The following is a 57,063-nucleotide window of genomic DNA, read 5'->3' on the forward strand; positions in this document are numbered from 1 at the left end:
GCGCGCTCGGTGCTTAGTGCGATGGGTGCAAGTACTGGCGGCAGCGCTGGGCAGAACGGCCAGAGCGGCACGCAAACCAGCGGCACGACATCGACCAGCAATAGCAGCGGCAGTGCCGGTGGCAGTTACGCACAAGGCAGTGGCGGCACCAGTAGCAGCGGTAATCAGGCGAGCGAACAGAACGTCGCCTTCAGTGCCGGCGGCGTAACGATTCAGGCCGACGCCACCACCAACACTTTGCTGATTTCCGCGCCGGAGCCGTTGTATCGCAACCTGCGCGAGGTGATCGATCTGCTCGACCAGCGCCGCGCGCAAGTGGTAATCGAAAGCCTGATCGTCGAAGTCGGCGAGGACGATGCCAGTGAGTTTGGTGTGCAATGGCAGACCGGCAATCTCGGCGGCAATGGCGTGATCGGCGGGGCGAATCTCGGTGGTTCGGGGATCAACGTCAACGGCAAGACCAGCATCGACGTGTTGCCGCAAGGTTTGAACCTGGGCTACGTCAACGGCACCGTCGATATCCCCGGCATCGGCAAGATTCTTGACCTGAAAGTGCTGGCACGGGCCTTGAAGAGCAAGGGCGGCACCAACGTGCTGTCGACGCCGAACCTGCTGACCCTCGATAACGAAGCGGCGAGTATTTTCGTTGGCCAGACCATTCCGTTTGTCAGCGGCAGTTATGTGACTGGCGGTGGCGGCACCAGCAATAACCCGTTCCAGACCGTGACCCGAGAAGAGGTGGGTTTGAAGCTCAATGTGCGCCCGCAGATTTCCGAGGGCGGCACGGTGAAGCTCGATATCTATCAGGAAGTCAGCAGCATTGATGAGCGGGCGTCGGCCAGTTCGACCTCGGCCGGCATTGTCACCAACAAACGCGCGATCGATACCAGCATCCTGCTCGATGACGGCCAGATCATGGTCCTCGGCGGATTGCTGCAGGACGGCTACAGCCAGAGTAACGACGCGGTGCCTTGGCTGGGCAGCCTGCCGGGCATCGGCGCGCTGTTTCGCAACGAACGCCGGGCGATCACCAAGACCAACCTGATGGTGTTTCTGCGCCCGTACATCATCCGCGACAGCGAAGCGGGGCGCAGCATCACCCTCAACCGTTACGACTTCATGCGCCGCGCTCAGGGTGGTTTGCAACCGGAACGCAGCTGGGCAATGCCGGACATGCAGGCGCCGCAGTTGCCGACGGCGGCACAAGGTGTGCCGGCGGTGTTACCAAGTTCTGGCCCACGCGCAACCATCAAAGCGGTGCCCATCCAATGACGCCGACATCGCCCCTTGATCTGGAAAACGGACCTGTAGGAGCTGCCGAAGGCTGCGATCTTTTGATCTTGCTCTTCGACGGACCCAAACGACCAAAGATCAAAAGATCGCAGCCTTCGGCAGCTCCTACAGGGATTGGGGAGGGCTTGAGATGAGTGCGCTGCCTTACGCCTGGGCCAAGGCGCAGCGCATTCTGTTGTGTGATGGCGTGTTGACGGTGTGCCCGTCGACGCCGGGCTGGTCGATCAGCGAGGCGCGGCGGCAGTTCGGCGCGACCACGATTCAGCGCGTGCGCGATGATGAGCTCGATGGTTTGCTCGCCAGCGCGTACGCCGACACTGGCAGCGCGGCGGCGGTGGTCGGTGCTGCAGAAAACGAAGTCGACCTCGACCGCCTGATGCAGGACATGCCGGAAATCACCGACCTGCTCGACACCCAGGACGGCGCCCCGGTGATCCGCATGATCAACGCGCTGCTGACCCAGGCCGCGCGCGACGAGGCCAGCGACATTCACATCGAACCGTTCGAAACCCACTCAGTGGTGCGCTACCGCGTCGACGGCACGCTACGTGACGTGGTCTCGCCGCGCAAGGCGTTACACGGTGCGTTGGTGTCGCGGATCAAGATCATGGCCCAGCTCGACATCGCCGAAAAACGCCTGCCACAGGACGGTCGCATTGCCTTGCGGGTGGCCGGGCGGCCGATCGATATTCGTGTTTCAACGGTGCCGACCGGCCATGGCGAAAGGGTGGTGATGCGTCTGCTCGACAAACAAGCCGGGCGTCTGCACCTGGAAACCCTCGGCATGGACGCGCAGGTGCTGGCCAAACTCGATCACCTGATCCGCCAGCCCCACGGCATTGTGCTGGTCACCGGCCCCACCGGCAGCGGCAAGACCACCAGCCTTTACGCGGCACTGGCACGGCTGGATGCGAGTACCAGCAACATCCTCACCGTGGAAGATCCGGTGGAATACGACTTGCCGGGGATCAGCCAGATTCAGGTCAACGCCAAGATCGACATGACCTTCGCCCTGGCGCTGCGGGCGATTCTGCGCCAAGACCCGGACATCATCATGATCGGCGAGATCCGCGATCTCGAAACTGCGCAAATTGCCGTGCAGGCGTCGCTGACCGGGCATTTGGTGTTGGCGACCTTGCACACCAACGACGCAGTGTCGGCGGTCAACCGCTTGATCGACATGGGCGTCGAACCGTTTCTGCTGGCCTCGTCGATGCTCGGGGTGCTCGCGCAAAGATTAGTGCGGCGCCTGTGCAATCACTGCAAGCAGGAAGACCCAACGGCACCGGGCACTTGGCGTCCGGTTGGCTGCCCGGCGTGCAATCAAACCGGCTACAGCGGCCGCACCGGCATCCATGAATTGTTCTGCATCGACGACGATATCCGCACACTGATCCACCAAGGGGCAGGGGAGCAGGCTCTGCGCGCATCAGCCGCCAAGGCCGGGATGTTCAGCCTGCGTGAGGACGGCGAGCGCTGGATCCGCAGCGGCGCCACCGCGCCCGAAGAAATCCTCCGTGTGACACGGGACGCCTGATGAATCGCTATCGTTTTGAAGCCGCCGACGCGACCGGCAAGATTGAATCCGGGCACCTTGAGGCGGACAGCCAGGCTGCCGCGTTCTCAACGTTACGCGGGCGCGGATTGACCGCGTTGTCGGTGCATAAGGAGAGCAATGTCGCCAGCCATGGTGGCGGCGGATTGTTCAGCGCCAAGCTCTCGGACAACGACCTTGCTTGGGCCACGCGGCAATTGGCGAGCTTGTTGGGCGCGAGTCTGCCGCTTGAAGCTGCGCTGAGTGCCACGGTCGAGCAGGCCGAGAAAAAACACATCGCCCACACCCTTAGCGCCGTACGTGCGGATGTGCGCAGCGGCATGCGTCTGGCGGAATCGCTGGCGGCGCGGCCACGGGATTTTCCCGAGATCTATCGTGCGCTGATTGCGGCGGGGGAAGAGTCCGGTGATCTCGCGCAGGTGATGGAACGGCTGGCGGATTACATCGAAGAGCGCAACAACCTGCGCGGCAAGATTCTCACCGCGTTCATCTATCCGGGTGTGGTTGGGCTGGTGTCGATCGGCATCGTGATTTTCCTGCTCAGTTACGTGGTGCCGCAGGTGGTCAGTGCGTTTTCTCAGGCGCGGCAGGACTTGCCGGGGTTGACGTTGGCGATGCTCAACGCCAGTGATTTCATAAGGGCGTGGGGCTGGTTGTGTGCGGCGATTATCGCAGGGGCGTTCTGGAGCTGGCGCCTGTACCTGCGCAATCCGGCGGCACGTTTGAGTTGGCATCATCGCGTGCTGAAGTTGCCGCTGCTCGGGCGTTTCATTCTGGGCCTGAACACTGCGCGTTTCGCCTCGACGCTGGCGATTCTCGGCGGCGCCGGGGTGCCGTTGTTGCGTGCGCTGGAGGCGGCGCGGCAGACGTTGTCCAACGACCGCTTGAGTTTGAGTGTCACTGAAGCCACGGCCAAGGTGCGTGAAGGGGTCAACCTGGCAGCAGCGTTGCGGGTGGAAAATGTGTTTCCGCCGGTGCTGATTCACCTGATCGCCAGTGGCGAAAAAACCGGATCGCTGCCACCGATGCTCGAGCGCGCAGCGCAAACTCTGTCGCGGGATATCGAACGGCGGGCGATGGGCATGACGGCGTTGCTGGAGCCGCTGATGATCGTGGTCATGGGCGGGGTGGTGCTGGTGATTGTGATGGCGGTGTTGTTGCCGATCATTGAGATCAATCAGCTGGTCCAGTAGTGGTGTTGTTGCACAGGGCCTCATCGCGAGCAGGCTCACTCCTACAGGGGTACGCATTTCAAATGTAGGCCTTCGCCTGCTCGCGATGGGGCCCGTCAGGGCAATAAATAATTTGGATTTTGTTTCAGAACTCCACCCCCGCACCATCTTCAAGCAGACATGAAAAAGCCCTCGTCACCGAGGGCTTTTCATTAACACGGTTACATCGACCAATCAGATCTTGCCAGCGCCAGCCTTGGCCTTAACGTCGGCCGTGACTTTGTCCGCGTTCAGCGGGGTGTAGCTGTATGGCGGGGTCCAGCCGATGTTGGTGCCCCACTTGCAGGTCAGCAAGGTGCCATTGAGCGTAGAACCCTGATCAAGGTAGGTGCTGCCACCGTAGTCACCGGCGATTTTGTCGCAACCGCTGATGCCGGAGATTTCGAAGGCGTTTTTCTCGGAGAAAATCTTCGAACTCTTGCCCACACCATGCGCGTAACTGAACGGGTAGACCTTATGGCTGGTGCTGCCCACGTGATAGTTGTTGTACAGATGCACCTGGCCGAAGCGAACGCGTGGCGCGCGTGCGGAGATGTTTTCGAACAGGGTATTGTGGATCGTGACCTTGAGCTTGCCATCATCGGTGGTGCGGCTGTCGCTGGAACCGATCAGGTTGTTCTTCTCGTGCGATTTGAACGCCGAGTAGGAAATGGTCACGTAGTTGGCACCGTTTTTCACGTCCAGTGCGCCGTCGTGGTGTTGCTTTGGACGACCGTTGGCAGTGCCGTTCTGGTCATCGGTGCGGCGGCCATCGGTGAAGGTGACATGGTCGACCCACACATTGTTGGCGCCTTCGATGGTCAGCCCGTCGTACTCGGAGTTCCAGTTGCCGGCGCTGCCGTCATTGGCGTCCCAGATCGGCTCGGGATCCCACGGGTTTTCGAGGGTGATGTTGCGGATGATCACATCGTTTTCCTTGGCATAGAAGAAACCCTCGCGGATCTCCGCCGTGCTGCTCGTACCGACGATGGTCGTCTTGCCCGGGATATCCAGACGACCGCGCTTTTTCATATCGGCGGTCGTCGTATAAGCTTTGCCTTCGCTGATGTCGATAGGCCCGGTAATCTTGATGATGCGCCCGTTGGTGCCGACCGAAGCGCTGAGTGCGGCTTTCAGTTCGGCAGCGTTCTTCACGGTGTAGATGTTGTTGGCTGCCGCTCTGGAGCCACCCTTGGTGCCACCGTTTTGCGTGGCCCAGCCAGTCGTTGCAACATCCAGCCAGATATCGGCCGCTTGTGCAGGCAGGCTGGAAAACAGCAGGCTGCCGACGATGGCGCTGGCCAGTTTGCAGGCCGTGAAGGTTGTTGGTTTTGTCATGAGTAATCAGATCCTTGATTAACTTGAGTGTTTTACACGCGAAATTTCGACGTGTTTCTCGAGCGGACGTCCTTATCGCCATTGCAGCGAATCGAACGTCCGCTGCATGAGAAATCCTATCATTGAACTGGTGCGTTGTCGTACAACTGAATGGGCTATGATGCGTAATTATTCGAAAATTCGAGATTTTTGTTGCTGATGGACAGATCCAACGCCACACCCAATGTTCGTCGCCGGCATCGCAGCCTGGCGGAGGACCTTGTCACCGAGCTGTCCCGACGCATTTGCAGCGGCGAACTCGCACGCGCGACGAAGCTGCCGACTGAATCTCAGGTCATGGCCGAGCACGGCGTCAGTCGCACGGTCGTGCGTGAGGCGATATCGCGTCTGCAGGCAGCGGGCCTGGTGGAGACCCGTCACGGTATCGGCACCTTTGTTCAGGACATTCCCAGCCCGAGCGGTTTTCGCATTGATCCGGACAGCATCGTCACGCTTCAGGATGTCTTGGCGGTGCTTGAGTTGCGCATCACCTTGGAGGTCGAGGCCGCCGGCCTGGCGTGTGCGCGGCGTACCGATGAGCAGCTGCAACTGATGCGTGATTCGCTGGACGCCATCAATTCCCGCGCCGTCAGTGTCGACTACGCCGTGTCGGCGGATTTCCAGTTCCACCAGCAAATTGCTCTGGCCACCGGCAACCGCTATTTCACCGACATCATGCTGCACCTGGGCGCGAACATTCTGCCGCGCACACGTCTGCATTCCAAACGCCTGGAGAATGACCGCAAGGAGCCCTATCTGGAGCGCCTCAGTCGCGAGCATGAAGACATTTACATTGCGATTGTCCGGCGTGATTCCGACGCCGCGCGCGCAGCCATGCGTTTGCATCTGTCCAACAGCCGCGAGCGTCTGCGCCGTGCCTACGAAGCTGCGGACGCGGCGGCGTTGAACGTCTGAAGCCTCAGGCGCGGGCCTTGGCTTCGAGCAGGCCTTGAACGCCCGGATTGAGGGCGAACACCCCGCCCGCCAATGGCTGGTCAGCGAGATCGATGCCCTGCGGGCGAATCGAGGTGACAAACAGAGTGTCGAGCCGAGGGCCGCCAAAGGCACACATCGTCGGTTTCTTCACCGGCACCGGCAGTGCGCGATCCAGTTTCCCCTGTGGGGTAAAGCGCAGTACCAAGCCGGCATCAATTGCGCAGATCCAGTAACAGCCGTGTGAATCGACGGCGGCACCGTCCGGTCGACCGGGGTGGTCGTTCATGTCGACGAACAGCCGGCGGTTGTGCGGTGTGCCGCTGTCGATGTCGTAATCGAAGGCCCAGATCAGCTGACGGCTCGGGTGCGAATCGGACAGATACAGGGTGCGTCCGTCGGGGCTGAACGCCAGGCCGTTGGGCACCACGAGGTCCTCCAGTTGCGGCGCCAGCACAGATAAATCGTTCGGGTTTTGCCCGTCGTAGCGATACAGCGCGCCGACCGCCTCGGCACCCATAGCGGTTGGCATCGAGCTGGCCCAGAAGCGTCCCTGACGATCGCAGCGACCATCATTGAAACGCATGCTCGGGCGGGCGTGCTCGACGCCGATGAGCTTTTCCGCAGCCAGACGTCCGTCAGCCTGCGGGCGCAGTTTGAACAGGCCACTTTCTTGTGCGCCCAGCCAATGTCCCGCTTCGCTGCGGGCGATACAGGCGAGCATTTCGTCCGCCTGCCAGCAGTCGGTCTGGCCGTCGAGCTGCCAGCGATGCAAACGGCCGGCCGGAATATCCACCCAATACAAGGCATTCTCCTCGGCTTGCCAGACCGGGCTTTCACCGGTGGCGTTGCGCGCATCGACAATCAGTTCGGCACTCATGAGCGCGTCTGCGTCGGCGTTTCAAACGGACCTGCTGCGGTAAAAGCGCCGCCCTGATACAAGCGGTCCGGGTGGTCGGCAGCGAGTGCCGGTTGTTGTTCGACCTTTGCGCGAAAGGCTTCGGAGCTGTCCTGCGGCGCAAAGCCCAAGTGCGCGGCGTGCCGGTTGTTCCACCACTGATCACGATTGGCGGACACCCCGTACACCACGCTGTGCCCGACATCGCTGGCCAGCAGCGCGCGGGCGATCAGGTGCTCGAGATCGGTATAGCTCAGCCAGGTCGCCAGCATGCGCAGGTTGCGCGGCTCGGGGAATGAGGAACCGATGCGCAGGCTTACTGTTTCGATGCCATAGCGGTGGAAATAGAACGTTGCCAGGTCCTCGCCGTAAGCCTTCGACAAGCCGTAATAACCGTCCGGGCGACGCGGCGAATGGGCGTCGATCTGTTCGTCCTGCGAGTAGAAACCGGTGACGTGGTTGGAGCTGGCGAACACGATGCGCTTGACCCCGTGCAGACGCGCGGCCTCATAAACATGAAACGTGCCGCGAATATTCGCCTCGAGGATTTCTTCGAAGGATCGCTCCACCGAGATCCCGCCCAAATGCACGATGGCATCGACGCCCTCGACCAGCGCGGCGACAGCGGCCTTGTCGCTCAGATTGCAGTTGATCACTTCGTCATGCGCGCCGCGGCTCGGCGCCATCGCACTGATGTCCGAGGAGCGGACGGTGTCGGCGTGAACCTGCAGGGTTTCGCGCAGAATCTGGCCGAGCCCACCGGCGGCGCCGGTCAGCAGAATACGGTTGAAGGGTTTGGCCTGCGTGGTTTGTGTGGTCATGGTCGGGTCTTCCATTACGCGGTGGTGAAGAGGGTGGGCGGCGGGGTGCCTGCCTGACAAGCGATGCGCGCTCGCCAGGCAAAAGCGGCGCGCTGCTTACATGAAGTTGTATTGCACGCCCAGACGCCAGCGAGCCTGGCGGTCGGGGGAGGTGGACTCGACTTTGATGTCGCCGATTTCCATGAAGGGCGCCCATTGTTTGGTGAGCTTGTATTTGACGATCAGGTTCTGTTCGTAGTCGCTCTTCTTGTTGTCGTAGCGGATGTAGTCGGTCTTGAAATAGATGAACTGATATTCGTAGGCCCACTTGTTGGCTGGCGTGTAGCCGAGCCAGCCTTCGAAGCGGTGGGTGGTCTGGTCATCCTTGTAGTGATCGGGCATGTCTTTGTTGACCTGATCGCGATCGAGTTTGCGCAGGTCCAGGCGATAGCGCGTCGCTACGTAGAAGGCGTCGTCGATTTTGTAGTTGTACTTGAGGCCGAACTTGTAGGCGGTCGCATCCTTGGAGCTGTCCATCTGAAACGCCGGGGTCAGCGTCGACTGCGCGCTGAGCTTGTAGTTGTAGCTCACCGTGAACTCATGGCCGTTGTTGACCATGTTGTCGTAGGCGACATCTTTGCGGTCCCCGGCCGTGCGGTATTTCATCTCCGCCTCAAACCCCAGTCCACTGTCCAGGCGGTAATTGAGCTTGATTCGGTCGGCGTGGGCGCTGTCCTCCTCGGTGTACTGATGGCGGTAGTTGAGGCTGGCAGAGTCAGCGTGGACAGCGAAGGGCAGGCCGAGGGCCGCGACAGTGACGAGCGTGCGTAGGGTGGTGTTCATACGGTCTTCTTTTTTTGTTTTTGTTAGGGTCGTTTGACGAGTACTACAGGCACCGCGATGTTGCGTATGGCTCTCATTTGAGGCGCAGATATAAGTTATCGTACGACAAGATGACTCGTCTACGTGATTTTGCTGGTTTGGAAACATATTGATACATATATACCCTGTGAATAGGGGTCTAAAGCAACTCCTGTTATTCCGTAGTCATCTTTAAATATGGCACTTTGCTGGACGTTTAGCCGGAAAGGCTTCGATTAGGAGAGGTGTTATTGGGTCTTTTCAAGTGTTGTACGATGACCTATGATCGGTCGCAACCGACGACACTCCTGTCACAAATCCAATAAGAAGGCTCAAGACGTCCATGAGAATCACAGCAGTCAACGTCCAGGTTTTTTCCTATCCCACCCGCCGCGCAGTCGACAGCGCCGGTCATGCTCATCCCGGTGATGTCAGTCAGGCGCAAATGGCGTTGCTGCGCATCCAGACTGAAGACGGCAAGGAGGGTTACGCCCTCGGCGCGCCGGAGCTGATTCGTCCTTATGTGCTGGATGGTTTTGTGCGCAAGGTGCTGGTCGGGCAGAACGCCTTTGATCGCGAAAAGATCTGGCATGACCTGGCGCACTGGCAGCGTGGCAGCGCCAGCCAGTTGACTGATCGCGCGCTGGCATTGGTCGAGCAAGCGTTGTGGGATTGGGCGGGGCGCAAGCTCGGCGTGCCGGTGCACAAGTTGATTGGCGGTTTTCGCGACAAGGTGCCGGCGTACGGCTCAACCATGTGCGGCGATGAATTGCCTGAGGGCCTGGCGACGCCGGAAGACTACGGACGCTTTGCCGAAACGCTGGTCAAGCGCGGCTACAAGGCGATCAAGTTGCACACCTGGATGCCGCCGGTCTCGTTCGCGCCGAGCCCGCGCATTGATGTCAAAGCCTGCGCGGCGGTGCGCGAAGCGGTGGGCCCGGACATCGCCTTGATGCTCGACGGTTATCACTGGTACAGCCGCACCGAAGCGCTGTACATCGGACGCGAACTGGAAAAACTCGACTTCGCCTGGTTTGAAGAACCGATGATGGAAGAGTCCGCCGAATCCTATGCCTGGCTGGCGGGGCAACTGGACATTCCGGTGCTCGGGCCGGAAACCCTGTCCGGCAAACACCTGAGCCGGGCCAGTTGGGTCAAGCACGACGTTTGCGACATCCTGCGTGCCGGCGTCGCCGGGGTCGGCGGGATCGGGCCTTGCCTGAAAGTCGCGCACATGGCCGAGTCGTTTGGCATGGATTGCGAAATCCACGGCAACGGCGCAGCCAACCTGACAGTGGTCGGCGCGATCAAGAACTGCACGTGGTACGAGCGCGGTTTGCTGCACCCGTACCTGGATTACGACGAGGTGCCGGCGTACCTCAAGCGCCTGGTCGACCCGATGGACAGCGACGGTTTTGTGCATTTGTCCGACCTGCCGGGTCTGGGCGAAGACATCGACTTCAACTTCATCGAGATGAACACGCTTAAAAGCTTCTGACGTGTACGCGGGCTGCCCGGTGCATGCCGGGCTGTCCGAGAGCCCTATAAATATAAGAAAGGCACTCTCGCTATGAACATTCTTCCTTCGCTGTGGGCGCGGGTTCTGGCGGCTACCCTGACGGTGACCGCGCTACCTGTCGTCCATGCCAAAACCCCGGCCGATCAATTGATCGTCGGCATGAGCATGATCAATCTGCTGTCCCTCGACCCGGCAGCCGCCACCGGCCTGGACGTGTCCGAGATCAATGCCAATCTCTATGACATGTTGCTGGTGCAAGATGTCGCTGCGCCGGATCAGCTGTTGCCGGCACTCGCCGAGCGCTGGCAAGTCAGCGACGACCGCAAGACCCTGACCTTCAATCTGCGCCAGGGCGTGCAATTTCAATCGGGCAATCCGTTGAGCGCCGAAGACGTCGCCTGGTCGTTGCAGCGTGTGCTTAAACTCAACCTCGCGCTGGCGTCGACCTGGAAGGCTTACGGTTTTACCGCCGACAATGTCGAGCGTTCGATGCGCGCGACCGATGCCAATACCTTCGTCATTGAATTGCCGCGTCCCACCGATCCGCAGTTGGTGCTCAACACGCTGGCGACGTCGCCAAGCGCCTTCATTCTCGACCGCAAAAAAGTCCTCGAACATCAGAAGAACAATGACCTGGGCGCCGCCTGGCTGGTGACGCACGCCGCCGGCAGTGGTGCCTTCGTGCTCAATGACTGGCGGGCCAACGACGTGATCCTGATGAGCCGTTTCGACGGCTACTGGGGCGGCCCGGCCAAGCTCAAACGCATCGTCATGCGCAACATGACCGAGTCGCAGTCGTTGCGTCTGATGATTGAGCGGGGCGACCTCGACATCGCCAAAGGCATGTCGGCGCCGGACATCCAGGCCTTGCAGAAAAGCGACAAGGTCCGCACGCAAACCCTGCAACGCGGCACGCTGTATTACGTCGCACTGAGTGTGAAGCAGCCGATGTTCGCCGACGCGCGCGTGCGCAAGGCTGTGCGCTCGTTGATCGACTACCAAGGCATCAACCAGACCGTCATGCCGCACTACGGCGTGATCAATCAGCGGCCGATGCCGTTGGGACTGGCCGCGCGTCTGCCGGATCCCGGTTATCGACTGAATGTCGATGAGGCAAAAAAACTTCTCGCTGACGCCGGTTACCCCAACGGGTTCAAGACCAGCATCCGCGTGCTGGCCGAACCGCCGTTCATCAACATTGCCTCCAACCTGCAATCGACCCTGGCGCAGGCCGGGATCGAAGCCAGCATCATCACCGGCACCGGTAACCAGATCTACGGCGCCATGCGTGAGCGCAGTTTCGACATCATCGTCGGCCGTGGCGGTGGCGGCGCCGAACGTCATCCCCATTCGAGCCTGCGCACGCTGGTGTACAACCCGGATAACCGTGACGAAGCCAAGCTGAGCAACTTTCAGGGCTGGCGCACTTCGTTTTACAGTCCCGAGTTGAATCAGTTGATCGAGAGTGCCGAAGTCGAACCCGATGCGCAGAAACAGCAGGCGCAGTATCAGGACATCCAGCAGCAACTCGATCAGCAAGTGGGCGCGATTCTGCCGGTCTCGCAGATGACCGATACGGTGCTGGTCTACGCCGATGTTGCCGATTTTCAAGGGCACACGGCCGCGACCACGCGCTACAAAGACGTCTACAAAAAACGCTGAAATGCACGGATGAACTTCGCGTGCCGGGTGCACCGGTGACCGTTTTATCAGGAGCTGACTATGTTTGTTATGACTGCCTCTGCCATGGGAGCCCGCGCCTCCAATACTGCGCGGCGTGCCAGCACGGTACTGGTGACATTGCTGGGCCTGCTGGCGCTGACGTTTATCATCGGTCGGGTGATGCCGCTCGATCCGGTGCTGGCGGTGGTCGGGCCGGACGCCGACAGTTCGACCTACGATCAGGTGTACCGGGCGATGGGGCTGGACAAGCCGATCTGGACCCAGTTCGGCCTGTACCTCAATGACTTGCTGCACGGCAATTTCGGCAACGCGCTGTTGACCGGGCACCCGGTGCTCGATGACATCCGCCGGGTGTTCCCGGCCACCATCGAACTGGCGACCCTGGCCATCCTCTTCGGCGTGCTGATCGGTTTGCCGCTGGGCGTCTGCGCGGCGAGCAATCAGGGGCGACTGGGCGATCATGTCGCGCGAGTGATTACCCTGTTCGGCTATTCCACGCCGATTTTCTGGCTGGGCATGATGGGCTTGCTGGTGTTTTACGCCTGGCTCGGCTGGGCCGGTGGCGCCGGTCGCATCGACCTGGCGTACGACGGCATGGTGCCCGAGGTCACCGGGCTGTTGCTGATCGATTCGAGCCTGGCGGGTGACTGGGAAGCCTTCGCCAGCGCCTTGCGCCACATCGTTTTGCCGGCGCTGATCCTCGGGCTGAACTCGGTGGCTTACATCAGTCGGATGACCCGCAGCTTCATGCTCGAGCAACTGTCCCAGGAATACATCATCACCGCTCGGGTCAAGGGTTTGTCGCGCCGCCAGGTGGTCTGGGGCCACGCCTTTCGCAACATCCTCGTGCAATTGCTGACGGTGGTGGCGCTGGCTTACGGCTCGCTGCTCGAAGGCGCGGTGCTGATCGAAACGGTCTTTGCCTGGCCGGGTTTCGGCCAGTACCTGACCAGCAGCCTGATGCTCGGCGACATGAACGCGGTGATGGGCTGTGTGCTGGTGATCGGTTTGATTTTTGTCGCGCTCAACCTGATCAGCGATGCCTTGTACAAGGTCTTCGACCCGCGCACGCGTTAACACGCCTGGCAGCAGCACTAAAAATTATAAAAAGAAGGATTTTTCAATGACGACTGCATTTACCAAACTGCACGCTGGCCTGTTGGCGGCGATCCTGGCGCTGGTGCCGATGACCCAGGCCAGCGCCAAGACGCCGGCCGACCAACTGATCGTCGGCATGAGCATGGTCAACCTGTTTTCCATCGATCCGGCCAATGCGCCGGGCCTCGACGCTTCCGGCGTCAATGCCAATCTTTACGACACTCTGGTCAAGCGAGATCAGGGCAATCCGGAACAGCATCTGCCGCAACTGGCCGAGCGCTGGACGATCAGCGACGACGGCAAGCAGATAACCTTTCACTTGCGCCAGGACGTGAAGTTTCACTCCGGCAATCCGCTGACGGCTGAAGACGTGGCCTGGTCGTTGTACCGGGTGATGAAACTCAATTTCGGCCTGGCCACGACGTGGAAAGCCTACGGTTATAACGTCGACAACATTCAGTCACTGATCCGTGCCAGCGATGCCCACACGCTGGTCATCGACTTGCCGCAAACCATGGATCCGCTGTTGTTGATCGACTCGCTGGCGATCTCGCCGAGCGCGGTGGTGATCGATCGCAAAACGGCTTTGGCGCATGAGAAAAACGCTGACCTCGGTGCTAACTGGCTGGTGACCAACGAGGCCGGCAGCGGCCCCTTTGTGCTGAGCAAATGGACGGCGAACGACTCGCTGTTGCTGACCCGCTTCGACGGTTACTGGGGCGGTGCTGCCAAGCTCAAACGCGTGGTGGTGCGGCACATGACCGAATCGCAGTCGCTGCGCCTGATGCTGGAGCGCGGTGACCTCGATCTGGCGTATGGCATGGCCGCACCGGACATCCGCGCCATCGACGGTTCGGAAAAAATCCACGTACAGTCACTGCCGCGCGGCACCATGTATTACGTTGCGCTGAGCATGAAGCAACCCGAATTTGCCAATCCCAAAGTGCGCGAAGCGGTGCGCAACCTGATCGACTACAAGGGCCTCGACGAACAGGTGATGCCGTATTACGGCCAGCTGAATCAGCAGCCGATGCAACTCGGTCTGGCGGCGCGCCTGCCGGATCCGGGTTATCACATGGACGTCGCCAAGGCGAAAAAACTCCTCGCCGAAGCGGGTTATCCGGACGGCTTCAGCACGACCATTCGCACATTGTCAGAGCCGCCCTTCATCGACATCGCCGCGCGCCTGCAAGCGACGCTGGCCGAGGGCGGGATCAAGGCCAGCATTGTCAACGGCACTGGCAACCAGGTGTATGGCGCGATGCGCGCGCGCAACTTCGACATCATCGTTGCGCGCGGGGCCGAGCGCTATCCGCATCCGTATTTCAGCCTGCGCACGTTTGCCTACAACCCCAACAACAGCGATGACGCCGGCCTGCCGAATTTCCAGGGCTGGCGTGCGTCGTTTTTCAGCCCGCAGCTCAATAGCCTGATTGATCAGGCCGGGGTCGAACGCGATGCCGGCCAGCGCCTGAACCTGTATCACCAGGCGCAGAAAATCTACGACGAGCAGGTCGGCCCGATCATGATGATTTCGCAGATGACCGACACCGTGGTCAGCGCCGCCGACGTCAAGGGTTTCGCCGGTGATGATGCCGAGGCGACGCGGTATCTGGGTGTCTACAAACAACGCTGAACGCTGCCCGGTGCGTCGGCGTACGCGCTGGGTGATCCTGAATTCAATCCGAGAACATGCCCATGATTGCCAACATGTCTTCTACTGATTCGAGCGCCAAGCGGCGGTTGGATCGTACCCCCGGATCCAGCTTCGACGCCTTCTGCAAAAGTGCCCTGAAAGTCTTGCGGCACTTGTTGCGCAACCCGATGACCCTGGCCGGATTGCTGGTCGCGCTGGTGCTGGTAGTGGTGGCGCTGTTTGCGCCGTGGATCGCCACCCATGATCCGGTGGCGCAAAACCTCGCCAATGCCCTGCAGGCACCGGGCGCCGCGCACTGGTTCGGCACCGATGAATACGGCCGGGATATCTTCAGTCGGCTGGTCTACGGCTCGCGCATCACGCTGTACATCATCACCCTGGTGACCGTGATCGTCGGCCCGATCGGCCTGTTTATCGGCACCGTCTCCGGCTACTACGGCGGTGTTGTCGACACGGTGTTCATGCGCCTGACCGACATCTTCATTTCCTTCCCCAGCCTGGTGCTGGCGCTGGCATTTATCGCTGCGCTCGGTCCGGGCCTGGAACACGCGGTGGTAGCGATTGCGCTGACGTCGTGGCCGCCGATTGCGCGACTGGCGCGGGCGGAAACCTTGTCGTTGCGCAAGGCTGACTTCGTCGTGGCGGTCGAGCTGCAAGGGGCTTCGTCCACGCGAATCATCCTGCGGCACATCGTGCCGATGTGCATGTCGTCGGTGATCATCCGCCTGACCATGAACATGGCCGGGATCATCCTCACCGCAGCGGCACTGGGCTTTCTCGGCCTCGGTGCGCAGGCGCCGTCGCCGGAGTGGGGCGCGATGATTTCCACCGGGCGCCGCTACATGCTCGAGTGCTGGTGGCTGGTGGCTGTTCCGGGGGCCGCAATCATGTTGGTCAGCCTGGCTTTCAACCTGTTGGGCGACGGCCTGCGGGACATTCTTGATCCGCGCAGCGAGTAATCGGAGGCTGTATGTCTGCAATCAAATTGAACGTCGAAGGGCTCAATGTGCGCTTCGTCAATGCTCAGAAAGAAACTCACGCGGTGCGCGATGTGTCCTTCACCTTGGGGCGGGAAAAACTCGCCATCGTCGGTGAGTCGGGCTCGGGCAAATCGACGGTCGGTCGCAGCCTGCTGAAGCTGCACCCGGCCAGTGCGCGGATCACCGCCAAGGCCATGCAGTTCGGTGAAGTCGATCTGCTGTCAGCCGGCGAAAAGGTCATGCAGAAGATTCGTGGTCAGCGCATTTCGATGATCATGCAGGACCCGAAATACTCGCTGAACCCGGTGGTCAAGGTTGGCGATCAGATTGCCGAGGCGTATCTGGCGCACCACAAGGCCAGCCGCAGCGAGGCCCGCGAGCGGGTGCTGGAAATGCTCGAGAAGGTCCATATCCGTGATCCGCAACGGGTCTACAACCTGTACCCGCATGAGGTCTCCGGTGGTATGGGCCAGCGCATCATGATCGCGATGATGGTTATCACCCGACCACAGGTGATCATCGCCGACGAGCCGACCTCGGCCCTTGATGTCTCGGTGCGCCAGCAAGTGCTCAACGTGCTGGAAGAACTGGTCGAACAGCAGGAAATGGGTCTGATATTTGTCAGCCACGACCTCAACCTCGTGCGCAATTACTGCGACCGCGTGTTGGTGATGTACGCCGGCAGGGTGGTCGAATCGCTCGCCGCCGGCGACCTGCAACATGCACAACATCCCTATACCCGAGGCCTGATGGCGGCATTGCCGAGCATGGACAACCGTCGCGAACGGTTGCCGGTGTTGCAACGCGATCCACTGTGGCTGACTTGCTGAGGAATCGACCATGTCCATGATCCAAGCACACGCGCTGAACCTCAGTTTCGGCGCCGGCCCGGCCCTCAATCAGGTGCTGCACGACGTCAGCCTCAGTGTCGCCGACGGCGAATCCTTCGGCCTGGTGGGGGAGTCCGGCTCCGGCAAGACCACCGTATTGCGCTGCTTGGCCGGGCAGTACCGGCACTGGACCGGCGAGCTGAGCATTGCCGGCGCGCCGCTGCAGCACAAGATTCCCAAGGAGCATTTTCGTCAGGTGCAGATGGTGTTCCAGGACCCTTACGGCTCGCTGCATCCGCGCCACACCGTCGACACGGCGCTGCGTGAGCCGCTGATTATTCACGGCGTGCGCGACAAGGACGACCGGATCAACGAGATCCTGCTCAAGGTCGGTCTGAACGACAGTTACCGTTTTCGCTATCCGCACCAGTTGTCCGGTGGCCAGCGCCAGCGCGTGGCGATTGCCCGTGCGCTGATTCTCGAACCGCGCGTGTTGCTGCTCGATGAGCCGACTTCGGCGCTGGATGTCTCGGTGCAGGCGGAGATTCTCAATCTGCTGGCGGATTTGCGCCGGCGCGAGAAACTCACCTACCTGATGGTCACTCACGATCTCGGTGTGGTCACGCACCTGTGTGATCGGGTGGCGGTGATGCAGCAGGGCAAGATCGTCGAGCTGCTCGACAGTCAGGCGCTCAGCCAGGATCTGGCAAGCCACGCCTACACGCGGATGCTGGTGCAGGCCAGTCGTGATTTCAGCCAGGAATCGGTGCGCCAGCTCGCTGGTTAAACCGATCCATCAAGGAGCGCGACATGCCGCATTGCCTTATCGATTGCCCGCAAACCCTGGCCCAGCGTGTCGGCGAGCAAACCCTGCTCGCTACCGTGCATGACGCCCTCGATGCCTTCGGCCTGTTCAAGGCCGGCGACATCAAGGTGCGCCTCAACACGTTCGAGCATTACCGCTGCGGCGCGGGCGCGGACGATTTTGTCCACGTCGTCCTGTCGGTGTTGTCCGGGCGCAGTGCTGAACAGCGCCGGCGTCTGGCCTCGGCGACCGTGGCGGCGCTGGTCGCTTTACTGCCGGACGTCGAGTCGCTGTCGATGGAGGTTGTGGAAATGCCCCGCGAGACGTTCGTCAACCGCAGCCAATATCTGCAAGAAGCCGGATTGTCGGCCTGAACAAGGAGTGCTCATGCCTTATCGATATGTTGTTCCGACGCCGCGCAAACAGCCTTTGGCCTTGTGGCTGGCAGCCACGTTGACGCTGGTTTGCAGTGTGCCGTCGTGGGCGCTGGAGGCGCCGGCAAAATTGCAGGTGCCGACCCTGGCCTACGATGATCAGCAGATCATCCTGGTCTGGGAGAAGCCCGCCGATCACGCCGATATCAGCGACTACCGGGTCTACGCCAACGGTGTGTTGCTGGGCGGCAGCAACGCCAACAATGACCGCGTCTCGCCGGCCAAACCTTACATTGACCGCTTCTACGAACAGGATGTTGCCGGTTTTCACCATCGCATCGGCATTCACAGTTACACCGCGCAAGGCTTGAGACCGGATACGGCCTATCGGTTCACCGTGCGTTCGGTGGGCACCGATGGCAAGGAGTCGGCAGACAGCCAGGCCGTTGTGCAACGGACGAGCAAGGTTGCCGCCGTGTTCGATGTCAGGAAGTACGGCGCCAAGGGTGATGGCAAAAGTCTCGATACCCTGGCGATCCAGAACGCCATCGACGCCTGCACCCCCGGCTGCAAAGTGTTGTTGCCCAGGGGCACCTACAAAAGCGGGGCGCTCTACCTGAAGAGCAACATCACCGTGGAAATCGCCGAGGGTGCAACGCTGTTGGGTTCCGAGCGGGCTGAAGACTATCCGCTGGCCGGCTACATCCAGTATCCGTATTCGAGCACCGTGCGCCCGGCGTCGCTGATCAACGCCTTGCCGCGTGATCCGCGTCAGCATCAGTCCTTCGAAAACATCCGAATCGTCGGCAAAGGCACGATTGACGGCAACGGCTGGAAGCGCCGCGCCGATGTCGTCGACGAGCGCGGTCAGCCATTGCCGTTCTACCTGCCCAGCGACAACACCCGCTACCAGCAGGACGGCATTCTGGCCAAGGCGCAAGTCGAGCAAGCGGTCGCGCGCGGCATGAACGTCAAGGATGCCTACGGGCAGATGCGCTCGTCGCTGATCACCCTGCGCAACGTAAAAAATGTGTTCTACGGCGGCTTCACCGTGGTGAATCCGGCCTTCCACGGAATCATGAACCTGGAAACCGAAAACGTAGTGCTGGCCAACACCACGCATAAAACCTACGACGCCAATAACGGCGATGGCATCGAATTCGCCAACAGCAAGGGCGCGATGGTCTTCAACAACTTCTTTGATACCGGCGATGACTGCGTCAATTTTGCTGCGGGTACCGGCGCGGAGGCCGTGCAGCAAAAGCCGCAGGAAGATGCCTGGATCTTCAATAACTACTTTCGCAAGGGTCACGGTATGGTGGTTGCCGGCAGCCATACCGGCGCGTGGATTCAAAACATTCTGGCCGAAGACAACGTTTCCGATGGCACCGATGCCGGCCTGCGCATGAAGAGCACCAACTTCATGGGCGGCGGCGCGCGTAACGTCATTTTCCGCGACTCGGCGATCCGCAATACGCTCAAGCAGGCGTTCATTTTCACCCTCGACTACAACGATCCGAACGCCAAGCTGGATTACCAGCGCTCAACCATTCCCGGGCAGTTCCGCGATATCCGCGTCGCCGACGTGAGCGTCGAAAATGCTCAAGGCAAGGCAATCGAGGTCAAGGGCGATAGCCAGCACAATGCCTGGCATCAAGGGTTGGTATTCGAGCGCGTGCGCTTCAGTGGTCCGGCCAAAGCGCAGATCGACGGGTTGAAGGATTCGCTGTTCGACCATGTGTCGTTCAGCGGGCACGGCGCTGCCAATCCGTGGCAAATCACCGGGAGTGTCGGGCTGACGTTCAAGGATGTGCAGCCACCACCTCCGTAGAACCCTGATCAAGGTTTCGGCGCTTTACCGAGGTCTTCCGAGTCGCTTGAAGTGGCTGCATCTTTCGCTGTTTCATGCGACTCGGCGCCGGAGTTTGAACCCGACGCCTCTTCACCTTTCTTGTCGGCCTTGTCTGCGTTGGATTGCGCTTTGCCGGCCTGATTCACGCCGGGAAGCGCGGTCGGTGGCGCGGCAGACTCGTCAGCGGTCTGCCCGACTGCCGAGGCGAAAAGCGGGCAGGCCGCGAGAAGGCCAGTCAGGGTGATCGCTGCAATTTTTCTGTTCATGATGAGCGTCTTCCGGTCGAAGCGGATGGTGATCATTGGAAGTGCCCTGCGAGCAAAGGTGCCCGCTGCTGGACGGGCGGTCAGTCGCTGACGTTCTCATCACGTGAGGTCGACGATCTGGCTCCACTCAAGCCCGAACCGGCCGAGGTATTTCCTCAGTCGATCGGCATCGTTGGCTTGTGCCTTGGCCTGGCGCGATATTCCGAACAGGCGGCGGCCGGCATCGGACAAGCTGTCCGCCTGCCGGCACACCTCGATCACTGCCTTCAATTGCAAGCGGTCGAACAGATCCATGCTTTCGGCGTCCCCCGGCAACTCTCCTGAAATCGCCTGCGGTTGCGCCAAGCCCCAGGCATAACGCAGCCGGTCGATCTCCTCCTGCACCTGCGCCTCATCAATCCGTCCGCTGTCGGCGAGGGTCGCCATGCGCGTAATCGACGCCGACAATTCGCGGAAGTTGCCCAACCACGCCGCCTCGCGAGCGCTGGCGAACGCCAGATAACTGCGCCGGGCTTCCAGATTGAAGCGCACCAGTTGCCCGTGTTCGCGGGCGTGGCGTTCCAGCTCGAAATCAATGTTCGGTTCGATGTCCTCGCGGCGGCCGGCGAGGCCGGGCAGGTCGAACGTCCACAGGTTGATGCGTGCGTACAAATCTTCGCGGAACAAGCCATCAGCGACCCGGCTGCGCAGGTCGCGGTGGGTGCCGGCGATGATCAGGAAATCACTTTCGACCTCCTTGTCCGAGCCGAGCGGAAAGAAGCGTTTTTCTTCAATCGCCTTGAGCAGCATCGCCTGTTCGTCTGCGCCCAGCTCGCCGATCTCATCGAGAAACAGCATGCCGCCATTGGCAGCGCGCAACAGGCCGTCACGGGCGTTCTGTGCACCGGTGAAGGCACCTTTGACATGGCCGAACAGCGCCGACATCGCGCCATCGCCACGCAAGGTGGCGCAGTTGACCTCGACAAAACGCCCCTGCATCTGGTGGCGACTGCGTTTGAGTTCGTAGATGCGTCGGGCGAGGAACGATTTGCCGGCGCCGGTCGGGCCGATCAGCAGCATCGGCGCCTTCGAGCGCACGGCCACGCGCTCGATCTGTTCGATCGAGCGGTTGAACGCGGCGTTGCGTGTGGCGATGCCGGACTTCAAGAACTCTAGGCCTTCGAGGCGCTTGTTGGCGAAGCGCGAGGCGATGCGATCGTAGCGCGACAGGTCGAGATCGATCAGGGCATGCGTGCCGATGGCGTGATCGCTTTCGCTGTTGCGCTTGGCCGGAGAGGTCTGGATCAGCCGCGCCGGCAGATAGCGTGCCTCGGTCAGCAGGAACCAGCAAATCTGCGCGACGTGGGTGCCGGTGGTGATATGGACGAGGTAGTCCTCGCGCTCGGTGTCGAAATCGTAGGCGGTGGTGAAGTCGTGCAACGCACCGTAGACCTCTTCGAAATCCCATGGGTTGCGCAGTGCCATCGGGTGCAAGCGCACCTCGGTCTCTGGCGAAACCTGCTGGATGTCGGCGCGCACCCGCTCGGCGAGGCTGACGTCGCGGGCGTCGATGCCGTGAATCAGCTCGAGCCGGTTGATCAGCACGTCCTGCTGTTGGCAAAGGCCAACGCTGGGACGCCAATGGCTCCAGCGGTTGGCGCCTTTGCCGACGCGATCAAGGGTGGCGCCGATAAAGCCGATGGCGACGGTTTGCTTGTTTGGCATGTTTATCTCAAAAGATAAAAAACGATATCCAATGATAAATATTCGGTGAGGGTCTTGTCGTCAATTCATTCGATGAAAAATAGATGATTAAATAAAATCTTTATAAATCAATAAGATATAAATATTTTTCGAAGAAAATCAAAAGCTGGCACAGCCGCTGCAGTACCTATCGCAACGAACAGGACAACACAGCGAGACGCCAAGATGGCCAACTCAACTCTCTTCAACACGCAATCGAATCACTTGCCGGCCTGCGACACCTTGAATGCTTCCAGTGCCAGCGCTTATGCCTACAGCCCGAAGCACCAACTGGCGCAATTGGCAGTCACCGGTTGCCTGAATCAGACCTTTTACGCCTCCGCAGAAAGTCAGCTGGATCAAGTGCTGAAGCTGGTGGCCGAACTGGACAGTCGCTTCGTGGCGAAAGCCGCGATCTACGCTCGCAAGAAAGGTCACATGAAAGACATGCCGGCATTGTTGCTGGCGGCATTGACCGCGCAGCGTTCAAGTCTGGTGCCAGAGGTTTTCGAGCAAGTCATCGACAGCGGCAAGATGCTGCGCAATTTTGTACAGATCCTCCGTAGTGGTGCCACTGGGCGTAAATCCCTTGGCTCGCAACCCAAGCGTCTGGTGCAGAACTGGCTGAACAGCGCGACCGAGCGGCAACTGCTGCAAGCGTCAATCGGCAATCAACCGTCGTTGGCGGACGTGGTGAAGATGGTTCACCCGAAACCTGCCGAAGCATGGCGCGAAGCGTTTTTCGCCTGGTTGATCGGTAAGCCGGTGGAGGCAAAGGCCTTGCCGGAGTTGACCCGCGATTTGCTGGCGTTTCGCAGCGGCGCGAGTGATGAAGTGCCGGCGGTGCCGTTTCAGTTGCTCGGCAACGAAACACTGAGCAAGGAGCAATGGGCCAATCAAGCCCGCAACATGGGCTGGCAGGGACTGCGCATCAACCTCAACAGCCTGGCGCGCCACGGTGCGTTTGAAGTACCGGGTTGCATCGAATATGTTGCGGCGCGGTTGGCTGATCCACAGGAAGTGGCGAAGGCGCGGGTGTATCCGTACCAGTTGTTGGCGGCTTATCGGATGATGGGCGAAAACACCCCGGCAGCGATCCGCGACGCCTTGCAGGAGGCGCTGGAGTTGTCGCTGGCCAACGTGCCCACGCTTGAGGGCGCGGTGGTGGTTTGCCCGGATGTGTCGGGTTCGATGGGCAGCCCGGTGACCGGTTATCGCCCTGGTGCGACCTCGCAGGTGCGCTGCATCGACGTGGCGGCGCTGGTCGCCGCAGCGGTATTGCGCAAACAGCCGGCTGCGCGGGTGATGCCGTTCGAGGTCAACGTGGTGGATATCCAGCTCAACCCGCGTGACAGTGTGATCAGCAACGCCGAGAAGCTCGCCGGGATTTTTGGCGGCGGCACCAACTGCTCGGCACCGCTGAAGAGATTGGCGAACAGCAAGGCCAAGGTCGATACGTTGATCATGGTCTCGGACAACGAATCGTGGATCGATGCGCAGCGTCGCGGCGCCAGCGAGACGATGCGCCAATGGGAGCGGATCAAGAAGCTCAATCCACAGGCACGGCTGGTGTGCATCGACATCCAGCCAGGCCATGCAACACAGGCGGCGGATCGTGATGACATCTTGAATGTCGGCGGTTTCAGCGATGCGGTGTTCGACGTGATCGAGCAGTTCACCAGCGGCCAATACAGTGCGCAGCACTGGGTCGAGGCGATCGAAAGCGCGTCATGAATTGATTGATCACCGGCGCTGAATGCCGATGGGACTACATCCAAGACGTCTCATCAAGCCCTTGTCAGCGCCAGTGACGGCACGAATGCCTGATGGCTGTACATCTTAGGCCGGTTAAGTCCGGAGCGCGGCAACGCGCAACAGTCATCAACTTTTGTCGTGCCACCTTTTTTGCAGTTATTGGCAGCGAATGCGACAGGCACTACATCGGAACGCGGGTTCGACTCCCGCCCCGGCAACGGGGGCTCAACTGGCAGAGCCACAGTGCCTGTGTTTTTGTCGCTGCGACTTACAGAACAACGCCGAATCATCGGCCAATGAATAAAGAATGAAGACATGAAAGAACACACTTACCAACTGCTCGAAGTCGCCAACGGCAAACCGATCAAACTCTGGACCGAAGGCGTCCCGGTGGAAAACGAGGCCCGCGAGCAGTTGATGAACACCGCGAAAATGCCGTTCATCTTCAAACATCTGGCGGTCATGCCGGACGTGCACCTGGGCAAGGGCTCGACCATCGGCAGCGTGATCCCGACCGTCGGCGCGATCATTCCGGCAGCGGTTGGCGTCGACATCGGCTGCGGCATGATCGCCGCGCGCACGTCGCTGACCGCCGCTGATTTGCCGGACAACCTGCTCGGTCTGCGCAGCGCCATCGAGCAAGCCGTGCCGCATGGCCGCAGTTCAAACCGTTCGCGACGCGACAAGGGCGCCTGGGATGAAGTCCCGCAGCAAGCCGATCAGGCCTGGGCGGGGTTGCAGCCACGGTTCAAGTTGATCACCGACAAGTACCCGAAACTGGCCAACACCAACAACCGTGGGCACCTCGGTACGCTCGGCAGCGGCAACCACTTCATCGAAGTGTGCCTGGATGAAGCCAACCGGGTCTGGTTCATGTTGCACAGTGGCTCGCGCGGTGTCGGCAACGCCATCGGCAACCTGTTCATCCAGATGGCTCAGGCGGATATGCGTCAGCACATCGCCAACCTGCCGGATCGTGACCTGGCCTACTTCGAAGAGGGCAGCCAGCACTTTGATGATTACGTGGAAGCGGTGGGTTGGGCGCAGGACTTCGCCAAACAAAACCGTGAGCTGATGATGCGCGCAGTGATTCAGGCGACACGGCAGATTATTCGCAAGCCGTTCGAAGTGGCGCTGGAAGCGGTCAACTGCCACCACAATTACGTGCAGAAAGAGCGGCATTTTGGTGAGGACGTTTTGGTTACCCGCAAAGGCGCGGTGTCGGCGAAGAAGGGCGAGTTGGGGATTATTCCGGGCTCGATGGGCGCCAAGAGTTTCATCGTTCGCGGTCTGGGCAACGAAGAGTCGTTCAGCTCCTGCAGCCACGGCGCCGGCCGCACCATGAGCCGCACCAAGGCGAAGAACACCTTCACCGTCGAAGATCAGATTCGCGCCACGGCCCACGTGGAGTGCCGCAAGGACGAAGCGGTGATCGACGAAATTCCGATGGCCTACAAGGACATCGACAAAGTCATGCACGCCCAGCGTGAGCTGGTGGAAGTGCTGCACACCTTGCGTCAGGTGGTGTGCGTCAAAGGATAAAAGGAAAGCAGGTCATGGAATTGCAAGAGCGCCATCCGCTGTGCGCCACGATGCGTGCGCGGGTACTGGAAGAGCTGGCGCGCATAGAGCGTGAACGCAATGTCACGGTGTTGTATGCCTGTGAGTCCGGCAGCCGGGCCTGGGGTTTTGCCTCGACCGACAGCGATTACGACGTGCGGTTTGTTTATGTGGAGAAGCCCGAGTGGTTCGTTCAGGTCGATGCGCCACGTGATGTGATCGAACGTCCGCTGGACGATGAGCTCGACGTCAGTGGCTGGGAACTGCGCAAGACCCTTGGGTTGTTGCGCAAGTCCAATCCGACCTTGCTCGAGTGGCTCGACTCGCCGCTGGTTTATCGCAGTGAAACCGCTCAGGTGGCACAGCTGCGCGAACTCGCTGAAGCGTTCTACAGCCCGCCAGCGGCGCGCAATCACTATCTGTCGATGGCGAAGAAGAACTTCCGCGGTTACCTGCAAGGTGAAACCGTACGTTTCAAGAAGTACTTCTACGTGCTGCGGCCGCTGTTGGCGGTGCGCTGGATCGACCAGGGGCGAGGGCGGCCACCGATGACGTTCGCCGACCTGCTGACCACCGTCGACGACCGCGCGCTGCTCGCTGAAGTCGACGAACTGCTGGCCCTCAAACGCAATGCTGACGAAAGCGCTTACGGGCCGCGTCGTCCGGCGCTGCACGGGTTCATCGCCGCCGAGCTTGAGCGCGAAGTGCCCACATTACTCAGAACTCAGGAAGACTCGCGACGTCTGGATCGGTACCTCAGGGATACCGTTGGGCGATACGCGTAAGGAATGCAATGAAACAGGAAGTGATAGAACTGGACGGTGCCATCGGTGGCGGCCAGGTGTTGCGCAGTGCCTTGAGCCTGTCGATGGTGACAGGCCGGGCGTTTCGCATTAAACAGATCCGCGCCAAACGCAGCCGTCCGGGACTGCTGAGGCAACATTTGACGGCCGTCATGGCGGCGGCCGAGGTCTGCGGCGCGACGGTTTCCGGTGCGCAATTGGGCTCGCAAGCGTTGAGCTTTGAACCCGGCGCGATTCGCTCCGGCGATTACCAGTTCGCCATCGGCACGGCCGGCAGTTGCACGCTGGTGTTGCAGACCTTGTTGCCGGCCCTGTTGCGGGCAGCGCAGGCGAGTCGGGTGCGCATCTCGGGTGGCACGCATAACCCGCTGGCGCCGCCGACCGATTTCCTCTCGCGCAGTTGGCTGCCGCTGCTGCGGCGCATGGGCGCCAACGTCGAGCTGGACTTGTTGCGACATGGATTTGTCCCGGCAGGCGGTGGCGAGATTGAAGTGAACGTGCAACCGTCGAGCCTGACGCGGATGGACCTGTGTGAACGCGGCGAGGCGGTTTCGCAACAGGCATCGGCGCTGACCGCCGGGCTGGCACCGACGGTGGCCGAACGTGAGTTGAGCCAAGTGGCCAAGCGCTTGAGTCTGCCGCCTGCGGCGCTGCAACATGTCACGCTTGATCCGGCGCGGGGCCCGGGCAATGTGTTGTTGCTGGAGTACGCATTCGAGCACGTCACCGAGGTGTTCAGCGCGTTTGGCCAAGTGTCGCTACGGGCTGAAAAAGTCGCCGACGCCGCGATCAATCAGGCTGCCGACTGGTTGCGCAGTGGTGCTGCGGTGGCCGAGCACCTTGCCGATCAGTTGCTGTTGCCAATGGCGCTGGCCGGTGGCGGCTCGTTCACCACGCCGCGTATGACCGAGCATCTGCACAGCAATATCGCGGTGATCGAGTTGTTTTTGCCGGTTCGCATCGATTGTCGTGAGGAGGGCGCTGATCGATTGCGCGTTGAGGTCAGCGCCAATTGATAGTCCGCCTAGGGGCGGTGGGATTTCATCAGGAAATCCCACCGCCCTTTTTTACGTCCGCAAAAAACTCGCGAAAGGCGGCAAATTGCTGGCCCCCGGATTTTTGCTTCCCCGGCAAAATCGCCTTTTTTCAAAAGGTTAGGTTGGCTCTATGCGGACGATTGTCATCACCGTTGCAACGCTTTCCCTGGCTGTTTTCGCGGTGGGAGTGCAGGCAAAAGAACTGAGCAAAAGCCATCGCTTTGCCTGCACCTGGGGCTCGGACATTGCTGCCGGTGCCCAGCAATCGAAGTTGTCGGGCGTCTCGCTGTACGGCGCACGCAAACAATTGCAGGTGCGCCGCTTCCAGCAACCGTGGATGCGCATGACCGCGATGGGGATTACCGAGCAAACCTACAACAGCACGTCGAAGCTCAAGCCGGCGGCGGTCAAGCAGACGTATTACGAACAATGCGTACGCCACGAATTGGCCCAGCGATAACGCAAAAAGCCCAATCTTTTCAGGTTGGGCTTTTTCATGCCTGAGGAAATGTCAGGGTTGCTTTTCGCTCTCGCAATTGACCATCCACGACACGCCGAAGCGATCCACCAGCATGCCAAAACGTACCGCCCAGAAAGTCACCTCCAGCGGCATATCGACGCGACCATCCTTGGCCAGTGCGTTGAACACTCGCTCGGCCTCGGCAATGCTGTCGACGTTCAGCGAGATCGAGCAGCCGCTCATGCCTTGGGTCGGACGGTCGGGTGTGGTGTCCGAGGCCATGATCATCTGATCACCCACTTTCAGGCAGGTATGGATGATCAGAGAGTGATGCTCTTTGGGCACATGCTCGGCGGCGGGCGTCTCGCCGAACGTCATCATCGCCTCAAGCTTCCCTTGCAAGGCTTGCTCGTAAAAGGTGAACGCCTCGCGGCAGTCACCGTTGAAGATCAGGTACGGGTCGATTCTCATGTCTCTGCTCCCGGCAGTCAGGCGCGGAGCGTGGCGGGGGGTCGCCGGGTTCCGCGTAGGGCGGTTAAAACATAGCAGAGCGTTGGACGCCGGAAAGGCCTGAGTCTTCCAGATGTTTTTGTTCTGAAAAGCGCGTCGACGATAACGTGGTCGTCGTGTGAAATTCAGTCGTAGCGCTGGAGTACCATAACGCACCGCCATCGCCTGCCGAGTCCAATGCCCCATGCCTGATCTATCGCGTTTCACTTCTTTGTTCGATCAGGCGCAGCGAGCCTTGCGGTTGGTTTGGGGGACATCGCGTGGCTTGTTTCTGGGGCTGGTGCTGGCAACGCTGGTGGCCGGTTTGCTGCCGGCACTGGCGGCATGGTTGGGGCAGCGGATTGTCGATGCCGTGGTCGCGGCGATGCAGTTGCACGCGCAACACGGCAGTGCGCCGCTGTGGCCCGTGTTGCGTTATGTGTTGTTGGAGGCCGGCGTATTGGCGCTGTTGTCCGGCACACAACGGGCACTCTCGGTGCAGCAGTCGCTGTTGCGGGTGCAACTGGGGCAGAAGGTCAATACGCTGATCCTGGAAAAAGCACAGACCCTGTCACTGGTGCAGTTCGAGAACTCCGAGTTCTACGACAAACTGGTGCGCGTGCGTCGCGAGGCTTCGACGCGGCCACTGGCGCTGGTCATGAAGTCGTTGGGCTTGATTCAGAACCTGATCATGCTGATCAGTTTTGGTGTGCTGCTGGTGCATTTCTCCCCTTGGGCGCTGGTGCTGCTGGTGGTCGGTGCGTTGCCGGTGTTCTTTGCCGAGGCGCACTTTTCCGGTGATGCCTTTCGGCTGTTCACCCGCCGCGCGCCGGAGAGTCGCCAGCAGAATTACATCGAAACCTTACTATCCCACGAGACCTATATCAAAGAGGTCAAGCTGTTTGGCTTTGCACCGCTGTTGCTGCAACGCTACCGCGACACGTTCGCCAAGTTGTATGCCGAAGACCGCCGTTTGACGTTGCGGCGCGACGGTTGGGGTTTCGGCCTCGGCCTGCTCGGTACTGCGGCATTTTACGTGGCCTATGCCTGGGTGGTGATCGATGCCGTACATGGCCAGATCAGCCTCGGCCAGATGACTATGTATCTGGTGCTGTTCAAGCAAGGTCAAAGTGCGGTGAGCAGCAGTTTGAGTGCGATCAGCGGCCTGTACGAAGACGGCCTCTATCTGACCAGTCTTTATGAATACCTGGCCGAACCGGTGCAGTTGGATACCGGCCACCTGACCGCTGGAGTGAGCCCGGGCGATGGTTTGCGATTCGAAAACGTCGGCTTCCGTTACCCCGGTGCCAGTCGGCCAGCACTGGAAAACATTGACCTGCAACTGGTGCCAGGCAAGAGCGTGGCGCTGGTCGGCGAGAACGGTTCAGGCAAGACCACGCTGATCAAGTTACTGACTCGGCTCTATCGCCCCGATCAAGGGCGCATCCTGCTCGATGGCAGTGATTTGCAGGATTGGCAGGAGACCGCGTTACGTCGACGTATTGGCGTGATTTTTCAGGACTACATCCGCTACCAGTTCAGCGTCGGCGAAAACATCGGTGTCGGCGATACCTTGGCGTTCAACGACTCGCAACGATGGAAAGAGGCGGCTGCCCAAGGGATGGCGGCACCCTTTATCGAAGGACTGGACAAGGGCTATGCCACGCAATTGGGACGCTGGTTTGCCGGTGGCCAGGAATTGTCTGGCGGGCAGTGGCAGAAAATTGCCTTGTCCCGCGCGTACATGCGCCGTGATGCCGACATTCTGATCCTCGATGAGCCGACCTCGGCGCTCGACCCAGCGGCCGAAGCGGCGGTGTTCGAGCATTTCAGCCAGCACAGCGAAGGGCGCATGACCTTGCTGATCTCCCATCGTTTTTCCAGCGTGCGCAATGCCGACCACATCATCGTGCTGCAACAAGGCCGGATTCTCGAGCAGGGTGGCCACGATCAACTGATCGCAGCGGCCGGGCATTACGCGCAATTGTTCGATTTACAGGCTCGCGGCTATCGCTAGGTGTCCCGCCCGCTGCGCACGGTTGCCGGCCCGGCCATCCGCGGGGCGGGCTTGCTTTGCATAAGGCTGTCGAGCGCCTTGCGGTAATTCTGCCCGCCGAGCGCCATGCTGTTGTTGTGCGTTGCGCCCGGCACCAGCAACAGGCGTTTGGGTTGTTGCGCGGCATTGAACAGTTGCTCGCTGAAGCGTGGCGGCACGAAAGCGTCGGCCAGACCGTGCACCACCAGCAGCGGCATGTGAATGTCGGCGATCTTGTCGATCGAATCGAATTTCTGCGACAGCAGCCAGCGTACCGGCAGTGAAGTGTTGGCCACGGAGGCGGCGACATCGGCCAGCGTGGTGAAAGTGGACTCGATCACCAGCCCGCGCACTGGCAGCGCGGAATGATCGCGGGCGGCGGTTTGCCCGAGTTCTGCGGCCAGATCAATGGCCACAGCGCCACCGAGGGAGTGCCCATAGATCAGACGTTTGGCCGGATCCGGTTGCAGCAGCTTAAAGCGCTCCCACGCCACCCGCGCGTCCTCGTAAACACTGCTTTCCGACGGCAGATCACCGTGGCTCTTGCCGAAACCGCGATAGTCGATGGCCAACACTGAATAACCCGCTGCGCGCAGTTGTTCGATGCGGAACAACTGCCCGGTGAGGTTCCAGCGCACGCCATGCAGATAGAGAATGGCCGGCGCATTGGCTTTTTCCGCCGGCCACCACCAGGCATGAATGTTTTCCCCGGCCTTGAAGCTCTTCGGTTGCAGGTCGAGTTCCTGCACGCTGCCGGGCAAGCCGCGATACCAGCCGGCGGTGCCCGGTTCGATGCGAAACAGCAACTTGCGCTCGGTGTGTTCCAGCACGGCACAACTGGTCGGCACGCCGATAATCAGCGCGGCCATGCAGGCGAACGCCAAACGGCGGCGGCGCAGACGCGTCATGAAGGACAGGAACATTAAACGTTTCACCAAAGCGCAGACAAAGAAGGCTTTTTACCAGATGCCTCGGTCTGCGCGTGAGTTTTTCGACCACCGCCCCGGCGCAACGATTACCAAATGCTGCAAAGACTCACACGACCTGCAGAACGATCTTGCCGATATGGTCGCCAGCCTCCATGTGCGCGTGAGCCTGAGCGGCGTCGGCGAGTGGGTAGACTTTGTCGATCATCGGCAGGCAGCGCCCGGCAGCCAGCGCCGGCCACACGTGCTCGCGCAGTTGATCGGCAATCGCGGCTTTTTCTGCTGCGCTGCGGGCGCGCAAGAGGGAGCCGGTGATCACCGCGCGTTTGGCCATCATTGCCAGCAGGTCAAAGTCGTTGGCTCGCGCGCCGCCCAGGAAGCCGAGCATGACCAAGCGGCCATCCATCGCCAAAGCGCTGACGTTAGCGTTGAGGTACGAACCGCCCATGATGTCGAGGATCACATTGACGCCCTGGCCTGCGGTTTTATCGGCGATGACTTGGGAAAACTCTTCCTCTCGATAGTTGATCGGCAAGCCACCAAGCTTGCTGATCGCTGCGCATTTGTCCGGGCTGCCAGCGGTGGCAAACGCTTCTATGCCGAATTCTCGGCACAGCATCAGTGCGGTTGTGCCGATGCCGCTGGTGCCACCATGAATCAATGCGCGTTGACCACGGCTGGCGCCGCCGAGGCCGAACAGGTTGGCCCACACGGTGAAAAACGTTTCCGGGATCGCGGCCGCCTGGACCCAGTCCACGCCATCAGGAATCGGCAGGGTCTGGCCGGCCGGGACTGCGCAGTATTCGGCATAACCACCGCCGTTGGTCAGCGCGCAGACTTTGTCGCCCACGGCGAACTGACGAACACTGGCACCAAGCGCCACCACTTCACCGGCGACCTCCAGCCCGGGAATCGGGTTCATGCCGGGTTTCATCGGGTATTTGCCGGCACGCTGCAAAGCGTCCGGCCGGTTGATTCCGGCGGCGTGTACGCGGATCAATACCTCGCCTTCTGCGACGGCTGGAAGCGGCACGCGTTTGGGTTGCAAGACGTCGGGGCCACCGGGTTCGCTGATTTCGATTCGGGTCATTTCGTTGGGCAGGGACATATCGATTCCTGTTGGCATAAGTTCTGTAGATGGGAGCGTACTGCGCGCGCAATGATTCCCTTCAATTTGCACAGCAGCGCTGCTCAATAGGGGCAGGCAGCCATTTCATGGCTTGCTCCAGCAGCAACGCCACGACGATCGCGCCAGCGGCAATAATGAACAGCAACGCGTGATGACCGCCGCTGGCATTGAACAGCGCCGAATAGGCAAACCCGGCCAGCGCCTGAAACGTAGCGAATGACACCGTCGCACGGCTCCAGGCGATTTGCTGGCGATGGTGCTCCGGCACCAATTCATGCACCCGAGCCAGCGCCAGCGGCACAATGCCCGGCGGAAATGAACCGAGAATCACCGCCAGCAACGCCAACGCCAGAAAAGACTGAGTCAGCGCTAGCAGCCCAAGGGCAATCGCTTGCACCACCAGCACCAGACGAATGCCGGATCGCGCGCCAAGCTGATCGGCGAGAAAGCCATAACTCACCGGACCGACAATCGCGCCCAAGCCATACATCACCCACACCAACGCGCCGACATGCGCTCCGGCACCGAGTCCACGCGCCACGTAATCCACCAGAAACACCATGGCCGGCACCAGGCCTGCGGCCATAAAGGCGTATTGAGCGAACAGCAGATACACACCACGCGGTGTCGGTTCTGCGGGCATTGTTTCTTGCGCAACGACCGGGTGCAGGAAATCAGACGGCCAGGCAAACCAGCTAAGCGCCGTCAGCAACAAGGCCAAAGCTCCCAGGCCCAGCCACGTTGCCTGCAAACCGAGGCTTAACAGCGGCGGCACCAGGGTCCCGGAACCGGCAATGCCGAGACCGATGCCCAGAAAAATCGCGCCACTGGCCAGCCCTTTACGTGCCGCCGGGACATGCGGCAATACAGTTGCGGCCACCAACACCATGATCGCGCCACCGGCAATCCCTGACAGCAGTCGCCAGCCGAAGAACCAGCTCATCGACAACGGAAACGCGCAGGCAAAAAATGCCGCCGTGACCACCAGCATCATCAGCCGCAAGGCATTTTTATTGCCGAGCTGGCGCGCGACCGGGCGGCCGAGCAGGGCGCCGATCAGATAGCCGACCAGATTGGCCGCACCGAGGTAGACCACATCATTGGCGCTGAACCACTGCGCTTCAATCAGCGAAGGAATCAACGGCGTGTAAGCGAAACGCGCCAGTCCGATGCTGACCAGGCTGGCGCAGAGGCCGGCGAAGATCGGCAGCCAGATACCGGTGGAGGTTGAAGTGCGCATGGAAGCGATCTCAAGGAAGGTTTATGGCGTTCAGCATATCGGCTATCGTTGCTGCGTTAATGCAGCGAATTGGCGGCACGATGATGCGAATTTGCATCGCTGGGAGACAGCATGAATTGGGATGATGCACGGGTATTTCTGGCCGTTTGCCGCGAGTCGACGCTGCGCGGCGCAGCACGGGTTTTGGGGGTGGATCAGGCGACCGTCGGGCGGCGCATCACCGCACTGGAAAAGTCCCTGAGCGCGACGTTGTTCCTGCGTACCTCTGACGGGTATGCGTTGACGGCGGTCGGCGAAGCAGCGCTTAAAAGCGTTGAGAAAATGGAGCATTCGGCGCTGGAGCTGGAGCGGCAGATTCAAGGCCTGGACGATCGCCTGACCGGCACGGTACGCGTCAGTACCACCGATTCGCTGGCGATCGACTTTCTGATCCCGGCCATTGCCCGCTTGCACGAGCAGCACCCGGACGTGCGCGTGCAACTGGACGCGTCCACACAGATTCTCAGCCTGGCCAAGCGTGAGGCGGATATCGCCGTGCGCAACACCCGGCCGGACAACCCTGACCTGATCGCCCGGCGCATTGCCCGATGGCCGGTGGGGCTGTTTGCTTCCCAAGCGTATATAGACGCCAATGGAGTGCCGCAGCCGGGCACGGCATTTGAAGGGCATGATCTGGTGGTTTATCAACCGTATCTGCAAGGCAAAAAGGACCTGACCCTGGTATCGGAACCGCTCAGCCGCGGCCGGATCGTCGCCAGCCTCAGTTCCAGTTTGCTCGTGCGCCGGTCAATTGCTGCCGGTTTGGGTGTAGGAGAAATCCCGGTTTACATGGGCGAGCGCGATGGCTTGATCAGGCTCTGGCCGGAGCGCACTACGCCGCTCCCGTATGAGGTATGGCTGGTAACCCATGCGGACCTGCGCCATACCGCGCGGGTGAGGGCGGTGATTGAGCAGATTGTCGACGTGTTCGCGTCGGAGAATGAGTAGGTAGATGCTGTTTTGGCAGGGCTACAACCTCTGACGAAACGGCCTACACCAGAGGCAGAATCTCCCGGCTTGTGAGCCTGTTGAATGGGGCCTATTGTTTCGGCATGTCGGTGAGGGGCGCAGGGCTCGCACTGATGTTGATACCAGGGAAGGTATTGGTAAACCCAGGAAGGTGCCGAATTGAGAACCACGGAATTCAGTCAAAATCCAATCAGTGACCTATCGAGCAAAGGTCGGAATACTCAAACCATGAACGCTATAAGTCGTGAAGAGTTCAATGCCAGGATCGAGACCATTGAGACGAGGATGGATGCTCGGTTCGAGGGTGTGTCGGCAAAAATCGATGCTTATCTTTTGACTCAGGCGGAGAGGGACAAACGATACGATTTGATGTGGGACGGCGTACAACAAATCGCCGAAGACTCAAAAGAAGCCATCAAACAAGCCTCGACAGTGAAGGCGCATTACTGGGCGACGACAGCCGTCCATTTCCTCGGAATGATCACCGTCGTCGTGGGGGCGCACTTTGCCAATCAGGCAGCGGTGTTAACCACCTTGCAGACGACGCTCGCGGCGATCCGGGTAGGTAAAGATATAGGCTCACCAAGACCTGCTTCGCAACAAGCACCCGAATCAGCACAATAGAAAACGGCCTTCAAAGAAGGCCGTTTTTCGTGAGCATTGAAACACCGCGTCATGGCATCTCTGGCAATTCCTGCGGCCGCAGGTCGAACACCAGCACTTCGGCATCGACACCGTTGCTCAAGGTCAGCAACTGTTCCTCGCGAACCCGCACGCCGTCACCTTCGCGCAATGCCTGGCCATTGAGTTCAACGCTGCCCCGTGCGACATGTACATAGGCATAGCGGTTGGCCGCCAGCTCCAGCGTGGCGCTTTCCTTGCCGTCGAACAGCCCGGCGAAGACCCGTGCATCCTGACGCACCTTGAGCGAACCGTGCTTGCCGTCCGGCGAAATGATCAACTGCAGGCGACCGCGTTTTTTCTCGGCGCTGAAATGCTCTTGTTGATAGCGCGGTTTGGCACCGGCAACCTCCGGCACAATCCAGATCTGCAGGAAGTGCACCGGTTTGCTCGCCGAGTGGTTGAACTCGCTGTGCGCCACGCCGCTGCCGGCGCTCATCAATTGCACGTCACCCGGGCGGATAACCGAACCGGTGCCCAGTGTGTCCTTGTGCTCCAGCGCACCTTCCAGCACGTAGGAAAAAATCTCCATGTCGCGATGCGGGTGCTGGCCGAAACCTTTACCGGCGGCAACGCGGTCATCGTTGATCACCAGCAGGTCGGAAAAACCCTGTTCGCGAGGGTCGCGATAGCTGGCGAAGGAAAAGGTGTGAAAGGACTTCAACCAGCCATGATTGGCGAGGCCACGATCGGAGGCTTTGCGAAGAGTCAGCATGATGAAATCTCCTTGCAGGACGTGAATTCGTCCGAGTGAGGAGAAGGTTACTGTTTACTGGATTGCGCAATAAGTAGATGAAAATTGAAAGACTGTCCCTTTCAGGTTGACAGTTTTGCGATAGCCGTCACACAAAACTTTTGCGCTCAAACGGCTACAGTTGGCCATAATGTCTGGCCTGTCTCATGTTTCTTTGATTGAAGTGATGTCTGCCCATGAAAACCGTGGCAATGGTGCTGTTCCCCGACTTTCTCCTGCTCGACATGGCTGGGCCATTGGAGGTTTTTTCGGTTGCCAATCGCTACCTGAAACCCGATGCGCACTATCAATTGATCACGCTTGGCATCGAGCGTGGCCCACTTCGGGCGTCCAATGGTGTGTTGGTGCATGCCGACCAAACTATCGACGACAACACCGAACATTATGACCTGCTGTTGGTACCGGGCGGCCCGGGTGCCTACAACCAACAATTTCCGTCGTTGTTCGCCTGGCTCAAAGGTGCTGTTCAGCGCGTCGACTATTACGGTTCGATCTGCACTGGCGCGTTTGTATTGGGTCATGCCGGCTTGCTTGACGGTTACCGTGTAACCACGCACTGGAACTACACCGAACGCCTGATCAAGGGGTTCCCGAAAGCCCATGTCGCGACCGATCAGATCTTTGTCGAAGATCGCAATCTGATTACCTCGGGTGGCGTCACTGCCGGTATCGATATGGCGCTGGCCGTGGTCGCCCGTGATCACGGCAAGAAACTCGCCCAGGATGTAGCCAAAGTCCTGCTGGTGGTGATGAAGCGGCAGGGCGGGCAGGCGCAGTTCAGTCCACTGATGGCTGCCGTGGCACCACAGGACACGCCGATCACTCGCGCGCAGAGTTACGTGCTGGAACACCTCGACGAAGCGTTCACTGTCGAGCGCATGGCCGCTATTGCCAATATGAGCGCGCGGCATTTCGCGCGGGTGTTCACCCGTGACATCAATATGACGCCGATGGAATTTCTGCAGAATGCGCGCATTGATTGCGCGCGGAATCTGCTGGAAACCAGTGATCTGCCGCTTAAAACCGTGGCTTATAAAAGTGGTTTCGGCAGTGTGCGGCACATGCGTTCGCTGTTCGCTGAAAAGCTCGGCCTGACCCCCGTGCAATACCGCGAACAGTTCAGTTAGAGCGCTTGTGTCCGTCTGGCGCACCCGGATGTCCGTGCGGCGCCCCGTGTAGCGGTTGTCGCGTCAGCTGAGGCTGCCAAGATAGTTGGCATGGATAGCCTCAACGATTTGAACATGGCATCGGTGCTGTATTTCGGCCCCTACGCCTTCCACTTGCGCCAACGGCTGATACTCGATGGAGATCGGCCGTTGCGCATGGGCGGTCGTGCGCTGGACATTCTGCAAGTGCTGGTCGAACGTGCAGGTCGAGTGGTGCGAAAGGAGCAATTAATCGCCCTGGTGTGGCCGACGTCGGTGGTCGAAGAGATCAACCTGCGGGTGCACATCGCGGCGCTCCGTCGGGCCTTGGGGGATGGCGAAAACGGTCAGCGTTACATCGTTAACGTGCCGCAATGCGGTTACAGCTTTGTTGCCCCGGTCCGTTGTGACAGTGCCGCGCAAGTACTCTTCGAGGGCCTGCAAACGCCCAGGCATAATTTGTCTGCGCGACTGACCCCAGTCGCCGGGCGTGACTCGCTGGTCGGCGGGCTGGTTCGACGAATGCCGCTGTGTCGACTGATGACCGTCACGGGCGCGGCTGGTGTGGGTAAATCCACTGTCGCGTTGCGGGTCGCGGAACTGCTGTTGCAGTACTACAGAGACGGCGTATGGCAGATCGATCTGAGCTTGATCGACGACAACACACCGCTGCTCGATCATGTGCTGCGCACCTTGGAAAGCGACTTGACCGGACTGTCGACTCGCCATGCATTGCTGATACTGGATAACGCTGACCATCGGCGCGATGCCTGCAGAGCAGCGGTAGAAACGTTGCTTGACGCGGCGCCTCGACTGTCGATTCTCGCCACCAGCCGCGAAGCCTTGCAGGTCAGTCTGGAAACCGTTCAGTGCGTACCACCGCTGGCGATCCCGAAACGCTCGGCAGGCGATTGCATCACTGAAGCCATGGGGCATTCGTCGGTGCAGTTGTTCGTCAGCCGTGCCCGGGCTCGACAGCATGATTTCCGCTTGCGCGAGCAGGATGTCAAAGCCGTGCTTGAGATCTGTCGCCAGCTCGACGGTTTGCCCTTGGCGATCGAACTGGCCGCGGCGCAGATCGATGCATTGGCGTTGGTGGGCTTGCAGGCGCAAATGGCCAATGGTCTGCAAGTGCTCAGCCACGGTCGGCGCACCGCTGTGCTACGCCACCAATCGATGCAGGCGGCCCTCGACTGGAGCTATCAACGCCTGAGCGAGCAAGAGCAACGCGCGCTGCAGCGTTTATCGGTGTTCAAAATGGCGTTTACCCTGGAGGCGGCGCTGGCGGTGATCAGTTGTCCGCAACTGGCGTCATCGCCGCTTGCCGCGCTCATTGACGGCCTGGCGCGCAAGTCATTGCTGGTGGTGGAGCGGGGTGGCAGTGCAGGCCGGTACCGAATGCTCAATACCACCCGCTGTTATGCCCGCGAACAGCTTGATCGCAGCGGGGAAGGGATTGAGCTTGAACGCCGACATGCGCGTTACATCAACCGAATTCGCCAGGCCTCATGCGTGCACGTGCTCGCTTAATTCGTCGATCAGCAAGCGCACCTTGCGCAAGTCCGGGGTCGCATAGCCCTCGGTGAAGCGTTGGTAGATCGGCGTGAGCAAATCCAACGCCTCGCGGCAGCGCGATTGGCGTTGCCAGAGTTGCGCGAGTGACGTGGCACTGCGCAGTTCCCAGGCGAGCGCGCCTTGGGTGCGGGCGATGGCCAGGGATTGTTGCAGGAGTGCTTCGGCTTCCTGAATGGCCCCTTCGCGAGCAGGCTCGCTCCCACAGAGATTTTGGGTGTACTCAGACCCCATGTGGGAGCGAGCCTGCTCGCGAAGGGGCCCGTCCAGACAACCCAGATAGTCATTCAATAACGCATCAGCCCGAGCCCGCAGGATTTCCGCCGTGCTCCACCCCGCATCCCCACTCAACGCCCGCACAAGCAGCGCGTCATCCACAAAGCGGCCATCCAGCGTGACCATGATTTCCCGAATCAGTCCTCCGCTGCTGTCCGTCGGCATCGGCGCCTTGGCTTGCGCGTCAATCACCTGCGCGTAGTGCCGCGCCCACGTATTGAACAGCAGCACCGAATGTTTCTGCGATTGCTCCAGCAACAGTTGCAACAATGCCCGGGCGTTCTGCTCATCGCCGTTGTAATGGGCGATCAGGCAACTGGCCAGCGCCAGGGTGTAGCAAATCGAAGTGCCATGGTCGATCTGCACCGCAATATCCAGGGCCAGCCGTGCCGTATGCCACGCTTGCTCCGGCAAACCCTGCAGCCATAGCACCCGCGCCAACACCGTCAGCGACGCGACACTCTGGTCGTACTGCACGCCAAAACCGTGAGTGAAGCGGTTGACATGGCCGCTGTGCGCCATGCGCTGCAGCACCTGCTCGGCATGAATGCGCGCCTGCGGTTGGTCGCCGGCATAGTGCAGGGCCAAAACCCGCAAGCGGTGGGTGCTCAGCGACAACAGCGGGTCGCCGTGCAGACCGAGGCGGTCGAAGTGCTCACTCTGTGCCAGCGCCATGCGATAGTGGCCGCAGCTGAGGTTGACCGCCATGTGTCCGGACACCGCGCGCAATTGCCCGGCGACATCGTCATGTTCGTGGGCCAACTGGCGGGCCTCGGCGAACGCTTCGATGGTTTCCGGGGTGCCGCCCCACGTGTGATAGCAGGCACTGCCGAGGGCCAGTTTCAGGGAGATTTTCAGGCGCGGGCAGGGTTCGCCCAGTTCGTCAAACAGGCTCAGCGCCCGCCGTACATAGCTGCCGTATTCCTTGAGCAGCGACAACTCCTGCCACAAAGGCGCCGACGCCGCTGCCAGGCGAATTCCCAATCCGCCCGGGCCGACACCGTTGAGGCTCCAGTCCAGCGCCGCGCGCAAATCTTCCAGGCCTCGGGCATAGCGTTCGATCCACAACGCCGTTGGCGTGTTGTCCCAATCGTTTTGCGCCTGCTGCATCAACGCCAGACAGCGTTCAGCATGGCGTTCACGGGTTTCCTCGCATTCGGCGGCATGGTCGAGTTTTTCCAAGGCATAACGGCGGGTCGTGTCGAGCAGGCGATAGAACACCTCTTCATCACCGACCTCGACGCTGAGCAGGGATTTGGCCACCAGTTGGCTGATCGACACAAACACCATGCTGGGGTCGATTTGTTGGCCAACGATCACCGCCGCCGCTGACTCCAGGGTAAACCCTCCGCGAAACACGCCGAGACGGCGCAGACAGGTTTGCTCGCAACCGTCTAGCAGATTGAAACTCCAGTCCAGCGTAGCGCGCAGGGTGAGGTGGCGTTCAAGACTGCTTTGATTGCCCGCCGCCAACGGCGCCAGGCGCCCCTGCAACTGGCTCAGCAGACCGTCCAGGCCCAGTTCGGCGACCTGCGCAGCCGCCAGCTCCAGCGCCAGGGGAATGCCGTCGAGGCGGTGGCAGATCTCGATCACTTGCGGCAACTGCGCGTCGCTCAGTTCAAAGCTTTCCTGCGCGGCCGTGACCCGTTCGATGAACAGCTGCAGCGCCGAGAAGCTCAGCGCTTGCTCGCGATTCAATATCGCTGGCATCGACGGGTATTCGAGGGAATCCAGACGCTGCACGAATTCGCCTTCGGCTCGCAGACTCTCGCGGCTGGTAGCGAGGATATGCACCTGCGGTGCGCCGCGCAGAATGCTTTCGCTGAGCGCCGCGACGGCATCGATCAGGTGTTCGCAGTTGTCGAGCAGTAACAGCATTTGTCGCTGTTGCAGACCATTGACCAGCGCCGCCAGTGGATCGCCTTCGATTAACGCCAGATCGAGCAGGGTGGCCAGGTGCGAGCAAATCAGCCGAGGATCCTTGAGCGGTGCCAGGTCCAGCAGCCGAATACCGTCGCGGTAATGGCCGATCAACTGTTCGGCCACGCGCAAGGCCACCGTGGTTTTACCGATCCCGCCGGGGCCAACCAAGGTGATGCAGCGTTGGCGTGGCAACTGCGTCATCAAACTGTCGACCAGCGGCTGGCGGCCGATCATGCGCGTGCGCCGCAAGGGCAAATTGTGCCGACCGCCAGCATCGCCCACAGGACGCTCCTCCATGGATTGCGGTAAAACCGGGGCGACGAAACTGTAACCGCGTTGCGCCACGGTGATGATGTAACGCTGCCCGGCCTGACCATCACCGAGAGCCTTGCGTAACGCCGCCATGTGTACACGCAAGTTGATGTCTTCGACCACGCTGTCCGGCCAGACCCCGGCCATCAATTGCTGTTTGCTCACTACTTCGCCGGCGTGGGCCAGCAGAATCAGGAGGATGTCCATCGCCCGTCGACCGAGTCGCAACGGCTGTTCGCCTTCGAGCACCCGTCGTTGTCCGGGATGAATCCGATAGGGGCCAAACCCGAGGGCCTGATTCGGGGAAAGACTCAACAGCTCACTCCTGCGGTGCTGCGGCGGACAGAGCGGAGTAGTGCCAGGCGTTAGCGCAGGCCTTCTAATCCGGGGTGTTCCGGCATAATCCTCAGGTTTGAGCGTCAGTGCAACGGGTGTCGCGATCAAAACACGGCGGGTTGTGAACGGTGGACTTTGGGTTCGCGCATGACCTGGCAGCGCCAGGCAAACGGATTGATGCCTTCGCTACGAGTGAACATATGGCAGAAATGCGCCTGATCGCAGAACCCGCACTCCAGGCTGATTTGCGTCAGGCTCAAGTCAGTGTGGCGGATCAACAGCTTGGCTCGGGCCAGGCGCTGGGTGCGAATCCAGTCCTGCGGCGATAATCCGGTGCTGCATTTGAAGGCGCGGGAAAAATGGCTGCGTGACAGTGAACAGGCGCGGGCCAGTTCGGTGACCTCAAGGCTTTCGCCCAGACGTTCGAGGATCAGTTGTTTGACCTGTCGTTCACGTTGCGGACTGAGTCCGCCGACCCCGGTCTTGCGTGGTTCGTTGGCAGGGGCGAGGGCGACGCTGTGCTGTAAGTGAGCCATGGCCAAAGTCCGTGTCGATGGGGAATGCACGGTCGGCGCATCCCCTCAGGTCAAAAAAACAACGCTGCGCAGAGGGTTTCATTGTTGGCCGGGGGCGGGAGGCTGACGAGTTAATCGTTGTTAATTCCAGCGCATTGACCTGAACTCAGCACATCCCTGCAAGTCTGCGCCGCGCGGTTTGCGGCACGATGACTGCAAGCGTGGCGAACCGATGGGGCGTCGCAATCGGCAGGTCCAGGGGGAATCAAATGAAAGGCATCTTTATAGCAGCGGCGGCGCTGACGTTCGCGCTGGTAACGTCCAGCGCCATGGCGCAGGCACCACAGCAGGGCACTCAGGCGCCGGGCTATTTCCGCCTGGCCTTGGGGGATTACGAGGTCACCGCGTTGTTCGATGGTTACAACGACCTGTCACCGAAGCTGTTGCAGGGCATGAGTCAGGGCCAGATCCGCGCGCTGCTGGCACGTCGTTCGATTGAAACCCCGGGTGTCCAGACGGCGTTCAATGCTTTTCTGGTCAATACCGGCAAGCAACTGATTCTGGTCGACAGCGGCGCCGGACAATGCATTGGCGCCACCGCCGGGCAGCTCCTGGCGAATATGCGGGCGGCCGGCTACCAGCCAGAGCAGGTCGATACGATCTTGCTGACGCACCTGCACCTTGATCATGTCTGTGGTCTGGTCGATGCACAGAAACAAGCGTTGTTCACGAATGCCACGGTGTACGCCGCCAAGGCGGAAGCGGATTACTGGCTCGATCCGGCCGCGCTGGCCAAAGCGCCGGCCGGCGCCAAAGAGTTTTTCAGGATCGCCCAGGACTCCACGGCGGCCTACGTCGCCGCCGGGCGTTTCAAAACGTTCGTCGCTGGCCAGTCGCCGTTGCCGGGATTAGTCGAAGCGACACTCGAAGCCGGCCATACGCCGGGCAGCACCACCTACCGTTTCACCTCGCAGAACCAGAGCATCGTTTTCATGGGGGATCTGGTGCATAACCTGGCTGTGCAGTTTGAGCATCCGGAAGTGTCAATCGGCTTTGATGTCAACAGTGCGCAAGCGATCAACGCGCGTCAGGCAGTCTTCAGTGCGGCGGTGGCCAGCAAGACGTGGGTGACGGCGGCGCACCTGCCGTTCCCGGGCATCGGTCACATCACCGCGCAAGGCAAACACTTTCAGTGGGTGCCCGTGGAATACGGTCCGTACAAGCGCGCGGCCAAGGTGCCGTTAATCGAGTAAAGTGCGCAGCGCCCACCCGCAAAAACAGCTGACACCGAAAAGGAAAACATGCCCATGAACCGTAACGATCTGCGTCGCGTCGACATGAACCTGCTGGTGATTTTCGAAGCGCTGATGTTCGAAAAGAACCTGACCCGCGTCGCCGAAAAACTGTTCATGGGGCAACCGGCCGTCAGTGCTGCGTTGGGGCGTTTGCGCGATCTGTTCGACGATCCGCTACTGCTGCGCAACGGTCGCAGCATGGAGCCGACCGCGCGGGCGCTGGCGATTCTCAAAGAGCTGCAACCGGCGATGGACGTCATTTCTGGCGCGGTCAGCCGGGCCAAGGAGTTCGAACCGGCAAGCAGTTGCGATGTTTTTCGCATCGGTTTGTCAGACGACGCCGAGTTTGGTCTGTTCCCGCCGCTTTTACGCCAGCTTCAGCAGGAAGCACCGGGGATTGTCGTGGTCGTGCGCCGCGCCAATTACTTGTTGATGCCGGCACTGTTGGCCTCTGGAGAAATCTCCGTCGGCGTCAGTTACACCACTGAATTGCCGGCCAACGCCAAACGCAAAAAACTGCGCGACATTCCCTGCAAAGTCCTGCGCGGCGATGACCGCCCGGGGCCGCTGACCCTCGACGAATACTGCGAACGCCCGCACGCGATGGTGTCGTTCTCCGGCGACCTGAGCGGCAATATCGACATGGACCTGGCCAAGGTCGGCCGTTCGCGCCGCGTGGTGTTGGGCGTGCCGCAATTCAGCGGGTTGCGCGCCTTGCTCGCCGGCACCGAGATGATCGCCACCGTGCCGGATTACGCCGCGTGCGCGCTGGTTGAGGGCTGTGCCTTGCGCGCCGAAGATCCACCGTTTCCGATCGATGCGGCGCAATTGTCGATGGCGTGGAGCGGGGTGCATGACAACGATCCGGCGGAGAAATGGCTGCGCTCGCGGATCAGCCAGTTCATGGCGGCGCCGCTGGATATTCCAGTGATTTGAATCCCTGACAAAATTCCAGCAAGCACGCAAACCCCCTGTGGGAGCGAGCCTGCTCGCGAAAGCGGTGTGTCATTCAAAGCATTTATCAACTGACCCGACGCCTTCGCGAGCAGGCTCGCTCCCACATTGGCTCGGTGCGATCCATAGATTTTCGGTGGTTTAAACATCGCTGTTTAAGCAACACCCACAGACACTCTTTCAGGCTGCGCAACCTTGCGCCTTTGCCTACAGCTACGCCAGAATCCGCCGGCTTGTGCGCTTGTGGTCAGGTCTCTATCGTTTGGTGGTCGCTGAAAACTCAGCGATCGGGTTTAGCGACTCGGACCAAAAAAGTGCATCAGCGCTCCATGCTTCGTTGCAGGCTATCGTCTGCACTTCGCTATGGCGGCTGTATGCGGGAGACCTTCGGGTCTACCGGGTTGCCTTTTTACCGGTTCGCTAACCTGCATACGGTCGCCACCCATCCTGTTTAGCGACAGGACGTGGTGATCCCGGCTCTAAAAAGGAGATTCACCATGTTCAAAGTCACGCCCAACCCGCCAGACATCGACCCCACGTCCCCCTACGAATCCATCGATTCCCGAAAACTCCACGAAGCCGCCGACCGCGCCCTCGACCATTACCTCCTTCCACCCGGCTCCACGCCACCCCCACGCAGAACCCGTGGCATGTACGCCGTAACCGCTGACACCAAAAACGAAGAACTGCTGACCGATGCCAGCGAAACACTCGCCTCGGCCAAAACCATCGCCCAGGACGTCGCTCACCTGTTGCCCGCGCCGCAGCGCCGGGCGTTGTTGGGGATTGCGCAGTTGATCATGCTCGGTGAGCTGGCAGTGAATCGGGTGCTGGATAACCTCGAGCCACCGGCCTAAGCACACCCCCTGTGGGAGCGAGCCTGCTCGCGAAAGCGGTGTGTCATTCAAAACATTTGTTAACTGACCCGGCGCCTTCGCGAGCAGGCTCGCTCCCACATTGGCTCGCTGTGATCCATAGATTTTCGGTGCTTTAAACATCGCTGTTTAAGCAACACCCTCAGACACTCTTTCAGGCTACGCAACCTTGCGCCTTTGCCTACAGCTACGCCAGAATCCGCCGGCTTGTGCGCTTGTGGTCGGGTCTCTATCGTTTGGTGGTCGCTGAATAGTTCAGCGATCGGGTTTAGCGATCCGGCTCCGACTACAGACGCAACAAACGCTTCCTTCTCGATTGTGGGGTTCCCTTTCTGCAATCGCGTCATGGTGGCTGTGCGTGGGAGGCCGAAAGGTCTACCCGGGGTTCCTGTGACCCGGATCGCTAACCTGCGTACAGCCGCCACCCTCAACTTGTTTAGCGATAAGTCGTGGCGGCTCAGTCCTTCACGGAGATTCACCATGTTCAAAGTCACGCCCAACCCGCCAGACATCGACCCCACGTCCCCCTACGAATCCATCGATTCCCGAAAACTCCACGAAGCCGCCGACCGCGCCCTCGACCATTACCTCCTTCCACCCGGCTCCACGCCACCCCCACGCAGAACCCGTGGCATGTACGCCGTAACCGCTGACACCAAAAACGAAGAACTGCTGACCGATGCCAGCGAAACACTCGCCTCGGCCAAAACCATCGCCCAGGACGTCGCTCACCTGTTGCCCGCGCCGCAGCGCCGGGCGTTGTTGGGGATTGCGCAGTTGATCATGCTCGGTGAGCTGGCAGTGAATCGGGTGCTGGATAACCTCGAACCACCGGCCTAAGCACACCCCCTGTGGGAGCGAGCCTGCTCGCGAAAGCGGTGTGTCATTCAACTCATTCTTCACTGACCCGACGCCTTCGCGAGCAAGCTCGCTCCCACAGGGGGCTGCGGTGTTCCAAGAATTTTGGAATGCAGCAGAACTGAGCACATCTATCCAATTTCCTCCCGACCATCATTGGCATGATTTCAGCCAATGACATTTCAAGGGTCGGGTCATGAATGCCTCAACAGATGAACAGGCACGCGACATCGGTTTGCTGTTCCTGCGGGTCAGCGGCGGGTTGTTTTTGTTGTGGGTGCACGGCTTGCCCAAACTGCTCGACTTCACCGCGCAACTGCAACTGATCGAAGACCCGTTCCACCTCGGTTCTCACCTCACCTTGATTCTGGCGATCTTCGCCGAAGTCCTCTGTCCGCTACTGATCGTCGCCGGGTTACTGGCGCGATTGGCCTGCGTGCCTATTCTCTTTGTGCTGCTGGTGGCGTTGCTGGTCGTGCATCCGCAATGGAGTGTGGCCGAGGGGCAGTTCGGCTGGTTGCTGCTGATCCTGTTTACCACTGTGTTGATCGCCGGGCCGGGACGGCTGGCGATTTCTGTTCGTTTGCCCGGAGTGTTGCGTTATGCCTGAAGTCCTCAATCCACAGTCACCGGGGGCCGATGAGACGGTCACATTGATCATCAAGCACCGGGTCAAGGCCGGTTTCGAGTCGGCATATGAAGCCTGGCTGCGCAATATCGTCCGTGTAGCGGGGCAGCGCGAGGGCCATCTGGGCGTTGATGTGGTACGCGGCAAGCGCGGCCGACTCGACTTCTACACCTGCGTACTGCGCTTCAGCAGCACCGAAGCGATGCAAGGCTGGCTGGAGTCGCCTCAGCGTCAGGCGCTGGTCGCCGAAGCCGCGCCAATGCTGGCTGACGGCGATCAGACGGAAGTCGCGCCGATCAAGGAATTCTGGTTTACGCCGCTTTCCGATGCCGCTTCGCCGCCGCCGCGCTGGAAGCAAGCGGTGATCACGCTGCTGGTGATTCTGCCGCACACCTTGCTCGTGCCGCTGATCTGGGGGCCGCTGCTGGCGCTGCATCCGCTTCTTTCCAACTACGTAGTCGCCACGTTCCTGATCACCCTGACCATCGTTCTGTCGGTGGTGTACGTGGTGATGCCGCCCGTCACCCGTTTGTTTACGCCGTGGCTCGAAGCCAGCCAGGCCCATGAACACCTCGATTCCCAAGAGACCTCGCCACGCTGAGCGCGCGGGGTTTGCTCCTTTTCACTTTGCTTGAGGAACTGCGATGAGCGCCGATCTGATTTTATTCAATGGCCAGTTTCATACCGTAGACCGCACCAAACCACTGGCCAGCGCCGTGGCCATCACCGACGGCCGCTTCGTCGTCGTTGGCAACGACAACCAGGCCATGGCCCTGCGCGGGCCGAACACGCAAGTGGTCGATATGCACGGTCGCTGCGTTATTCCGGGTCTCAACGACTCGCACTTGCACTTGATCCGTGGCGGTTTGAACTACAACCTCGAACTGCGCTGGGAAGGCGTGCCGTCGCTGGCCGACGCGCTGCGCATGCTCAAGGATCAGGCCGACCGCACGCCGACCCCGCAATGGGTGCGCGTGGTCGGTGGCTGGAACGAATTCCAGTTCGCCGAAAAACGCATGCCGACCCTCGAAGAAATCAACCAGGCCGCGCCGGACACCCCGGTGTTCATCCTGCACCTGTATGACCGCGCGCTGCTCAACCGCGCCGCGCTGCGCGTCGCCGGTTACACCCGCGACACGCCGAACCCGCCGGGTGGCGAGATCGTCCGTGACAGCAACGGCAACCCGACCGGCATGCTGGTTGCGCGACCGAACGCGATGATTCTCTACTCAACGCTGGCCAAGGGGCCGAAGCTGCCGCTGGAATATCAGGTCAACTCGACCCGCCAGTTCATGCGCGAACTCAATCGCCTCGGCCTGACCAGCGCGATCGATGCCGGCGGTGGTTTCCAGAATTACCCGGACGATTATCAGGTGATCGAGCAACTGGCCAAAGACGACCAGTTGACCGTGCGCATCGCCTACAACCTGTTCACCCAGAAGCCGAAAGAAGAGCTGAGCGATTTCCAGAACTGGACCGGCAGCGTCAAGTTGCATCAGGGCGACGACTTCCTGCGTCACAACGGCGCCGGCGAAATGCTGGTGTTTTCGGCGGCGGACTTTGAAGACTTCCTCGAACCGCGCCCCGATCTGCCGCAAACCATGGAAGAAGAGCTGGAGCCGGTGGTGCGCCACTTGGTCGAGCAGCGCTGGCCGTTCCGTTTGCACGCGACTTACAACGAATCGATCAGCCGCATGCTCGACGTGTTCGAGAAGGTCAATCGTGACATTCCGTTCAACGGACTGCCGTGGTTCTTCGACCACGCCGAAACCATCACCCCGCAGAACATCGAACGTGTGAAGGCGTTGGGCGGCGGCATCGCGATTCAGGATCGCATGGCGTTCCAGGGTGAATACTTTGTCGACCGCTACGGCAAGCAAGCCGCCGAAGCGACGCCACCGATCAAACGCATGCTCGCCGAAGGCGTACCGGTCGGCGCCGGCACTGATGCCACGCGGGTTTCCAGCTACAACCCGTGGACCTCGCTGTACTGGATGGTCAGCGGTCGCACCGTCGGCGGTCTGGCCTTGTACGAAGAAGGTCTGCCGCGCACCACCGCACTGGAACTGTTCACTCATGGCAGCGCCTGGTTCTCCTCGGAGCAGGGCAAGAAGGGCCAGATCAAGGTCGGGCAACTGGCGGATCTGGCGGCGCTGAGCGCGGACTTCTTCCATGTCGAAGAAGAAGCGATCAAGTGGATCGAGTCGGTGCTGACCGTGGTCGGCGGCAAGATTGTTTATGCCGCTGGCGACTTCGAAGACCTCGGCCCGCGTTCGATTCCAGTACTGCCGGACTGGTCGCCGGTGGTCAAAGTCCCGGGCCACTGGCGACCGAATTCGCCGTTGCAGGCGCAGGTGCACCAGTGCAGCGGGCCGTGCGCGGTGCACACCCACAGCCATGAAAAGGCGCGGATGTCGAACGCGCCGGTCAGCGACTTTGCCGGTTTCTGGGGCGCGTTTGGCTGTTCCTGCTTCGCCTTCTGATTTCCCCTAAAGCGTCGGCCATCCGGTCGGCGCTCAACGCTTCATCCATCCGTCCATCAGGAGTTTTCCCATGAGCGTTCCTTACACACGTCTGAACAAAGATGATGCGGTCGTACTGCTGGTCGATCACCAGACCGGCCTGATCTCGCTGGTCCAGGATTTCACCCCGAACGAATTCAAGAACAACGTGCTGGCGCTGGGCGATATCGCCAAGTTCTTCAAGCTGCCGACCATCCTGACCACCAGTTTCGACGCAGGTCCAAACGGCCCGATCGTGCCTGAGCTGCGCGAGCAGTTCCCGGATGCGCCGTTTATTCAGCGCCCGGGGCAGATCAATGCCTGGGATAACGAAGACTTCGTCAAAGCGATCAAGGCCACCGGTCGCAAGCAACTGATCATCGCCGGTGTGGTGACTGACGTTTGCGTGGCGTTCCCGACCTTGTCGGCTATTGCTGAAGGTTATGAAGTGTTTGTGGTGACTGACTCGTCGGGCACCTTCAACACCACCGTGCAGCAGGCGGCGTGGGCGCGGATGTCAGCGGCGGGTGCTCACCTGCTGAACTGGTTCTCGGTGGCGTGTGAGCTGCAGGGCGACTGGCGCAATGACATGGAAGGGTTGGCGCATTTGCTGTCGGAGCGTCTGCCTAACTACCGCAACCTGATCAACAGCTATACCAAGTTCACTGCCAAGTAATTCGGTGTGAGTTGGAAAAGCCCCTCACCCTAACCCTCTCCCGGAGGGAGAGGGGACTGACCGAGGGGCTCTTTCGAGGTACGCCGACGTGCGATACCGAGCCGAACTTCAGTTTTGAACAGCTTGAAGATTGGCTCCCTTTCCCTTCGAGGTTTTGGGGAGAGGGGACTGACCGAGGGGTTCTTTCGGGATACACCGACGTGCGATACCGAGCCGAACTCAGGTCTTGAAAATCCCGGAGATCGGCTCCCTTTCCCCCTCGCCCCCTTGGGGGAGAGGGCTGGGGTGAGGGGGAGGCTTTTGATCTTGATCCTGCCGCTTCAACGCTTCTGCAACCACCCCAAAAACCCACCTTTCCTCACCGCCACCGGTTTGCCCATCAACGCGAGGCGACTGTTCTGCTGACGCACCGCCTGCAACTTGTTCAACGCCCGACCCACCTCCGTGCGCTGTTCCATGCACTGACGAGTCAGGCTCTTGTCGAGCCGATAAATGATGCTCGAGGTCAACGCCGTGAACGTCGCCTGCGACGGTGTATCGGCCAGAATGCTCTGCTCACCCATGACCTCACTCGGCCCCATGCGCCCGGCCTCGACCTTGCTGTCGCCGTCCGGCACAGTCGCACTGACCACCCCGGTGGCAATCACAAACAGACTGTCCGGCACTTCATCCAGATCCAGCACCACTTGGCCCGCCGCATATTGCTGCGCAACCATCGATTCGGCGAGGCGATCACGTTCTTCGCTGCTCAGCGAGCGGAAGATTTTCACCTCATCGAGCAACGCACGGGCGCGGGTCGACGGTTCGATCACGCCGTCGGGATGGCGCGAAATGCCTGCTGCTTCGAGATGCCGGTGGGCGAGGTCGAACAGTTGATTGCGTACTTCGCTTTTCTTGCCGAGCTCGGCGATGAACCCGCTGGCGACGTATTCCGACATGGTTTCGCCGGCCTCTTTCAGCACGGCTTTCGGCGCTGGCGTCAGCAACAGAGAGCTGCTGCCCTGCAGGGTGCGATCAAGTGCATCCAGTACCCGGCGCGGGCGGATGTGATTCGGCACCTGAATGCTGATCGACACGCCGTGCATGTTGTTCGGACGGCTGAGGTTGACGATCTTCGCCTTGGCCGCCACCGAGTTCGGCACCACGGCCATGGTTCCGGCGCTGGTCAGCAGGTGCGTGGCGCGCCAGTCGATGTCGAAGACCTTGCCTTCGACGCCGTCGATCACCACAAAATCATCCACCTGATACGGCTTGGTGGTGTTGAGCACGATCCCGGAAAACACATCGGCCAGGGTGCTTTGCAACGCCAGACCGACAACGATCGCCACCACGCCGGAGGTTGCCAGCAGACCTTTCACCGGCAATTCCAACACATAACCGGCTGCGGCGACGGTGGCGACCAGAAACACCAAGGCGCCGATCACGTCCTGCAGCAGGCGACCGCTGTGGCCGATGCGACGCATCAACGCCAGGCCGATGACTTCGGTCAGCACCCGCGCGGCGTACAGCCACCAGAGAATGCCCAACGCCGTCGCACCCAATTGCGCCACGCGGTCATCGGTAAATTGCGGTGCCTGCAACGGACTGACGCCGGCGTTGATCACCAGCGCCGTGAACGCCAGAAACAGCACCAGGCGCACACCGACTCTCGGAGCGCGATGGGTGAAGGGCGAGAAGTGCCAGAGCACGGCGTCGAGCAGCAGCAGGGCGGCGCTCCAGGACAGCAGGTGAGTGTAGAAAAGGGTCATGACCGAAGCTCCGCAGTGTCTGCCAATAAAAAGATCGCAGCCTGCGGCAGCTCCTACAGGAGAACGTATTCCAATGTAGGAGCTGCCGAAGGCTGCGATCTTTTGCCGTTATGGATTCAGATGAGTCTTCAGCTCTGCCGCCGCCTGACGCACGGCCGCTTTCACCTCAGGAATCTGACTCAGCGGATTGAGCAGGCCAAAGTCATGAATCATCCCGTTGTAACGTACCGAGGTCACCGCCACACCGGCCGCATCAAGGTGCCGCGCATAACCTTCGCCTTCGTCGCGCAGCACGTCGAATTCGGCGGTCTGCACCAGTGCGGCGGGCAGGCCTTTGAGCTGTTCTGCGCTGGCATTCAGCGGCGAGGCGTGGATCTGCGCACGTTCGGCCGGGTTGGTGGTGTAGTTGTCCCAGAACCACTGCATCATGCCTTTGGTGAGGAAGTGGCCCTCGGCGAATTGCTGATAAGAACCGTCGTCGAATTGCGCGTTGGTCACTGGCCACATCAACAGCTGGAAGCGCAGCGCCGGGGCTTTCTGTTCCTTGGCCATCAACGCCACGACTGCCGCCATGTTGCCGCCGACGCTGTTGCCCGCCACCGCCAGGCGCTTGCCGTCGACACCGATATCTTTGCCGTGCTCGGCCACCCATTTCGTCGCCGCGTAGGCCTGGTTGATTGCGGTCGGGTACTGCGCTTCCGGCGACGGCGTGTAATCGACGTACACCGCAACCGCGCCAGAGCCCACCACCAAGTCACGAATCAAGCGTTGGTGCGTCGGGAAATCACCGAGCACCCAGCCGCCACCGTGGAAGAACATGAACACCGGCAACTCGCCTTTGACCTTGGCCGGACGCACCACTTTCAAGTTGAGGGTCTGGCCGTCGACCTTGATCGCCTTATCGCTGACTTCAACGCCCGACAGATCCACTTTCACCGAAGCCTGCGCACCGGTCAGTACTGCACGGGCGTCTTTCGGGCTCAGTTGCTCAAGGGGTTTGCCACCGCCGGCGGCGAGGGCGTTGAGGAAGGCCTGGGTGTTGTGCTCGACGCCGCTGCTTTCAGCGGCGAAGGCGTTACCGATGGAAAGAGCGAGGAGGGAAGCGGTGAGGGTTTTCTTGATGTTCATGTTCAATTCCATTTTTGAGTGTTTATACGTTCGTGTAGGAGCTGCCGAAGGCTGCGATCTTTTGCTGTTTTTGCCTTTTTCCAGCATCACCGCAGATCAAGATCAAAAGATCGCAGCCTGCGGCAGCTCCTACCTGTTCAGGGTTGTTTTCAAACCGTGAGCACAGATTAATGAGCTGCCGAAAAGTGAAAAAGCGGCTATAAAGCGTTTAACTGTCCACCAGAGAGTGACAATGAACCCGTTCGAAGACATGCGTATTTTTTGCCAGGTCATGGACTCTGGCAGCTTCACCTCAGCGGCCGATCAATTGGGCCTGTCCAAGCAGTTCGTCAGCCGACGCTTGATGCAACTGGAAGAGCGTCTTGGCGTGCGGTTGTTGAATCGCTCCACCCGGCGTCTGGACGTGACACCGCTGGGGCAGAGTTATTACGAGTCGGCGTTGCGCCTGCTCGGTGAAGTCGAACAGGTGGAGCAGGGCATCGCCGGGCAGACCGCCGAGCCACGCGGGACGATTCGCCTTAGTGCGCCGTTGTCGTTTGCCGTGGCGCATTTGGGCTGTTTACTGCCGCTGTTCTTGCAGCGTTATCGCGAGGTCACGGTTGAGGTGGACTTGAGTGATCGGCCGGTGGATTTGCTCGGTGAGGGTTACGATCTGGCGCTGCGCATTGGCGTACTCGAAGACTCGACGCTGATTGCCCGGCGTATCGCGTCGATCGAGCGGGTGTATTGCGCCAGCCCGGCGTACCTCGCCGAGCGCGGCACGCCGCTGGAACCGGAAGATCTGCACAGCCATGACTGTTTGCCGTACGGGCATAGTCGTTCGGTGCAGTGGCGCTTCAACGCGGGGCAGGGCAAGCCTGTGTTGGTCAATGTCACCGGGCGCATGCGCGTGAACAACGGCGAGTTGCTCAGGGATGCGGCGGTGCAGGGGATGGGCATTACTTATCTGCCGACGTTCATCGTTGGCGCGGCGCTGAAGGATGGCCGGCTGGTGCCGGTGCTGGATGATTTGCGCCCGGAACCGCTGACGTTGTCGGCGGTGTATCCGCAGCATCGCCAGGCTTCAAGGCCGGTGCAGGCGCTGGTCGAATTTTTGCGCGAACGCCTGAACGAGAGCCACGTCGCCCTCTGAGCCTTACAGTAGATTTTCAATCCCTGCAAAACCCTTGTGGGAGCGAGCCTGCTCGCGAAAGCGGTGTGTCAGTCAAAACAATATTGGCTGACACACAGCCTTCGCGAGCAGGCTCGCTCCCACAGTTGATGGTAGTTTTCTGCTGATTGTTTGCACACCACAAAACCCTGTGGGAGCTGGCTTGCCAGCGATGGCGGTGTGTCAGGCAATACAGCGTTGCCTGATCGGGCCTCATCGCTGGCAAGCCAGCTCCCACAAGGGTTGCGGTGTTTCAGGATGGATCAGTTGGCGCGCTTGTCATCGCCCGGCTCGCCGCCGACATGTACGCCACGATCATCCCCCGGTTCGCCAGCTGCATGCAGGCCCCGGTCGTCACCGACTTCACCCGCGCGATGGACGCCATGGTCGTCGCCGACTTCGCCTGCCCGGTGCACGCCGCGATCATCGCCTGGTTCGGCGTGGGTGCCGCTGCGTCCTGAGGAGGCGGAGTTGCCGGCGTGTCCGGAGCCCTGCCCGCCGCCGCTGTGACCGCTGCCGCCGTCACCGTGGCCACTTCCGCCATTGCCACTGCCGCCGTGTCCACCACCATTGCCGCCACCGCCACCGCCACCGCCACCGCCACCGCCACCGCCTCCACTACCACCATGCCCGCCGCCATTGCCGCCACCGTTACCGCCACCCCCTCCGCCATGTCCACCGCCGCCACTCCCTCCACCACCACTGCCACCTTCCTTGGCCTGAACACTGGACACTCCCGACAAACTGTCCGGAATGAGTACCGTAGACGCCGACAGAACTGCGCCGATGGCCATTGCGAGCACGAGCTTTTTAATGTGCATATCGTTCTCCGTCTTTGTGGTTTTGTTTGGGAACGTAGAAGTGCGTTGTTGCCGGGATCGGACCCGTTCCCGGAGTCAGTGAATACTCGAAGCCAGTTCGAAAATCGGGATGTACATCAGGATCACGATGACCCCGATCAGCAGGCCGATAAACGTCATCAGCAGCGGTTCGAACAACTTCACGAACCACTCCAGCCAACGGCTGATTTCCTCGTCGTAGAAGTCGGCGCTGCGTTCCATCATCTGCCCGAGGTTGCCGGACTGTTCGCCCGCGCGCAGCAGGCGCAGGGACACCGGCGTCACCAGGTGATTGAGTTCCAGCGCGGTAGACAATGATTGCCCCTCGCGCACCCGCTCGCAGGCCTGGTCCAGCCGGACCCGTGAAGCCACGGTGAGCAAACCGCGCACCATGCCCATGGCGGTCACCAGCGGAATCCCGCCCTGCAGCAGAATCCCCAGCGACCGATAAAAGCGCGCCAGCTCATACATGAAAATCCGTTGATGCACCGCCGGCAGTTTCTCCACCAACCGATCCAGCCCTCGGCGAAACGCCGGTTGCTTTTGCAGCACGGCGAGGGCGATGACAATCGCGGCCAACCCAGCGAAGAATTCAGCCTGATGCGCATGCAGAAACATGCCGCTGCTCATCAACACCTGCGACAGCCACGGCAGGTTATTGCCCAACCCTTCAAACACCAGACTGAAGCGCGGCACCACATAACCCATCAGGAACAGCACCACGCCACCGCCGACGATCAGCAACAGCATCGGGTAGATCGACGCGCTGATGATCTTCTGCCGCACCTCGTCCATGCGCTGGCGATAACTGACGTAACGGCCCAGCGCATCGCCGACCGCGCCGGTCTTTTCGCTGGACTGCACCAACGCCACGTACAACGGTGGGAACACCGCCGACAACTGGCCCAATGCCTGCGAGAAGGATTTGCCCTCGTACAGCAGGCGTACCAGCTCACTCAAGGTTTTCCGGGCGGCGGGGGCGGTTTCTTTTTCGGCGAGGCTTTCCAGCGCATCGATCAACGGCAGACCGGCATTGAGCAGCGTGGTCAGTTCCTGGCTGAACAACACCAGATTGAAGGTCTCGCGCTGGCGCAGTTTCAGCGAGCGCCAATGCTTGTCGGCGTGCGAACTGAGCACACGCAAACCCTGATCCTCGGCGATCCGCCGCGCCTCGCTGTCGCCCGGCGCTTCCACGCTCAAGGACACCACACCAGCCTTGCCGACCGCTTTCACATGAAATCGCATGGGCCTCGCTCCGCTCACTGCCAATTGGTTACTTCAGCGTTTTCGCCTTCGCCGCCGGGCTGGCCGTCCTTGCCCATCGACAGCAGGTCGTACTCACTGTTTTCGCCGGGATAGCGGTAGGCGTAATTACGCCCCCACGGATCCTGCGGCAGTTTTTTCTGCAAGTACGGGCCGGTCCATTTCGCTTCGTCACTTGGCGCGATGACCAACGCTTGCAAGCCCTGTTCGGTGGAGGGGTAGTGGCCGACTTCCAGTCGATAGATATCCAGCGCTTTGCTCAGCCCTTCGATTTGCGCCTTGGCCACTTTCACCTCGGAGCGACCGAGTTGGGCGAAGTATTTCGGCGCGACGATCCCGGCCAGCAGGCCGAGCACCACCAGCACCACGAGCAATTCGAGCAGGGTAAAACCGCGTTGGCCACGCGGACGAAATTGCAGCTTCATGATGACCTCCCGTGAGTGGCAGCCGTGTCGCCAGAAGGGCTTATGCAATTGCCATGCTCAGCCCCACTGAAAATCACTGGATTGGCTGAAACCCTTGTAATCAGGGCATCTCCAGAGTCGGCACAGTGCTTGCGTATGGCTCAAACGTGATCGGCCATTGGGGCATTTCCCCCAATTTATCGGGGTCGATCCGGGGAGGCCCGACATGAAATTTCTCGCCAGCGGATTGCTCGGATGTGTGCTGCTCAGCGGCGCCGCGCAGGCCGATGTGTTCATCTCGGTGGACGCCAAGGGCAGCTATGTACTGTCCAACGTTCACCGGCCCGGACGCACCTACGAACGGGTGATCCACGAGGCTGAATTGCCTGTGGCCAGCCTCGATCAGCAGCCGCAAATGATCGCCAATCAGCCCTACGCGGAACTGGTTTCGGCGGCGGCCAAGGTCAATCAATTACCCGAGGCGCTGCTGCACGCAGTGATCAACGCCGAATCCCGTTACAACCCCGGCGCCACCTCGCCCAAAGGTGCGGGCGGGCTGATGCAGTTGATGCCCGACACCGCGCGGGAACTGGGTGTGACCGACGTCTACGACCCCAAGGCCAACATCCAGGGCGGGGCCAAATATCTCAAGCGCCTGATGACCCTGTTCGACAACGACATCGCCCTCGCCGTAGCGGCTTACAACGCAGGTCCCGACGCGGTGCTCAGCCGTGGTCGAGTGATTCCGCCGTTCGCCGAAACCCAGCGTTATGTACCGAATGTGTTGCGTCAGTACCGGCGTCTGCAGGGCCTGGCGATGGATGCGCCATTGTAATCCCCAACCGGTTTTCCCCACTTTCGGGGTAAACCGATGACACCCGAAAAGTGGGGAAAACGGGTGGGGTATATCCCCCGGATTCTCAAGTGGTCGCGGTAACTGATTGAACATTAATGAGATTTTTTGTGGCACGCGGATTGCTCCGAGGCATTTGTCGAGAAGTGTTCCCACGAGCACCCACTACGAGGTTCCTGATCATGGCTGGCTTTCCTCACGCTCCGTCCCTGATTAACTGG

Annotated in this window: 53 protein-coding genes (2 of these 53 only partly in view); 35 read left to right on the forward strand and 18 right to left on the reverse strand. The window is 60.5% G+C overall.

What is annotated here, in order from left to right:
• The 3 genes from gspD to gspF form a co-directional block, all read left to right on the forward strand.
• Positions 1–1,272: the 3' portion of a type II secretion system secretin GspD gene (gene gspD / locus HU718_RS11140; RefSeq protein ID WP_217868279.1), read on the forward strand. Its footprint begins 1,095 nt before the window's first position; 1,272 of the gene's 2,367 nt are visible here — the last part of the coding sequence; its start codon lies off the left edge, out of view; the stop codon is at positions 1,270–1,272.
• A 151-nt stretch (positions 1,273–1,423) separates the two neighbouring features.
• Entirely contained in the window at positions 1,424–2,830 is a 1,407-nt protein-coding gene (gene gspE, locus HU718_RS11145; RefSeq protein WP_186613540.1) for a type II secretion system ATPase GspE, read from the forward strand.
• Positions 2,830–4,041: a type II secretion system inner membrane protein GspF gene (gene gspF, locus HU718_RS11150; RefSeq protein WP_186613538.1), complete on the forward strand. Its 1,212-nt coding sequence runs from the start codon at positions 2,830–2,832 to the stop codon at positions 4,039–4,041. Before gspE ends, gspF begins: the two co-directional genes overlap by 1 nt.
• 213 nt (positions 4,042–4,254) lie before the next feature.
• Here gspF and HU718_RS11155 read toward each other — a convergent pair whose 3' ends face one another.
• Complete coding sequence (locus HU718_RS11155) at positions 4,255–5,397, reverse strand: pectate lyase family protein (protein ID WP_150729435.1); 1,143 nt, start codon at positions 5,395–5,397, stop codon at positions 4,255–4,257.
• Positions 5,398–5,595: 198 nt separating this feature from the next.
• Between HU718_RS11155 and HU718_RS11160 the strand changes: the two genes are divergently transcribed.
• A complete protein-coding gene (locus HU718_RS11160) occupies positions 5,596–6,351 on the forward strand; it encodes a FadR/GntR family transcriptional regulator (RefSeq protein WP_038364752.1) in 756 nt (251 codons plus the stop codon).
• Positions 6,352–6,355: 4 nt separating this feature from the next.
• Here the strand turns inward: HU718_RS11160 and HU718_RS11165 are convergent, their stop codons facing one another.
• From HU718_RS11165 to HU718_RS11175, 3 genes are all read right to left on the reverse strand, one after another.
• Positions 6,356–7,249, reverse strand: coding sequence for an SMP-30/gluconolactonase/LRE family protein (locus HU718_RS11165; protein ID WP_186613536.1), 894 nt, complete (start codon positions 7,247–7,249; stop codon positions 6,356–6,358).
• Positions 7,246–8,088, reverse strand: a complete 843-nt coding sequence (locus HU718_RS11170; RefSeq protein ID WP_150729433.1) for an NAD-dependent epimerase/dehydratase family protein — start codon at positions 8,086–8,088, stop codon at positions 7,246–7,248. Before HU718_RS11170 ends, HU718_RS11165 begins: the two co-directional genes overlap by 4 nt.
• 96 nt (positions 8,089–8,184) lie before the next feature.
• Positions 8,185–8,910: an oligogalacturonate-specific porin KdgM family protein gene (locus tag HU718_RS11175; RefSeq protein WP_102902873.1), complete on the reverse strand. Its 726-nt coding sequence runs from the start codon at positions 8,908–8,910 to the stop codon at positions 8,185–8,187.
• A gap of 361 nt (positions 8,911–9,271) precedes the next feature.
• On the opposite strand from HU718_RS11175, the gene HU718_RS11180 reads away from it, so the two are divergent.
• From HU718_RS11180 to HU718_RS11220, 9 genes are all read left to right on the forward strand, one after another.
• Positions 9,272–10,426 carry a mandelate racemase family protein gene (locus HU718_RS11180; protein WP_008079679.1) on the forward strand — a complete coding sequence of 385 codons (1,155 nt, stop codon included), beginning with the start codon at positions 9,272–9,274 and terminating at the stop codon, positions 10,424–10,426.
• A 72-nt stretch (positions 10,427–10,498) separates the two neighbouring features.
• Positions 10,499–12,109 (forward strand): ABC transporter substrate-binding protein, encoded by a 1,611-nt coding sequence (locus HU718_RS11185; RefSeq protein ID WP_150707340.1) that lies wholly within the window; start codon positions 10,499–10,501, stop codon positions 12,107–12,109.
• 84 nt (positions 12,110–12,193) lie between these two features.
• Positions 12,194–13,207, forward strand: a complete 1,014-nt coding sequence (locus HU718_RS11190) for an ABC transporter permease (RefSeq protein WP_016987798.1) — start codon at positions 12,194–12,196, stop codon at positions 13,205–13,207.
• Positions 13,208–13,253: 46 nt separating this feature from the next.
• Complete coding sequence (locus HU718_RS11195) at positions 13,254–14,864, forward strand: ABC transporter substrate-binding protein (protein ID WP_186613534.1); 1,611 nt, start codon at positions 13,254–13,256, stop codon at positions 14,862–14,864.
• A gap of 62 nt (positions 14,865–14,926) precedes the next feature.
• Positions 14,927–15,844: an ABC transporter permease gene (locus HU718_RS11200; protein WP_038364768.1), complete on the forward strand. Its 918-nt coding sequence runs from the start codon at positions 14,927–14,929 to the stop codon at positions 15,842–15,844.
• A gap of 11 nt (positions 15,845–15,855) precedes the next feature.
• On the forward strand, positions 15,856–16,695 hold the full coding sequence (locus HU718_RS11205; RefSeq protein ID WP_026000816.1) for an ABC transporter ATP-binding protein: 840 nt from the start codon (positions 15,856–15,858) through the stop codon (positions 16,693–16,695).
• Between the two features lie 10 nt (positions 16,696–16,705).
• Positions 16,706–17,482, forward strand: coding sequence for an ABC transporter ATP-binding protein (locus tag HU718_RS11210; RefSeq protein ID WP_102902870.1), 777 nt, complete (start codon positions 16,706–16,708; stop codon positions 17,480–17,482).
• 23 nt (positions 17,483–17,505) lie between these two features.
• Positions 17,506–17,874: a 5-carboxymethyl-2-hydroxymuconate Delta-isomerase gene (locus HU718_RS11215; protein WP_150707342.1), complete on the forward strand. Its 369-nt coding sequence runs from the start codon at positions 17,506–17,508 to the stop codon at positions 17,872–17,874.
• Between the two features lie 13 nt (positions 17,875–17,887).
• Entirely contained in the window at positions 17,888–19,705 is a 1,818-nt protein-coding gene (locus tag HU718_RS11220; RefSeq protein ID WP_186613532.1) for a glycosyl hydrolase family 28 protein, read from the forward strand.
• Between the two features lie 8 nt (positions 19,706–19,713).
• On the opposite strand, the gene HU718_RS11225 is transcribed toward HU718_RS11220, so the two are convergent.
• Both HU718_RS11225 and rtcR read right to left on the reverse strand, forming a co-directional pair.
• On the reverse strand, positions 19,714–19,992 hold the full coding sequence (locus tag HU718_RS11225) for a hypothetical protein (protein WP_186613727.1): 279 nt from the start codon (positions 19,990–19,992) through the stop codon (positions 19,714–19,716).
• A gap of 99 nt (positions 19,993–20,091) precedes the next feature.
• The gene (gene rtcR, locus HU718_RS11230; RefSeq protein ID WP_186613530.1) at positions 20,092–21,696 is read right to left on the reverse strand and encodes an RNA repair transcriptional activator RtcR; all 1,605 of its coding nucleotides are present in this window, start codon (positions 21,694–21,696) and stop codon (positions 20,092–20,094) included.
• A 204-nt stretch (positions 21,697–21,900) separates the two neighbouring features.
• On the opposite strand from rtcR, the gene HU718_RS11235 reads away from it, so the two are divergent.
• From HU718_RS11235 to HU718_RS11255, 5 genes are all read left to right on the forward strand, one after another.
• A complete protein-coding gene (locus HU718_RS11235; RefSeq protein WP_186613528.1) occupies positions 21,901–23,448 on the forward strand; it encodes a vWA domain-containing protein in 1,548 nt (515 codons plus the stop codon).
• Between the two features lie 336 nt (positions 23,449–23,784).
• The gene (locus HU718_RS11240) at positions 23,785–25,011 is read left to right on the forward strand and encodes an RtcB family protein (protein WP_186613525.1); all 1,227 of its coding nucleotides are present in this window, start codon (positions 23,785–23,787) and stop codon (positions 25,009–25,011) included.
• A gap of 14 nt (positions 25,012–25,025) precedes the next feature.
• Entirely contained in the window at positions 25,026–25,814 is a 789-nt protein-coding gene (locus tag HU718_RS11245; protein WP_108227088.1) for a nucleotidyltransferase domain-containing protein, read from the forward strand.
• Between the two features lie 8 nt (positions 25,815–25,822).
• Positions 25,823–26,848, forward strand: a complete 1,026-nt coding sequence (rtcA, locus tag HU718_RS11250) for an RNA 3'-terminal phosphate cyclase (protein ID WP_186613523.1) — start codon at positions 25,823–25,825, stop codon at positions 26,846–26,848.
• Positions 26,849–26,999: 151 nt separating this feature from the next.
• Positions 27,000–27,329: a hypothetical protein gene (locus tag HU718_RS11255; protein WP_016987808.1), complete on the forward strand. Its 330-nt coding sequence runs from the start codon at positions 27,000–27,002 to the stop codon at positions 27,327–27,329.
• A gap of 51 nt (positions 27,330–27,380) precedes the next feature.
• Here the strand turns inward: HU718_RS11255 and HU718_RS11260 are convergent, their stop codons facing one another.
• Positions 27,381–27,800 carry a VOC family protein gene (locus tag HU718_RS11260; protein ID WP_186613521.1) on the reverse strand — a complete coding sequence of 140 codons (420 nt, stop codon included), beginning with the start codon at positions 27,798–27,800 and terminating at the stop codon, positions 27,381–27,383.
• Between the two features lie 223 nt (positions 27,801–28,023).
• Here HU718_RS11260 and HU718_RS11265 point away from each other — a divergent pair, with 223 nt between their 5' ends.
• Positions 28,024–29,835: an ABC transporter ATP-binding protein gene (locus HU718_RS11265; protein ID WP_186613519.1), complete on the forward strand. Its 1,812-nt coding sequence runs from the start codon at positions 28,024–28,026 to the stop codon at positions 29,833–29,835.
• Here the strand turns inward: HU718_RS11265 and HU718_RS11270 are convergent.
• The 3 genes from HU718_RS11270 to HU718_RS11280 all read right to left on the reverse strand — a co-directional run bounded on the left by HU718_RS11270 (position 29,832) and on the right by HU718_RS11280 (position 33,148).
• Positions 29,832–30,776 (reverse strand): alpha/beta hydrolase, encoded by a 945-nt coding sequence (locus HU718_RS11270; protein ID WP_038364802.1) that lies wholly within the window; start codon positions 30,774–30,776, stop codon positions 29,832–29,834. The two genes, HU718_RS11265 and HU718_RS11270, sit on opposite strands and share 4 nt — an antisense overlap.
• 112 nt (positions 30,777–30,888) lie before the next feature.
• Positions 30,889–31,887 carry an NAD(P)H-quinone oxidoreductase gene (locus tag HU718_RS11275; protein ID WP_186613517.1) on the reverse strand — a complete coding sequence of 333 codons (999 nt, stop codon included), beginning with the start codon at positions 31,885–31,887 and terminating at the stop codon, positions 30,889–30,891.
• A gap of 61 nt (positions 31,888–31,948) precedes the next feature.
• Complete coding sequence (locus HU718_RS11280; RefSeq protein ID WP_186613515.1) at positions 31,949–33,148, reverse strand: YbfB/YjiJ family MFS transporter; 1,200 nt, start codon at positions 33,146–33,148, stop codon at positions 31,949–31,951.
• A 111-nt stretch (positions 33,149–33,259) separates the two neighbouring features.
• Between HU718_RS11280 and HU718_RS11285 the strand changes: the two genes are divergently transcribed.
• Entirely contained in the window at positions 33,260–34,135 is an 876-nt protein-coding gene (locus HU718_RS11285; RefSeq protein WP_186613513.1) for a LysR family transcriptional regulator, read from the forward strand.
• A gap of 249 nt (positions 34,136–34,384) precedes the next feature.
• A complete protein-coding gene (locus tag HU718_RS11290; protein ID WP_186613511.1) occupies positions 34,385–34,780 on the forward strand; it encodes a hypothetical protein in 396 nt (131 codons plus the stop codon).
• A 49-nt stretch (positions 34,781–34,829) separates the two neighbouring features.
• On the opposite strand, the gene HU718_RS11295 is transcribed toward HU718_RS11290, so the two are convergent.
• Entirely contained in the window at positions 34,830–35,552 is a 723-nt protein-coding gene (locus tag HU718_RS11295; protein ID WP_102902859.1) for a pirin family protein, read from the reverse strand.
• Positions 35,553–35,767: 215 nt separating this feature from the next.
• Between HU718_RS11295 and HU718_RS11300 the strand changes: the two genes are divergently transcribed.
• Positions 35,768–36,718, forward strand: coding sequence for a GlxA family transcriptional regulator (locus HU718_RS11300; RefSeq protein WP_186613509.1), 951 nt, complete (start codon positions 35,768–35,770; stop codon positions 36,716–36,718).
• Positions 36,719–36,808: 90 nt separating this feature from the next.
• On the forward strand, positions 36,809–38,266 hold the full coding sequence (locus HU718_RS11305) for an ATP-binding protein (protein ID WP_186613507.1): 1,458 nt from the start codon (positions 36,809–36,811) through the stop codon (positions 38,264–38,266).
• Here the strand turns inward: HU718_RS11305 and HU718_RS11310 are convergent.
• Positions 38,243–41,134, reverse strand: coding sequence for an ATP-binding protein (locus tag HU718_RS11310; protein WP_186613505.1), 2,892 nt, complete (start codon positions 41,132–41,134; stop codon positions 38,243–38,245). The two genes, HU718_RS11305 and HU718_RS11310, sit on opposite strands and share 24 nt — an antisense overlap.
• Before the next feature lie 125 nt (positions 41,135–41,259).
• On the reverse strand, positions 41,260–41,691 hold the full coding sequence (locus HU718_RS11315; protein WP_150707358.1) for a helix-turn-helix domain-containing protein: 432 nt from the start codon (positions 41,689–41,691) through the stop codon (positions 41,260–41,262).
• A gap of 248 nt (positions 41,692–41,939) precedes the next feature.
• Here HU718_RS11315 and HU718_RS11320 point away from each other — a divergent pair, with 248 nt between their 5' ends.
• The 8 genes from HU718_RS11320 (at position 41,940) to ycaC (ending at position 49,457) form a co-directional block, all read left to right on the forward strand.
• Entirely contained in the window at positions 41,940–42,923 is a 984-nt protein-coding gene (locus HU718_RS11320; RefSeq protein ID WP_186613503.1) for an MBL fold metallo-hydrolase, read from the forward strand.
• Positions 42,924–42,977: 54 nt separating this feature from the next.
• The gene (locus tag HU718_RS11325) at positions 42,978–43,901 is read left to right on the forward strand and encodes a LysR family transcriptional regulator (protein WP_186613500.1); all 924 of its coding nucleotides are present in this window, start codon (positions 42,978–42,980) and stop codon (positions 43,899–43,901) included.
• A gap of 515 nt (positions 43,902–44,416) precedes the next feature.
• A complete protein-coding gene (locus HU718_RS11330; RefSeq protein WP_095120147.1) occupies positions 44,417–44,776 on the forward strand; it encodes a DUF6124 family protein in 360 nt (119 codons plus the stop codon).
• A 498-nt stretch (positions 44,777–45,274) separates the two neighbouring features.
• Complete coding sequence (locus HU718_RS11335) at positions 45,275–45,634, forward strand: DUF6124 family protein (RefSeq protein WP_095120147.1); 360 nt, start codon at positions 45,275–45,277, stop codon at positions 45,632–45,634.
• 214 nt (positions 45,635–45,848) lie between these two features.
• On the forward strand, positions 45,849–46,262 hold the full coding sequence (locus HU718_RS11340; protein WP_102902852.1) for a DoxX family protein: 414 nt from the start codon (positions 45,849–45,851) through the stop codon (positions 46,260–46,262).
• Entirely contained in the window at positions 46,255–46,881 is a 627-nt protein-coding gene (locus HU718_RS11345; protein ID WP_186613498.1) for an antibiotic biosynthesis monooxygenase, read from the forward strand. Before HU718_RS11340 ends, HU718_RS11345 begins: the two co-directional genes overlap by 8 nt.
• Before the next feature lie 43 nt (positions 46,882–46,924).
• Positions 46,925–48,763 carry an amidohydrolase gene (locus HU718_RS11350; RefSeq protein ID WP_095120150.1) on the forward strand — a complete coding sequence of 613 codons (1,839 nt, stop codon included), beginning with the start codon at positions 46,925–46,927 and terminating at the stop codon, positions 48,761–48,763.
• A 70-nt stretch (positions 48,764–48,833) separates the two neighbouring features.
• Positions 48,834–49,457, forward strand: coding sequence for an isochorismate family cysteine hydrolase YcaC (ycaC, locus tag HU718_RS11355; protein WP_007913541.1), 624 nt, complete (start codon positions 48,834–48,836; stop codon positions 49,455–49,457).
• Between the two features lie 320 nt (positions 49,458–49,777).
• Here ycaC and HU718_RS11360 read toward each other — a convergent pair whose 3' ends face one another.
• Together HU718_RS11360 and HU718_RS11365 are read right to left on the reverse strand one after the other, a co-directional pair.
• Entirely contained in the window at positions 49,778–51,205 is a 1,428-nt protein-coding gene (locus HU718_RS11360; protein WP_186613495.1) for a mechanosensitive ion channel family protein, read from the reverse strand.
• A gap of 108 nt (positions 51,206–51,313) precedes the next feature.
• The gene (locus HU718_RS11365) at positions 51,314–52,333 is read right to left on the reverse strand and encodes an alpha/beta hydrolase (protein WP_186613493.1); all 1,020 of its coding nucleotides are present in this window, start codon (positions 52,331–52,333) and stop codon (positions 51,314–51,316) included.
• Here HU718_RS11365 and HU718_RS11370 point away from each other — a divergent pair.
• Together HU718_RS11370 and HU718_RS11375 are read left to right on the forward strand one after the other, a co-directional pair.
• A complete protein-coding gene (locus tag HU718_RS11370) occupies positions 52,326–52,493 on the forward strand; it encodes a hypothetical protein (RefSeq protein ID WP_161986529.1) in 168 nt (55 codons plus the stop codon). The two genes, HU718_RS11365 and HU718_RS11370, sit on opposite strands and share 8 nt — an antisense overlap.
• A 72-nt stretch (positions 52,494–52,565) precedes the next feature.
• The gene (locus HU718_RS11375) at positions 52,566–53,465 is read left to right on the forward strand and encodes a LysR family transcriptional regulator (RefSeq protein ID WP_095120153.1); all 900 of its coding nucleotides are present in this window, start codon (positions 52,566–52,568) and stop codon (positions 53,463–53,465) included.
• Positions 53,466–53,746: 281 nt separating this feature from the next.
• On the opposite strand, the gene HU718_RS11380 is transcribed toward HU718_RS11375, so the two are convergent.
• The 3 genes from HU718_RS11380 to gspG all read right to left on the reverse strand — a co-directional run bounded on the left by HU718_RS11380 (position 53,747) and on the right by gspG (position 56,010).
• Complete coding sequence (locus HU718_RS11380; protein ID WP_186613491.1) at positions 53,747–54,304, reverse strand: hypothetical protein; 558 nt, start codon at positions 54,302–54,304, stop codon at positions 53,747–53,749.
• A gap of 75 nt (positions 54,305–54,379) precedes the next feature.
• A complete protein-coding gene (locus tag HU718_RS11385; RefSeq protein WP_150707366.1) occupies positions 54,380–55,567 on the reverse strand; it encodes a type II secretion system F family protein in 1,188 nt (395 codons plus the stop codon).
• A 14-nt stretch (positions 55,568–55,581) separates the two neighbouring features.
• Positions 55,582–56,010 carry a type II secretion system major pseudopilin GspG gene (gene gspG, locus HU718_RS11390; protein ID WP_095120156.1) on the reverse strand — a complete coding sequence of 143 codons (429 nt, stop codon included), beginning with the start codon at positions 56,008–56,010 and terminating at the stop codon, positions 55,582–55,584.
• A gap of 205 nt (positions 56,011–56,215) precedes the next feature.
• Between gspG and HU718_RS11395 the strand changes: the two genes are divergently transcribed.
• Entirely contained in the window at positions 56,216–56,824 is a 609-nt protein-coding gene (locus HU718_RS11395) for a lytic transglycosylase domain-containing protein (protein WP_095047584.1), read from the forward strand.
• A gap of 200 nt (positions 56,825–57,024) precedes the next feature.
• Positions 57,025–57,063, forward strand: partial view of a manganese-oxidizing multicopper oxidase MnxG gene (gene mnxG, locus HU718_RS11400; RefSeq protein WP_186613489.1) — the 5' portion only. 5,796 nt of this gene lie beyond the right edge of the window; 39 of the gene's 5,835 nt are visible here — the first part of the coding sequence; the start codon lies at positions 57,025–57,027; the stop codon falls past the right edge of the window.

Origin of the sequence: Pseudomonas tensinigenes, assembly GCF_014268445.2 — a bacterium.
In the GTDB taxonomy this organism is placed as follows: domain Bacteria; phylum Pseudomonadota; class Gammaproteobacteria; order Pseudomonadales; family Pseudomonadaceae; genus Aquipseudomonas; species Aquipseudomonas tensinigenes.

Excerpts from the sequence above, each read along its gene's own strand:
- gspE (WP_186613540.1), top strand. The coding sequence starts at position 1,424 with ATGAGTGCGCTGCCTTACGCCTGGGCCAAGGCGCAGCGCATTCTGTTG.
- gspF (WP_186613538.1), top strand. The coding sequence starts at position 2,830 with ATGAATCGCTATCGTTTTGAAGCCGCCGACGCGACCGGCAAGATTGAA.
- HU718_RS11155 (WP_150729435.1), bottom strand. The coding sequence starts at position 5,397 with ATGACAAAACCAACAACCTTCACGGCCTGCAAACTGGCCAGCGCCATC.
- HU718_RS11160 (WP_038364752.1), top strand. The coding sequence starts at position 5,596 with ATGGACAGATCCAACGCCACACCCAATGTTCGTCGCCGGCATCGCAGC.
- HU718_RS11165 (WP_186613536.1), bottom strand. The coding sequence starts at position 7,249 with ATGAGTGCCGAACTGATTGTCGATGCGCGCAACGCCACCGGTGAAAGC.
- HU718_RS11170 (WP_150729433.1), bottom strand. The coding sequence starts at position 8,088 with ATGACCACACAAACCACGCAGGCCAAACCCTTCAACCGTATTCTGCTG.
- HU718_RS11175 (WP_102902873.1), bottom strand. The coding sequence starts at position 8,910 with ATGAACACCACCCTACGCACGCTCGTCACTGTCGCGGCCCTCGGCCTG.
- HU718_RS11180 (WP_008079679.1), top strand. The coding sequence starts at position 9,272 with ATGAGAATCACAGCAGTCAACGTCCAGGTTTTTTCCTATCCCACCCGC.
- HU718_RS11185 (WP_150707340.1), top strand. The coding sequence starts at position 10,499 with ATGAACATTCTTCCTTCGCTGTGGGCGCGGGTTCTGGCGGCTACCCTG.
- HU718_RS11190 (WP_016987798.1), top strand. The coding sequence starts at position 12,194 with ATGGGAGCCCGCGCCTCCAATACTGCGCGGCGTGCCAGCACGGTACTG.
- HU718_RS11195 (WP_186613534.1), top strand. The coding sequence starts at position 13,254 with ATGACGACTGCATTTACCAAACTGCACGCTGGCCTGTTGGCGGCGATC.
- HU718_RS11200 (WP_038364768.1), top strand. The coding sequence starts at position 14,927 with ATGATTGCCAACATGTCTTCTACTGATTCGAGCGCCAAGCGGCGGTTG.
- HU718_RS11205 (WP_026000816.1), top strand. The coding sequence starts at position 15,856 with ATGTCTGCAATCAAATTGAACGTCGAAGGGCTCAATGTGCGCTTCGTC.
- HU718_RS11210 (WP_102902870.1), top strand. The coding sequence starts at position 16,706 with ATGTCCATGATCCAAGCACACGCGCTGAACCTCAGTTTCGGCGCCGGC.
- HU718_RS11215 (WP_150707342.1), top strand. The coding sequence starts at position 17,506 with ATGCCGCATTGCCTTATCGATTGCCCGCAAACCCTGGCCCAGCGTGTC.
- HU718_RS11220 (WP_186613532.1), top strand. The coding sequence starts at position 17,888 with ATGCCTTATCGATATGTTGTTCCGACGCCGCGCAAACAGCCTTTGGCC.
- HU718_RS11225 (WP_186613727.1), bottom strand. The coding sequence starts at position 19,992 with ATGAACAGAAAAATTGCAGCGATCACCCTGACTGGCCTTCTCGCGGCC.
- rtcR (WP_186613530.1), bottom strand. The coding sequence starts at position 21,696 with ATGCCAAACAAGCAAACCGTCGCCATCGGCTTTATCGGCGCCACCCTT.
- HU718_RS11235 (WP_186613528.1), top strand. The coding sequence starts at position 21,901 with ATGGCCAACTCAACTCTCTTCAACACGCAATCGAATCACTTGCCGGCC.
- HU718_RS11240 (WP_186613525.1), top strand. The coding sequence starts at position 23,785 with ATGAAAGAACACACTTACCAACTGCTCGAAGTCGCCAACGGCAAACCG.
- HU718_RS11245 (WP_108227088.1), top strand. The coding sequence starts at position 25,026 with ATGGAATTGCAAGAGCGCCATCCGCTGTGCGCCACGATGCGTGCGCGG.
- rtcA (WP_186613523.1), top strand. The coding sequence starts at position 25,823 with ATGAAACAGGAAGTGATAGAACTGGACGGTGCCATCGGTGGCGGCCAG.
- HU718_RS11255 (WP_016987808.1), top strand. The coding sequence starts at position 27,000 with ATGCGGACGATTGTCATCACCGTTGCAACGCTTTCCCTGGCTGTTTTC.
- HU718_RS11260 (WP_186613521.1), bottom strand. The coding sequence starts at position 27,800 with ATGAGAATCGACCCGTACCTGATCTTCAACGGTGACTGCCGCGAGGCG.
- HU718_RS11265 (WP_186613519.1), top strand. The coding sequence starts at position 28,024 with ATGCCTGATCTATCGCGTTTCACTTCTTTGTTCGATCAGGCGCAGCGA.
- HU718_RS11270 (WP_038364802.1), bottom strand. The coding sequence starts at position 30,776 with ATGTTCCTGTCCTTCATGACGCGTCTGCGCCGCCGCCGTTTGGCGTTC.
- HU718_RS11275 (WP_186613517.1), bottom strand. The coding sequence starts at position 31,887 with ATGTCCCTGCCCAACGAAATGACCCGAATCGAAATCAGCGAACCCGGT.
- HU718_RS11280 (WP_186613515.1), bottom strand. The coding sequence starts at position 33,148 with ATGCGCACTTCAACCTCCACCGGTATCTGGCTGCCGATCTTCGCCGGC.
- HU718_RS11285 (WP_186613513.1), top strand. The coding sequence starts at position 33,260 with ATGAATTGGGATGATGCACGGGTATTTCTGGCCGTTTGCCGCGAGTCG.
- HU718_RS11290 (WP_186613511.1), top strand. The coding sequence starts at position 34,385 with ATGAACGCTATAAGTCGTGAAGAGTTCAATGCCAGGATCGAGACCATT.
- HU718_RS11295 (WP_102902859.1), bottom strand. The coding sequence starts at position 35,552 with ATGCTGACTCTTCGCAAAGCCTCCGATCGTGGCCTCGCCAATCATGGC.
- HU718_RS11300 (WP_186613509.1), top strand. The coding sequence starts at position 35,768 with ATGAAAACCGTGGCAATGGTGCTGTTCCCCGACTTTCTCCTGCTCGAC.
- HU718_RS11305 (WP_186613507.1), top strand. The coding sequence starts at position 36,809 with ATGGATAGCCTCAACGATTTGAACATGGCATCGGTGCTGTATTTCGGC.
- HU718_RS11315 (WP_150707358.1), bottom strand. The coding sequence starts at position 41,691 with ATGGCTCACTTACAGCACAGCGTCGCCCTCGCCCCTGCCAACGAACCA.
- HU718_RS11320 (WP_186613503.1), top strand. The coding sequence starts at position 41,940 with ATGAAAGGCATCTTTATAGCAGCGGCGGCGCTGACGTTCGCGCTGGTA.
- HU718_RS11325 (WP_186613500.1), top strand. The coding sequence starts at position 42,978 with ATGAACCGTAACGATCTGCGTCGCGTCGACATGAACCTGCTGGTGATT.
- HU718_RS11330 (WP_095120147.1), top strand. The coding sequence starts at position 44,417 with ATGTTCAAAGTCACGCCCAACCCGCCAGACATCGACCCCACGTCCCCC.
- HU718_RS11335 (WP_095120147.1), top strand. The coding sequence starts at position 45,275 with ATGTTCAAAGTCACGCCCAACCCGCCAGACATCGACCCCACGTCCCCC.
- HU718_RS11340 (WP_102902852.1), top strand. The coding sequence starts at position 45,849 with ATGAATGCCTCAACAGATGAACAGGCACGCGACATCGGTTTGCTGTTC.
- HU718_RS11345 (WP_186613498.1), top strand. The coding sequence starts at position 46,255 with ATGCCTGAAGTCCTCAATCCACAGTCACCGGGGGCCGATGAGACGGTC.
- HU718_RS11350 (WP_095120150.1), top strand. The coding sequence starts at position 46,925 with ATGAGCGCCGATCTGATTTTATTCAATGGCCAGTTTCATACCGTAGAC.
- ycaC (WP_007913541.1), top strand. The coding sequence starts at position 48,834 with ATGAGCGTTCCTTACACACGTCTGAACAAAGATGATGCGGTCGTACTG.
- HU718_RS11360 (WP_186613495.1), bottom strand. The coding sequence starts at position 51,205 with ATGACCCTTTTCTACACTCACCTGCTGTCCTGGAGCGCCGCCCTGCTG.
- HU718_RS11370 (WP_161986529.1), top strand. The coding sequence starts at position 52,326 with ATGTTCATGTTCAATTCCATTTTTGAGTGTTTATACGTTCGTGTAGGA.
- HU718_RS11365 (WP_186613493.1), bottom strand. The coding sequence starts at position 52,333 with ATGAACATCAAGAAAACCCTCACCGCTTCCCTCCTCGCTCTTTCCATC.
- HU718_RS11375 (WP_095120153.1), top strand. The coding sequence starts at position 52,566 with ATGAACCCGTTCGAAGACATGCGTATTTTTTGCCAGGTCATGGACTCT.
- HU718_RS11380 (WP_186613491.1), bottom strand. The coding sequence starts at position 54,304 with ATGCACATTAAAAAGCTCGTGCTCGCAATGGCCATCGGCGCAGTTCTG.
- HU718_RS11385 (WP_150707366.1), bottom strand. The coding sequence starts at position 55,567 with ATGCGATTTCATGTGAAAGCGGTCGGCAAGGCTGGTGTGGTGTCCTTG.
- gspG (WP_095120156.1), bottom strand. The coding sequence starts at position 56,010 with ATGAAGCTGCAATTTCGTCCGCGTGGCCAACGCGGTTTTACCCTGCTC.
- HU718_RS11395 (WP_095047584.1), top strand. The coding sequence starts at position 56,216 with ATGAAATTTCTCGCCAGCGGATTGCTCGGATGTGTGCTGCTCAGCGGC.